Source organism: Micromonospora sp. ABR4_055, from assembly GCF_056160425.1.
This window is the reverse complement of sequence record NZ_JBSWXD010000032.1, coordinates 1-46035: the sequence shown is the minus strand read 5'-3', so window position 1 is coordinate 46035 and position 46035 is coordinate 1. Positions and strand designations below refer to the sequence as shown.

General features: G+C 73.1%; 20 protein-coding genes and 1 pseudogene. 14 read left to right on the top strand and 7 right to left on the bottom strand.

The features are described 5' to 3' along the window. Positions 1-162: 162 nt before the first annotated feature. Complete coding sequence (locus ACXAHD_RS10595) at positions 163-900, bottom strand: thioesterase II family protein (protein ID WP_281553688.1); 738 nt, start codon at positions 898-900, stop codon at positions 163-165. Between the two features lie 216 nt (positions 901-1116). Here ACXAHD_RS10595 and ACXAHD_RS10590 point away from each other — a divergent pair, with 216 nt between their 5' ends. Both ACXAHD_RS10590 and ACXAHD_RS10585 read left to right on the top strand, forming a co-directional pair. Then, positions 1117-2034, top strand: a complete 918-nt coding sequence (locus ACXAHD_RS10590; protein ID WP_281553689.1) for a proline iminopeptidase-family hydrolase — start codon at positions 1117-1119, stop codon at positions 2032-2034. After that, positions 2027-2959: an ACP S-malonyltransferase gene (locus tag ACXAHD_RS10585; protein WP_281553690.1), complete on the top strand. Its 933-nt coding sequence runs from the start codon at positions 2027-2029 to the stop codon at positions 2957-2959. Before ACXAHD_RS10590 ends, ACXAHD_RS10585 begins: the two co-directional genes overlap by 8 nt. A gap of 112 nt (positions 2960-3071) precedes the next feature. Here ACXAHD_RS10585 and ACXAHD_RS10580 read toward each other — a convergent pair whose 3' ends face one another. Then, positions 3072-3320 (bottom strand): acyl carrier protein, encoded by a 249-nt coding sequence (locus tag ACXAHD_RS10580; protein ID WP_281553691.1) that lies wholly within the window; start codon positions 3318-3320, stop codon positions 3072-3074. 114 nt (positions 3321-3434) lie between these two features. Here ACXAHD_RS10580 and ACXAHD_RS10575 point away from each other — a divergent pair, with 114 nt between their 5' ends. From ACXAHD_RS10575 to ACXAHD_RS10525, 11 genes and pseudogenes are all read left to right on the top strand, one after another. Next, complete coding sequence (locus tag ACXAHD_RS10575; RefSeq protein ID WP_475050091.1) at positions 3435-4982, top strand: AMP-binding protein; 1548 nt, start codon at positions 3435-3437, stop codon at positions 4980-4982. 157 nt (positions 4983-5139) lie between these two features. Then, positions 5140-6636: an AMP-binding protein gene (locus tag ACXAHD_RS10570; RefSeq protein WP_281553693.1), complete on the top strand. Its 1497-nt coding sequence runs from the start codon at positions 5140-5142 to the stop codon at positions 6634-6636. Next, entirely contained in the window at positions 6633-7859 is a 1227-nt protein-coding gene (locus tag ACXAHD_RS10565) for a type III PLP-dependent enzyme domain-containing protein (RefSeq protein ID WP_475050088.1), read from the top strand. The genes ACXAHD_RS10570 and ACXAHD_RS10565 overlap by 4 nt, the downstream gene beginning before the upstream one ends. After that, complete coding sequence (locus tag ACXAHD_RS10560; protein WP_289213715.1) at positions 7856-8317, top strand: cobalamin B12-binding domain-containing protein; 462 nt, start codon at positions 7856-7858, stop codon at positions 8315-8317. Before ACXAHD_RS10565 ends, ACXAHD_RS10560 begins: the two co-directional genes overlap by 4 nt. A gap of 77 nt (positions 8318-8394) precedes the next feature. Continuing rightward, positions 8395-9654 carry a methylaspartate mutase gene (locus ACXAHD_RS10555; protein ID WP_475050095.1) on the top strand — a complete coding sequence of 420 codons (1260 nt, stop codon included), beginning with the start codon at positions 8395-8397 and terminating at the stop codon, positions 9652-9654. Continuing rightward, the gene (locus ACXAHD_RS10550; RefSeq protein WP_281553695.1) at positions 9651-10841 is read left to right on the top strand and encodes a cytochrome P450; all 1191 of its coding nucleotides are present in this window, start codon (positions 9651-9653) and stop codon (positions 10839-10841) included. The genes ACXAHD_RS10555 and ACXAHD_RS10550 overlap by 4 nt, the downstream gene beginning before the upstream one ends. A gap of 291 nt (positions 10842-11132) precedes the next feature. Then, positions 11133-26063, top strand: a pseudogene (locus tag ACXAHD_RS10545) (SDR family NAD(P)-dependent oxidoreductase); the annotation flags it as partial. 6 nt (positions 26064-26069) lie between these two features. After that, entirely contained in the window at positions 26070-35639 is a 9570-nt protein-coding gene (locus ACXAHD_RS10540) for an SDR family NAD(P)-dependent oxidoreductase (protein WP_475050084.1), read from the top strand. Between the two features lie 271 nt (positions 35640-35910). Beyond that, complete coding sequence (locus ACXAHD_RS10535; RefSeq protein WP_281553698.1) at positions 35911-36330, top strand: cold-shock protein; 420 nt, start codon at positions 35911-35913, stop codon at positions 36328-36330. Between the two features lie 91 nt (positions 36331-36421). Continuing rightward, a complete protein-coding gene (locus tag ACXAHD_RS10530; RefSeq protein ID WP_281553699.1) occupies positions 36422-37288 on the top strand; it encodes a polysaccharide deacetylase family protein in 867 nt (288 codons plus the stop codon). After that, positions 37285-38217, top strand: a complete 933-nt coding sequence (locus ACXAHD_RS10525; RefSeq protein WP_475050081.1) for a glycoside hydrolase family 16 protein — start codon at positions 37285-37287, stop codon at positions 38215-38217. The genes ACXAHD_RS10530 and ACXAHD_RS10525 overlap by 4 nt, the downstream gene beginning before the upstream one ends. Positions 38218-38247: 30 nt before the next feature. Here ACXAHD_RS10525 and ACXAHD_RS10520 read toward each other — a convergent pair whose 3' ends face one another. Genes ACXAHD_RS10520 through ACXAHD_RS10500 form a run of 5 tightly spaced genes read right to left on the bottom strand, consistent with a single transcriptional unit; the run spans position 38248 to position 45060 of the window. Next, on the bottom strand, positions 38248-40578 hold the full coding sequence (locus ACXAHD_RS10520; protein WP_475050079.1) for a hypothetical protein: 2331 nt from the start codon (positions 40576-40578) through the stop codon (positions 38248-38250). After that, on the bottom strand, positions 40575-41930 hold the full coding sequence (locus ACXAHD_RS10515; RefSeq protein WP_289212390.1) for a lipopolysaccharide biosynthesis protein: 1356 nt from the start codon (positions 41928-41930) through the stop codon (positions 40575-40577). Before ACXAHD_RS10515 ends, ACXAHD_RS10520 begins: the two co-directional genes overlap by 4 nt. After that, positions 41927-43240, bottom strand: a complete 1314-nt coding sequence (locus ACXAHD_RS10510) for a glycosyltransferase family 2 protein (RefSeq protein WP_289212391.1) — start codon at positions 43238-43240, stop codon at positions 41927-41929. Before ACXAHD_RS10510 ends, ACXAHD_RS10515 begins: the two co-directional genes overlap by 4 nt. Next, entirely contained in the window at positions 43237-44199 is a 963-nt protein-coding gene (locus tag ACXAHD_RS10505; protein ID WP_281553704.1) for a glycosyltransferase family 2 protein, read from the bottom strand. Before ACXAHD_RS10505 ends, ACXAHD_RS10510 begins: the two co-directional genes overlap by 4 nt. Positions 44200-44202: 3 nt before the next feature. Continuing rightward, on the bottom strand, positions 44203-45060 hold the full coding sequence (locus ACXAHD_RS10500; protein WP_281553705.1) for a glycosyltransferase family 2 protein: 858 nt from the start codon (positions 45058-45060) through the stop codon (positions 44203-44205). A gap of 473 nt (positions 45061-45533) precedes the next feature. Between ACXAHD_RS10500 and ACXAHD_RS10495 the strand changes: the two genes are divergently transcribed. Further along, on the top strand, positions 45534-46035 hold a 502-nt coding region (locus ACXAHD_RS10495), incomplete at its 3' end, for a cellulose-binding domain-containing protein (protein ID WP_475050073.1).

Here is a 46035-nt window from a genome sequence, read left to right as displayed (position 1 = left end):
CATTCTCAATTCGTTGGGGGGATCGTCGGGGTGCGGGTTTAGCGTCACGCTGCTGTAGCTGGTGAGTGGGTTTGTGGTACGCATTCGAGCCCCCCTCTCCCACCCCGGACAGCACGGTGCGCCCGGCACCGGACCAGCCGCCGGTCAGACCAGTCGTCGGTCTCAGGTTAGCCGTCGGGTGATCAGTTCGAGCACGGTGGCCGCGTGTTCATTGAGGTAGAAGTGGCCGCCCGGGAAGACCCGTAGCTCGAAGGCGCCGGTGGTGTGGTCCCGCCATGCCTCGGCCTCCGTGACGGTCACCTCGGTGTCCTGGTCACCGACCAGGGCGAGTACCGGGCTGCGCAGCGGCGGCCCGGGCCGGTGCCGGTAGGACTCGACCGCACGGTAGTCGCAGCGGGTCGCCGGCAGGATCATGTTGAGCATGTCCACGTCGTCCAGCAGCTCGCTGCCGGTACCGCTGAGCCGGGCCAGTTCCGCGCGTAAGCCGTGGTCGTCGAGACGGTGCACACTGGTCTCCCGATGCCGCGACGGCGCGCGTCGACCGGAGGCGATCAGCGCGGCCGGTGTGGTGCCGTCGCGTTCCAACCGGCGCGCGACCTCGTAGCCGACCATCGCGCCCATGCTGTGCCCGAACAGGGCCAGGGGCCGGTCGCGCCAGTCGGCCAGCTCCGCGGTGACCAGATCGGCGAGTCGTTCGATGTCGTCGATGCCGGGCTCGTGCCGCCGGTCCTGGCGTCCCGGATACTGGATGGCCAGCACGTCCACCGAGGCTGGTACGCCTCGGGCGACCGGCAGGTAGTACGAAGCCGACCCTCCCGCGTGCGGGAAGCACACCAGTCGGGTGGCGGCGTCCGGCTTCGGCCGGAACCGGCGGACCCACGAGGTCGTGGCCGAGGTCAAGGGGACTCCGATCGCCGTACCAGCAAATGGTGTGACCGTGACAGGCCGGCGGCGGGGGTGGCAACCCGTGCTCACCCCTAGCGGCGGTGCGGGGCTGATCTGGGGTTGTCCGGCGTTCTGGCCGCTGGCACCGTCGGAACCGACACCGTGGGTCCCGGCACCGGCCGGATCCGATGCGGTACGGGGCGGACACGGTGAGGTCGGCGAGGTGTGAACATGGCAGTGGCTGCGCACGACAAGGGACTCGTGCCGTTCGGGGAGTACCAGACGTGGTACCGGGTGACCAGACCGGCCGGCGCGGGCCGGCCGGCGCTGGTCGTGGTGCACGGCGGTCCGGGCAGCACCCACGACTACCTGCTGAACCTGGCCGGGCTGGCCGAACACGGCTGGCCGGTGGTGCACTACGACCAGATCGGCAACGGCGGCTCCACCCGCCTGCCCGACCGGGGCGCCGACTTCTGGACCGTCGAGCTGTTCCTCGCCGAGCTGGACAACCTGCTGCGCTCGCTCGGTGTCGCCGACGACTACGTGTTGTTCGGCCATTCGTGGGGTGGCCCGCTGGTGGCCCGGCACGCGGCGACCCGTCCGGCCGGGCTGCGCGGCCTGGTCGTCGCCAACGCGCCGGCTTCGTATCCACTGTGGCTGCAGGAGGCGCGACGGCTGCGCCAGGCGTTGCCGGCCGGGGTGAACGAGACCCTGCTCCGCCACGAGCAGGCGGGGACCACCGACAGCCAGGAGTACTTCACCGCCATGCGGGTGTTCTACGACCGGCACGTCTGCCGGGTCACGCCGTGGCCACGGGACTATCTGGCGTCGTTCATGGAGATCGCGAACGACCCGACGGTGTACCTGACCATGAACGGCCCGAGCGAGTTCCACGTCATCGGTACGCTGCGGGACTGGTCCGTCGTCGACTGCCTGGCCGACATCCGGGTGCCCACCCTGGTGCTGTCCGGCCGGCACGACGAGGCGACCCCGGCGACGTTGCAGCCGTACCTGGACCGGGTGCCCGGTGCCCGGTGGGTGGTCTTCGAGGAGTCCAGTCACCTGCCGCACCTGGAGGAGCCGGAGCGCTTCGCCGAGGTGCTGCTGGAGTTCCTCACCGAACTGAAGGGGGAGGGCACGCATGGCTGAGGGGCGTACCGCGCTGGTGTTCCCGGGCATGGGACCCACCGGCTTCGCCGAGGTCGGCCGGTTCATGCTGGCCAACCCGTACGCGCGGGAGCTGACCGCGACCGCCGACGAGGTCCTCGGATACCCGTTGCTGGAGCGCTACCGCACCGGCGGCGACTACTCGGAGGCCGCGCAGGTGGCCTTCTTTGTCAACTGCCTGGCGCTGGCCCGCTGGAGCGAGCAGGGCGGGACGGTGCCGGACTTCTGCGTCGGGCCGAGCTTCGGTGAGAAGCCGCTGATCGCCTACGTCGGCGCGTTGCCGGTACCGCAGGCCATCTGGCTTACCGCGCAGCTGGCCCGTCGGATGGAGGAGTACTTCGCCACCGAGCACCGTGACGTGGTGACACACTCGTTCACCCGTACACCGGAGCCGCTGCTGCGGGAGGTGCTCGACGAGCTCGCCGGGCAAGGGGAGTGGCACGAGATCTCCTGCTACGTGGATCATGACTTCCACATGCTGTCGCTGCGGGAACACATGCTCGACTGGCTGGCGGCGAGGCTGCGGTCGGCGGGCGGACTCCCGCTCTACACGATGCGTCCGCCGATGCACTGCGCCGCCTTCGCGCCGTTGCGCGACATCGTGGCGCGGGAGGTGCTCGACGGGCTTGAGTTCGCCGACCCGGCGGTGCCGGTCGTCGCCGATCAGGACGGCACGCTGGTCACCACCGGAGCGGGGGTGCGCCAGATGCTGCTGGACAGCTTCGTCCGGCCGCTGCGTTGGCCCGACGTGGTCGCATCGCTTCGTACGCGGGGCGTGCGTGAGGTGCGCGTCTGCGGGCCCGACCGGTTGTTCGGCCGGGTGCGGGCGACCACTGCGGCGTTCGAGGTGGTCGCTGTCACGCCCCGGCTTGCCCTGCAGCCGAGACGGTCCACCGCGGCGGTCTGAAACGGCCGGGCCGGCGGTCACCGGTGACCGGGGCGGAGAACCGTCGGCGCTTCGCCGGATCCCGGCCGGATCCGGTGCGGACCGCAACCCGGATCCGGCCGGACCTGGCAGCTCAGGCGGCCTGCATCCGGACCGCCGACAGCGTCGTCCAGAGCACCTCCGGGGTAGCGAACGACTCCATCGCCAACGCCTCGTCGGTGAACCGCACCGTGTACGCCGACTCGATCGCGGCGAGCAGTTCGACGGTCCCGAGTGAATCGAGACCGAAATCACGCAGCGAGCTTTCCGGCGACAGCTTCTCGTCGTCGCCGATGAATGGCAGGTGTTGGCGGAGCAGTGTCTCGAACTGGTCGTCCCACATGATGGCGACTCCGATTGAAGAAATCCTGCTGGTCTGATTGATCCTACCATTTCGCATCGACGATGCGAGCTGAAAAGATGGGGGTAAAAAATGGACGAAGCTGCCATTGGCGTCTTGTCGGCACGATTCATGCGAGGGCTGGAGACCGCCCCGGACCAGCCGGCGATCCGGATCAATTCCGACACGCTCAGTTATGCCGAGGCGCACCGGACGGCACTGCGCTGGGCGGCGGTGCTGACCGAGCACGCCGGGGGGCGACCCGCTCCGGTCGGGGTCCTGGCGGCGGGCAGCATTCCGGCGTACGTCGGGATCCTCGCCGCCCTGTACGCCGGCGCCACGGTCGTTCCGCTGCATCCCGACTTCCCGCCGGCCCGTACCCGGGCCATGCTCGACGCCGCCGGCGTCACCGTCGTGGTGACCGACGAGCCGGCGGTGGCCGGCCTGCCCGCGTCGCTACCGGCCGGTCGGGACGTCGCGGTCCTGGTCGCCGGGCAGGACCCGCAGCCCCGGTCGCCGCTGCGGATGCTGCCCGGCCGGTCCGGGCGGCCGCTGCCCGCGCCGCGACCGGTGCTGCCCGGCGACGCCGCGTACATGCTGTTCACCTCCGGGTCGACCGGGCGACCGAAGGGGGTGCCGATCACCCATGCCAGTCTGGCCCACTACTTCCGCCTGCTGGACCAGCGCTACGACTTCGACAGCGCCGACGTGTTCTCGCAGACGTTCGACCTGAACTTCGACTGCGCCATGTTCGACCTGTTCTGCGCCTGGGGAGCCGGAGCACAGCTGCTGCGGGTACCCGGGCAGGCCTACCGGGACCTGCCCGGCTTCCTCGCCGCTCACCAGGTGTCCGTCTGGTTCTCCACCCCCAGCAGCATCGGGCTGGTTCGTCGCCTGGGCGGCCTCGGCGCGGGCTCGCTGCCGACGCTGCGGCGCAGCTTCTTCGCCGGTGAGGCACTGCGCTGCCGGGACGCGGCACACTGGCAGGACGCGGCGGTCAACTCCACCGTGGAGAATCTGTACGGGCCGACCGAACTGACCATCACCGTCACCCGGCACCGCTACGGGGCCGGGTCGCATCAGCTGGCCGTCAACGGTGTCGTGCCGATCGGGCCACTGCACGACGGGCACGAGCAGTTGCTGGTGGACGAGGCCGGACAGCCGGTTGCCGACGAGGGGGAGCTGTGGGTGAGCGGGCCGCAACTGGCTCCCGGCTACCTCGATCCGGCCGACGGCGACGGACGCTTCGTCGTCCGCGACGGGCGGACCTGGTACCGCACCGGCGACCGGGTACGCCGCACCTCCGGCGGCGAACTGCTCTACCTCGGTCGACTCGACGCCCAGGTGCAGGTGCACGGGTGGCGGGTCGAACTCGCCGAGATCGAACACGCGGTACGCGGCTGCGTCGGCGTCGACGACGCGGCCGTCCTCGACGTCACGGTGGACGACACGACCGAGCTGGTCGTGTTCTACACCGGGCGACCGGCCGCGGTGGTCGAACTGACCCGGCAGCTGCGGCAGAGCCTGCCGCAGCGACTGGTGCCCCGGAGCTACGAACACCGCGACGAGCTGCCGCTGAATGCCAACCGCAAGGTGGACCGACCGGCGCTCCGGGCCCGGGCGAGGGAAATGGTGACCGGATTCCCCAAGCTGGCACCCGCCTGAGTAGGGGCTGGTAGGGGATCCCGAAGTCGTCCACCGGGGGTTATCTTTCTGTCGGCTGATCCCGGTCGGCGGATCCGATCGGCTGATTCGGTCCGGGTGCTGGACAGCAATTCCGCGACGGCGCCTCCAGTCTTTTCCAGGCGGCAGGAGTGCGGTTTTGGACGACGATCTGGTTCACTCGTTGCTGGACGTGGCCGAGGCGGTCGCCCCGACCCGGCCCGCCGTACGCGACGCGGTCGGTGCCTGGACCTACGCCGAGCTGCACGAGCACAGCCACGCGGTCGACGCCTGGCTGCACGACCGGGGGGTGGGCCCCGGTGACCGGGTGCTGGTGCAGGCCCAGACCACCCGCGAGCTGGTCGCGATGTTCTTCGGGGTCTCCCGGCGCGGCGCGACCTTCGTTCCGATCAATCCCGCGACGAAGGCGTTCCACCTCGCGGCGGTGGTCGCCAACGCCGAACCCCGCCTGGTGGTCGCCGACCGGGCCAACGCCGAGACGCTGCGCTCGCTCACCCGGCTGCCGGTGCACGAGACCGGGACGGTGTGGCCACAGGTGCACGCAGGTGCCGGGCGACGGCTCACCCGTACGGCGACGCCGGCGGCCACCGACGCGGCCGCCCTGATCTACACCTCCGGCAGCACCGCCGCGCCCAAGGCAGTCGTCACCCCGCATGCCCAGACCACGTTCGCCGTACGGGCGTTGCGCGACGCGCTCGGCTACCGCCCGGACGACGTGGTGTTCTGCCGCTTCCCGATGTCCTGGGACTACGGGCTGCACAAGGTGCTGATGACCTGTGCGGCGCAGGCCGAGGTGGTGCTCGCCGGCACCGAGTCGGACCTGGCGTTGCTCGACCGGATGCGGCAGACCGCCACGACCGTGGTTCCGGTGGTGCCGTCACTCGCCGCCATGATCGTCACGCTGGCCCGGCGCGCCGCCGGACCGCTGCCGCCGGTGCGGATGTTCACCAACACCGGCGCCGCGCTGCCGCAGCCGACGATCGAGCAGCTCCGCGCGGCCTTCCCCGGTGCCCGGGTGGTCCGCCAGTTCGGCCAGACCGAGTGCAAGCGCATCTCGGTGATGCCCCCGGAACAGGACCGGGAACGCCCCGACTCGGTGGGGCGCCCGCTCGCCGGCACCGAGGTGCTGATCCTCGACCCGGACGGGCGGAGCGTGCCGCCCGGTGAGACCGGCGAGATCGTGGTCACCGGCCCGCACGTCATGGCCGGCTACTGGCGGTCGCCGGAGCAGACTGCCCGGACGTTCCGGCCGGACCCGCGCACTGGGCAAATCCGGCTGCACACCGGCGACTACGGCCGTCTCGACGAGGACGGCTACCTCTACTTCGCCGGCCGGCGCGACGAGATGTTCAAGCGCAAGGGGATTCGGATGAGCACAGTGGAGATCGAAGCCGCCGCGATGGACGTTCCGGGCGTGCGGGCGGCCGTCGCGGTGCCGCCCACCCCGCACCGCGACCTCGCCCTCTGCGTGGTCTCCGATCTGGCCCCGCACGTGGTGCTCCGGGAACTGGCCCGGCGGCTGGAGCCGGCGAAGGTGCCGGCGACCTGCCGGGTGCTCGACGAACTGCCGCTGAACCACCACGGCAAGAACGAGAGAGGGAAGCTCGCCATGATCCTGGACGAGGCGCTGTCGTGAGCACGGCCACCTGGTACGTGGAACTTGCCGAGCGGTACGGCACCCCGCTGTACCTCTACGACCTGGACCGGATCGAGTCCGCCCGGCGGGACCTGCTGGCCAGCCTGCCCGAACCGATCGAGCTGTTCTACGCGGTCAAGGCCAACCCGCACCCGCAGGTGGCCGCAGCGGTCGCCGCGGACCGGGTCCGCGCGGAGATCAGCTCCACCGGCGAGCTGGCGGTCGCCCTCGCCGCCGGCTTCAACGCCGGGCACTGCCTCTACACCGGACCGGGCAAGACCACCGGTGAGCTGACCGAGGCTATCGGCCGGGGCGTGCGGACGTTCTCGGTGGAATCTCCCGGCGACCTCCGGCGCATCGGTACGGTGGCCAGCCGGCACGGCGTGGTCGCCCGGTGCCTGCTACGCATCAACAGCGCCAGCGCGCGGGCGTCGACGAGTATCCGGATGACCGGGGCGCCGTCGCAGTTCGGTATCGACAGCGAGACCCTGCCCGACCTGCTGCCCGAGCTGCGCGAGGTGGCCGGCACCGACATCGTCGGTGCCCACTTCTTCCCGCTGAGCAACGCCCGTGACGAGGCGAGCCTGATCAGCGAGTTCCAGCACACCGTCACCCTCGCGGCGCAACTGCACGACGAACTCGGTCTGCCGGTGCGGCTGCTGGACATCGGTGGCGGCTTCGCCGCGCCGTACGCGGTGCCGGGCAGCCGCCCGAGGTACGACAAGGTGCGTGTCGAGCTGGAGAACGCGCTCGATGCCAGCTTCGCCGGCTGGCGCCACGGTACGCCGGGCGTCGCCTGTGAGTCCGGGCGCTACCTCGTCGGGGACAGCGGCACCCTGCTCTGCTCGGTGGTCAACCTCAAGACGAGCCGGGGCCGGCGGTTCGTGATCCTCGACGGCGGAATCAACACCTTCGGCGGCATGTCCGGGCTGGGCCGGCTGCTACCGGTGGCGGTCCAGCTCGACGAGGACGCCCCGGCCGGTACCGCGAGTCTGGTCGGGCCGCTGTGCACCCCGGGCGACGTGCTCGGCCGCGACGTCGACGTGCCGGAGCTCGCCCCCGGCGACGTGGTGGCGATCCCGAACGCGGGTGCGTACGGGCCGACAGCCAGCCTGCTGGCCTTCCTGAGCCGTCCGGCCCCGGTCGAGGTGGTCGTCCAGGGCCGCCGGGTCGTTTCCGTGTCGCGCCTGGAATACCACCGTGACCACGGCCCGTGGACATGAACCCGGCCGGCCGGGTACGCCAGGCCACCCGGCCCGGACCTCCGACGGTGCTCGTCAGCGGGCTCTCCTCGGACGCGCACACCTGGAATCTGGTCTTCCTGGAGCTGCTGCTCGCCGAGCTCGGGTACCGGGTGACCAACCTCGGGGCGTGCGTGCCCGACGAACTTCTCGTCCGCGAGTGCCTGGACCGGGCACCCGAGCTGCTCGTGCTGAGCAGCGTCAACGGGCACGGCCACCTCGACGGGGCGCGGGTGGTCCGCCGGCTGCGCGGTCTGCCGTCACTGGCGGGCCTGCCGATCGTGATCGGCGGCAAGCTCGGGGTGGCCGGCGGGCTGACCGCCGCGCAGCGCGACGAGCTGGTCCGGGCCGGCTGCGACGGGGTGTTCGAGGAGAACGCCGAGACCGTCACCGCGTTCCGCCGGTTCCTCGACACGCTGCCCGTCCGGGCGATCCGGTGACCTCGACCGGTTCACCGGTGACGCCGGTGACCACGACCGGTCCACCGGTCGCGGCGACGGCCGGCGACCGGGTCCGGATCGGCCTCGGCGAGTTCGTCCGCGCCGCGTGGGCCGCCGGGAACCTGGTGGTGCAGCCGAGGATGGGCTTCGGTAGCCCGGAGTCGATGCGCAGCGGGTTGCGGGCCACCAAGGCCGTGCCGGCGACCACCGTGGGCACGATCACCCTGGACAGCTACACCCGGGTCGGTGACCTCGCCGCCGCCGAGCGGGCCGTCCTCGCCGGCGCGGATCTCAACGGCTACCCCATCGTCAGTCATCCGGTGCACGTGACCCGGGCCGTTCTCGACGGGGTACGCGACAGCGGGTTCCCGGTCCAGCTGCGCCACGGCTCGGCGACTCCGCAGCACATCTTCGCCGCGCTGATCGCCGCCGGCCTGGACGCCACCGAAGGCGGACCGGTCTCATACTGTCTGCCGTACGGACGGGTGCCGCTGGAAGAGTCCGTGCGTAGTTGGGCACAGTGCTGTGAGTTCTTCGCCCACCTGCGCGAGCACGCGCCGGTCGAGCCCAACCTGGAGACGTTCGGCGGCTGCATGCTCGGCCAGCTCTGCCCACCCAGCCAACTGGTGGCGCTCAGCGTGCTGGAGGCGATGTTCTTCCGCCAGTACGGGGTACGCAGCGTGGCGGTCAGCTACGCCCAGCAGACGAACCCGCGCCAGGACGAGGAGGCAATCTTCGCGTTGCGCCGGCTCTGCGCCGAGCTGCTCGACGACATCGACTGGCACGTGGTCGTCTACACGTACATGGGGGTGTACCCGACCACGCCGTGGGGTGCGCGGCGGCTGCTCGCCGAAGCCGTGGCGCTGGCCCGGGCCACCGGGTCCGAGCGGCTGATCGTCAAGACGGTCGTGGAGTCGCAGCGGATCCCGACCATCGCCGAGAACGTCGACGCGCTCGAATTCGCCGGTGCCGCCGCCCGCACCCGACCCGCACCGCGGCCGAGCGTCGACCCGGCCGCCGACTCGCAGACCTACCAGGAGGCGCGCGCCATGGTGGAGGCGATCAGCGACCTCGACGGCGACCTCGGTCGTGCGTTGCTGCACAGCTTCAAACGCGGCTACCTGGACATCCCGTACTGCCTGCATCCGGACAACCTCGGCCGGACCCGCAGCTACCTGGACGTGGACGGGGCCCTGAGGTGGGCGGACACCGGGCTGCTTCCGATCGGTCATCTGGTGCCACGCCGGCAGCGGCGGCAGGTGAGCTCGGCCGGGCTGCTGGACGCGCTCGGCTACGTGCGACGCAAGTACGACACGGCAGGAAGTGAGTTGCGATGACGGCAGTCGACCGGCAGGTCCGCCGGTATCCGTTCCCGATGCAGCGCACCGAGGTGTCGCCGATGTACGCGACACTGCGCCGCAGCGAACCCGTCAGCCGGGTGCAGCTGCCCTACGGTGAGCCGGCCTGGTTGGCCACCCGGCACCGGGACGTCAGGACCGTACTGTCCGATCCGCGGTTCAGCCGTGCCGTCGCACAGGGCCTCGACCAGCCACGGATGCGGGTCGAGAACATGAACGACGGCATCATGGGGATGGACCCGCCGGACCACACGCGACTGCGCCGGCTGGCGATGAAGGCGTTCACCGCCCGGCGGGTCGAGAAGATGCGCGTCACTGTCGAGCGGATCACCACCGAGCTGCTGGACGCGATGGTGGCCGGCGGCCAGCCGGCCGACCTGGTGACGCACTTCGCGCGGCCGTTGCCGGTGACCGTCATCTGCGGGTTGCTCGGGGTGCCCTTCGAGGACTATCCGAAGTTCACCCGTTGGACCGAGGCGTTCACCAACGACGAGTCGGCGTCGACCGGTGTTCTCGCCACGGTCGGCCCGGAGATGGACGCCTACTTCGCCGAGCTGGTCGCCCAGCGTCGTCGGCGGCCTACCGACGACCTGCTGGGCGCCCTGGTCCGGGCCCGCGACGACGGTGACAAGCTGACCGAGACCGAGCTGATCGACCTGGCCGGTGCCGGCCTGCTCACCGCCGGCACCGAGACGGTCTCCTGCGGACTGCCGAGCTTCGTCTACACGCTGCTGCGGCATCCGCAGGCGCTGGCGCGGCTGCGCGCCGAGCCGGACCTGATGCCGTCGGCGGTCGAGGAGCTGCTGCGGTTCGTGCCGATCAACACGGCGGCGATGTTCGCCCGCTACGCGCTGGAGGACGTGGAGCTGTCCGGTGTCACGGTACGCGCCGGTGAACCCGTCCTGCCGTCGTTGGCGGCGGCCAACCGTGACCCGGACGTGTTCACGGATCCGGACCGCCTCGACCTGACCCGGGCGACGAACCCGCACGTGACATTCGGCTACGGGCCACATCTGTGCATCGGGGCGCAACTGGCCCGGTTGGAGTTGCAGGTCGCCCTGCGTGCCCTGCTCGACCGGTTCCCACGACTCGACGTCACCGACGATCTGGAGTGGAAGTTCGGCGTGATCGTACGCGGTCCGGCCACTCTGCCGATCACCTGGTGAGGGGTCGCTAGGGGTCCTGCGGTGGACTGCCCGTCACTAGCATCGAGCCAAGTCCTCGCATTCGCTTTGCCGCTTCAGTTGTGGAGTGCCCGGATGAACATCCAGCCCGAGAGCGTCGTCGACGACACCACCGGCAGCTCGGGCGGTGTCGCCGGGTTCCGTACCCGGTTGGCCGGGTTGCCCCCGGTGGAGCAGCACCGCCTGGTGCTCGAGCTGGTGTGCGTCGCGACCACCCAGGTCATCTCGCAGGTCCAGCCTGATGCGCCGGCCGAGGTGGACCCGGTGCTGCCCTTCCAGGACCTCGGGTTCGACTCGCTCGCCGCGGTCGAGCTGCACGAGCGGCTGACCGCCGCCACCGGCCTGGCGCTGCCGGTGACCCTGGCGTTCGACCACCCGACCCCGCAGGCCGTCGCCGATCTCGTGGTGCGGCAGCTGGTCGGCGCGCCCGTCGACGCCCGGCCGGTACGCCCCCGACGCGACGGCGCGGACGAACCGATCGCGATCGTCGGCATCGGCTGCCGCTACCCCGGCGGGGTGTTCTCCGCTGCCGACCTGTGGCAGCTTGTCGCCGACGGCCGGCACGTGATCGGGGAGTTCCCGACCGACCGGGGCTGGGACCTGGCCGGACTGTTCGACCCGGACCCCGACCGGCCGGGTACCAGCTACGTGCGCCACGGCGCCTTCCTCGACACCGCCGCCGAGTTCGACGCCGACTTCTTCGGCATCGGCCCGCGCGAGGCGTCGGCGATGGATCCGCAGCAGCGGCTGGTGCTGGAGACGTCGTGGATCGCGCTGGAACATGCCGGGATCGACCCCATGTCACTGCGCGGCAGCCGGACCGGGGTGTTCGTCGGCGCCGAGCCGCAGGAGTACGGACCACGACTGTACGAGGCCCCGGCCGGGCTGGACGGCTACCTGCTCGCCGGCAACGCGCCGAGCGTGGTCGCCGGGCGGGTGGCGTACACCCTGGGGTTGCACGGCCCCACCCTGACCGTGGACACCGCCTGCTCAGGGTCCCTGGTCGCGCTGCACCTGGCCAGCCAGGCCCTGCGCACCGGCGAGGCGTCGCTGGCGCTGGCCGGCGGGGTCGCGGTGATGGGCAGCCCCGGCACCTTCACCGCGTTCAGCCGCCAACGCGGCCTGGCCCCCGACGGCCGCTGCAAACCGTTCGCCGACGCCGCCGACGGCACCGGGTTCGCCGAGGGCGTCGGGATCCTCGTCCTGGAACGGCTCGGTGAGGCGCGCCGCCGTGGACACCGGGTTCTCGCCGTGCTGCGCGGCTCGGCGGTCAACTCCGACGGGGCGAGCAACGGGCTGACCGCCCCCAGCGGGCCCGCGCAGCAACAGGTGATCGCGGCGGCGCTGGCCGACGCCGGACTCGTCCCGGGTGACGTCGACGCCGTCGAGGCGCACGGCACCGGCACCAGGCTCGGCGACCCGATCGAGGCCCAGGCGCTGCTCGCGGCGTACGGTCAGGAGCGGGACGAACCACTGTGGATCGGTTCGCTCAAGTCCAACATCGGCCACACCCAGGCGGCGGCCGGGGTGGCGGGCGTGATCAAGATGATCATGGCCCTGCGGCACTCGCTGCTGCCCGCGACCCTGCACGTCGACCGCCCTACGCCGCGGGTGGACTGGACCGCCGGCGCGGTCGCGCTGCTGACCGACGCCCGCCCCTGGCCGGCACTGCCCCGTCCGCGCCGCGCCGGGATCTCCTCGTTCGGTGTGAGCGGCACCAACGCCCACGTCATCGTCGAAGAGGCCGACGCCGAGACCGCCGAGGCCGCCGAGGCCGGCGAGACCGGTGAGGCCGGCGAGACCGCCGGGGGCGGTGAGACCGGCGAGACCGCCGGGGCGGGCGAACCGGCGGGCCAGGAAGCGCCCACGGTGCTGCCCCTGGTGCTATCGGCCCGCAGCGCGCCGGCGTTGCGGGCGCAGGCCGGTCAGCTGCTGCCGTTGCTGCGGGCCGGGACATCGCTGCCCGACACCGCGTACGCGCTGGCCACCACCCGCGCCGCGCTGGAACACCGGGCCGTGGTGCTCGCCGCCGACGCGCCCGAGGCGGTACGGGGCCTGGAAGCGTTGGCCACCGGCGAGACGACCGGCTCCGGAGTCTATGTCGGACGGACGATCGGCGGCCGGGTCGCGTACCTGTTCACCGGTCAGGGTGCCCAGTGCCTCGCCGCCGGGCAGGCCCTCGCCCGGCGGTTCCCCGCGTTCGCGCGGGCCTTCGCCGACGCGGCCGACCAGGTCGACGTCCACCTGGACCGACCGCTGCGCTCCATCCTGACCGGCGACGACCGGGCCCTCCTCGACCAGACCCGGTACGCCCAGGCCGCGATCTTCGTCACCGAGGTGGCGTTGTACCGGCTGCTGGAGTCGTGGGGGCTCCGCCCCGACTACGTACTGGGCCACTCGGTCGGCGAGCTGGCCGCCGCCCACGTCGCCGGGGTGCTCACCCTGGCCGACGCGGCGCTGCTGGTGACCGCCCGGGGCGAGCTCATGCAGGCGTTGCCCGTCGGCGGAGCGATGGTCGCCATCGAGGCGGCACCCGACGAACTGCCCGCCGACGTGAGCGTCGCGGCCGTCAACGGTCCGCGCTCGCTGGTCATCTCCGGCGACGAACGGACGGTCACCCAGGTTGCCGAAACCTTCGCCGCACAGGGCCGCCGGATCCACCCGCTGCGGGTGTCACACGCCTTCCACTCCGCCCGGATGGACCCGATGCTCGCGCCGTACCGCCAGTTCGCCCAGGTGGTCGACTTCGCGCCGGCCCGGATCCCGATGGTGTCGACGGTGACCGGCGCGCTGATCGGCGACGACGAACTGGCCGACCCCGAGTACTGGGTACGGCAGGTGCGTCAGAGCGTCCAGTTCGCCGATGGCATGGCCGCGCTGGCCGCCGCCGGGGTGCGCACCTTCGTCGAACTCGGCCCGGACGCGGTGCTCAGCGCGCTCGGCCCGGCCTGCCTGCCCGACGGCCGCGACGACGTCTCCCTCGTCGCCACCCTGCGGCCGGGCCGCGACGAGGTCCGAGACCTGGTCGGGGTGCTCGCCCACCTGCACCAGCGCGGTGCGTCGGTGGAGTGGCCGGCCGTGTTCGGTGGGCAGGTGAACCACCGGGTCGAGCTGCCCACGTATCCGTTCCAGCGTCGCCGGCACTGGCTCACGCCACCCGGCCCGCGCCGCGACGCGGCCGCACTCGGCCAGGCCGACGCCGAACATCCGCTGCTCGGCGCGGCGGTCCGGCTCGCCGACGGCGACCGTACGCTGCTCACCGGCCGGATCTCGGCGCAGACCCATCCCTGGTTGGCCGACCACATCGTCGCCGGTGCGACCCTGCTGCCCGCCACCGCCTTCGTCGAACTCGCCGGACACGCCGGCGCGCTGCTGGGCAGCCCGACGGTGGCCGAACTGACCCTGCACGCGCCGCTGGTCCTGGCCGACGGGGCGGCAACCGCACTGCAGATCATGGTCGGTCCCGACCAGGGTGACGGCCGGCGTAGCGTCACGATCCACTCCTGCGGCGAAGCCGTGACCAGCGGCAGCCGCTGGCTGCAGCACGTCAGTGGCACCCTGGCGGCGGCCGCGCCGGCCGCACCCACCGAAGCCGACTGGGCGGTGACGTGGCCACCGCCCGGTGCCGAACCGGTCGACCTGTCCGACTGGTACGAGCGGCTCGCCGCCCAGGGCTACCAGTACGGCGACAGCTTCCGTGGGCTGCGGGCCGCCTGGCGCGCGGCAGGCGAGGCGTTCCTGCACGTCGAGCTTCCCGAGCCGGTCCACGCCGAGGGCTACCGGCTGCATCCGGCCCTGCTCGACGCGGCGCTGCAGGCCACCGAGCTGGCGACCGACTCGCAGCCGGCCCAGCCGGGCGGTGCCGGGCAGATCCGGTTGCCGTTCGCCTGGCGCCACGTGTCCGCCCTGACCACCGGCGCGCGCGCCCTGCGGGTGCGGGTCACCTCGGCCGGCGAGCACGGCGTGTCGATCGAGGCCGTCGACGCCACCGGCGCGCCCGTGGCGAACGTCGAGTCCTTCGTCACCCGTCCCGCCGACCCCGCCCGGCTGGCCGTACCGACCGGCGGCGGCCAGCTCTACCGGGTGAACTGGATTCCGGTCGGCCCGGCGCAGCGGCCGCTCTCGTACGTGGTGCTCGACCAGGTCCGGCAACTGCCCGACGTGCTGCCGCAGGTCGTGGTGCTGCCGGTGCGCGCCGCCGGCATCGGAGCCGAGGCGGTCCGCACCGCCTGCGACGAGACGCTGGCGGTGATCCGGTCGTGGCTGACCGACCCCCGTACGGCCGGATGCCGGCTGGCCATCGTGACCGCCGGCGGAAACAGCCTCGACGGTGATCCCACCGGCACCGTCGACCCTGCCCACGGTGGCGTGCACGGCCTGGTCCGTGCGGCCCAGGCCGAACACCCCGGCAGGTTCCTGCTGCTCGACGTCGTCGCCACCGACGCCAGCGGCCTGGCCGCCGCGCTCGCCGCCGCCGTCGCCGCGGACGAACCTCAGGTCGCGGTTCGCGCCGGCGCGGTGCTGGCGCCCCGGCTGGCCCTCGCCCCGCCGGCGGAACCACTCCCGTCCGTTCCGACCGTCGGAGCCGCCCCCGCTGACGGCGCCGTCCGCAACGGTCGGTCGGGCCGGCTCGATCCGGCCGGCACGGTGCTGATCACCGGTGGCACCGGCGGTGTCGGGGCCGTCCTCGCCGAGCATCTGGTCCGTGCGCACGGGATACGGCACCTGCTGCTGGTCAGCCGGAGCGGCCCGCAGGCCGCCGGAGCCGGGGACCTGACCGCCAGCCTGGCCGAGTTGGGTGCCAGCGCGCACGTCGCCGCCTGCGACGTGTCCGACCGGTCCGCCCTCGCCGCGCTGCTCGACGGCATCGCCCCCGAGCACCCACTGACCGCGGTGGTGCACGCCGCCGGCGTGCTCGACGACGGGCTCGTCGACACCCTCACCGGGCAGCGGATGGAGGCCGTCGCCGCCGCGAAGGCGTACGCCGCCTGGCATCTGCACGAGCTGACCCGGGAGCTGCCGCTGGCCTGGTTCGTGCTCTGCTCGTCGGCCGCCGGTCACCTTGACGGTGCCGGCCAGGCGAATTACGCGGCCGCGAACGCCGCGCTGGACGCCCTCGCCGCCTACCGTCGTGACGCCGGCCTGCCCGCGCTCAGTCTGGCGTGGGGGCTGTGGGCACATGCCGGTGGCATGGGGGACCGGCTGGACGCCGCCGCCCGGCGACGTATCGAACGGTCCGGTCTGCCCGGCATGTCCATCCAGGACAATCTAGAGCTGTTCGACGCGGCGTTGCGCGTACCGGCGGCGACGCTGCTGCCGCTGCGGCTCGACCCGGCCGCGCTGCGGGCCAGGCCGGACGGTGTGCCGCCGCTGCTGCGTCAGATCGTCCCGGTGGTCCTCCCAGGCGGGAACCGGTCGACAGCCGCGACCGGCGCCGTGGCGTCCGGCACCGCGACGCCGGACGGGCGTCCGGCACCGAACGGAGTCGCGGCCGACTGGGCACGGCTCGCCCCGGCCGAGCGGCAGCGCGCCGTACTCACCCTGGTCCGACGCCTCGCGGCCGCCGTCCTCGGGCACAGCGGTGCCGAGGCCGTCGAGCCCGACCGGCCGTTCAGCGAGGTCGGGTTCGACTCGCTGGCCGCCGTGGAGCTGCGCAACCTGCTCACCACCGAGACCGGGTTCACCCTGCCGGCCACGCTCGTCTTCGACTACCCGACCCCTCAGGCGCTGGCTGTCTACCTGGTCGACAAGGCGGTGCCGGTCGCCGACGCGCCGGCAGCCGCGCCGGACACCGTCACCGCCGCCACCGACGAGCCGATCGCGATCGTCGCGATGGCGTGCCGGTATCCGGGCGACGTGGCGTCACCGGAGCAGCTGTGGCGCCTGGTCGCCGACGGGGTGGACGCGGTCAGCGAGTTCCCCACCGACCGGGGGTGGCAGCTCGAGCAGATCTACCACCCTGAGCCGGGGCAACCTGGCCGCAGCTACGTCAACCAGGGCGGATTCCTGCACGACGCGGCCATGTTCGATCCGGAGTTCTTCGGGATCAGTCCGCGGGAGGCAGCCGCGATGGATCCGCAGCAGCGCCTGCTGCTGGAGATCACCTGGGAGGCGGTCGAACGCGCCGGGATCAACCCGCACTCGTTGCGCGGATCCCGTACCGGGGTGTTCGCCGGCGTCATGTACCACGACTGGGGCACCCGGCTCGGGCAGGTCTCCGAGGAGATCGCGGGCTACCTGGGCAACGGCAGCCTGGCGAGCGTGGTGTCCGGCCGGATCGCGTACACCTTCGGCTTCGAAGGGCCCGCCGTCACCGTCGACACCGCCTGCTCCTCGTCGCTGGTCGCGCTGCACTGGGCGGCGCGGGCGCTACGGCAGGGGGAGTGTACGTTGGCCCTGGCCGGCGGGGTGACCGTCATGTCCACACCCGACACGTTCATCGACTTCAGTCGTCAGCGCGGGCTGGCCGGCGACGGCCGCTGCAAGTCGTTCGCCGCGGCGGCGGACGGCACCGGCTGGGGCGAGGGCGCCGGTGTGCTGCTGCTGGAGCGGTTGTCGGACGCCCAGCGCAACAACCATCCGGTGCTGGCGGTCATCCGAGGTTCGGCGGTCAACTCCGACGGCGCCAGCAACGGACTGACCGCGCCGAACGGCCCGTCCCAGGAACGGGTGATCCACGACGCGCTGACCAGTGCCGGGCTGAGCCTGGTGGACGTCGACGCCGTCGAGGCACACGGCACCGGCACCACCCTGGGCGACCCGATCGAGGCGCAGGCGCTGATCAACACCTATGGGCAGCACCGGCGCGACGACCGGCCGCTGTGGCTCGGCTCGATCAAGTCGAACCTCGGCCACACCCAGGCGGCCGCCGGCGTCGCCGGGGTGATCAAGATGGTCCAGGCGATGCGGCACGCCGAACTGCCGCGGACCCTGCACGTGGACCAGCCGTCGGCACAGGTCGACTGGTCGGCGGGCGAGGTGCGACTGCTGGCGCGGGCGCGCCCGTGGCCGGCACCGGACGGCCTGCGGCGGGCGGCGGTGTCGTCGTTCGGTATCAGCGGCACGAACGCCCACGTGATCCTCGAGCAGGCGCCGGCGCCGGTGCCGGCACCCGCGTCGGCCGACCCGGGACCAGCTCACGCCGGGGTGGTGCCGCTGGTGCTGTCCGCGCGTGACTCCGCCGCGCTGCGGGAGCTCGCGCGGCGGCTGGTGCCCGTGGTGGAGTCCGGTGTGCCACTGACCGACGTGGCTCGGGCGCTGGCCGGTACGCGGGCGGTGTTCCCGCACCGGGCCGTGGTACTGGCCGAGAACCCGGTGGACGCCACCGCCGGACTACGGGCGGTCGCCACCGGCGGAACCGCCGCACAGGTGGCCGTGGGTTCGGTGACCGGTGCCGGCGAGGTCGGCTTCGTGTTCCCCGGCCAGGGTTCGCAGCGGCCGCGGATGGGCCGTGGGCTGTACCACCGGTTCGATGTGTTCGCGGCGGCGTTCGACGAGGCGTGCGCGGTCTTCGACGAGCTGGGGCTGCCGTTGCGTGACGCACTGCTCGGCGAGACGGACGACTGGCTGGACCAGACCGCGTACGTACAGCCGGCGTTGTTCGCGGTGGAGGTGGCGCTGAGCCGGCTGCTGCGTTCGTGGGCGGTGAACCCGGACGTGGTGCTGGGCCACTCGGTGGGCGAACTGGCGGCGGCGGTGGTCTCCGGCGCGCTGTCGCTCACCGACGGCTGCCGGGTGGCGGCGCACCGGGGCCGGTTGATGCAGCGGCTACCCGAGGGCGGAGCGATGGCGGCGGTGGGCGCCGCCGAGGACGTGGTGCGACCGTTGCTGGGCGACGGCGTGTGGCTGGCGGCGGTCAACGGGCCGTCGGCGGTGGTGCTGTCCGGGTCGCGCCCGGCGGTGGAGTCGGCCGTGGAGCGGCTGCCGGCGGGGACCCCGGTCTCCTGGCTGCGGGTGTCCCACGCCTTCCACTCCGGGCTGATGGAACCGGTTCTGGCTGACTTCCGGCAGGTCGTGGCGCAGGTGGCGAGCCGACCGCTGACGGTGTCGGCGGTGTCGTCGGTCTCCGGCGTCGCGGTCGACGACCAGTGGGGCGAGCCGGACTACTGGGTCGACCAGATCCGGCGGCCGGTACGGTTCGGCGACGCGGTGACCAGCGCGGTCGACACCGGCGTCGCGACGTTCGTGGAGGTCGGACCCGGTGCGGCGCTGTCCGGTCTGGTCGCCACGATCGCCGCCGGCGCCGAGGTGGTGCCGGTGCTGCGTACCGGGGCCGACGAGGTGGAGTCGGTGCTGTCCGGCGTCGCCCGGCTGTGGGTACGCGGTGCCACGGTCGATTGGGACGCGGTGCTGCCGCCCGGGGCTGACACCGGCAGCGGCCGTGGACCTGTCGACCTGCCCACCTATCCGTTCCAGCGCAAGCGTTACTGGTTGACGGCCAGCACCGACCCGACCGGCGTGGGCCAGACCCCGGTGCGGCACCCGATGCTCGCGGCGGTGCTGCCGCTGGCCGGCGCGGGTGTCGTACTGACCGGGCAGCTGGACCCGGCCATGCAGCCGTGGCTCGCCGACCATCAGGTACTCGACACCGTGCTGCTGCCCGGCACGGCGTTCGTCGAACTCGCGCTGCGCGCCGGGGCGCAGGTGGACCATCCGGTCCTCGGTGAGCTGACCCTGCAGGCACCGCTGCCGCTGAACGGAGCCGACGGTGCGGTCGTCCAGATCGTCGTCGACCGCCCCGGGTCCGACGGGTGCTCGATATCCATCCACTCGCGCCCCGCCAACGCTGCCGCTGACGCCACCTGGACCCGGCACGCGACCGGGACCATGCGGCCCGCGACGACCGCAACCGGCGGCGGTGCCACCGGTGCCGCGCTGACCGAGTGGCCGCCCGCCGGGGCCACCGCGATCGACGTGACCGCGGCCTACGATCAGCTCGCCGACCGCGGCTACGACTACGGGCCGGCCTTCCAGGGACTGCAGGCCGCGTGGCGGCGCGGCGACGAGATCTTCGCCGAGGTCACCCTCCCCGCCGACACCGCCAGCACCGGTTACGGACTGCACCCGGCGCTGCTGGACGCCGCGATGCACGCCGACCTGCTCGCGGGTGGACCGACCCTGCTGCCGTTCGTCTGGAACGACGTCGTGCTGCACCGGTCCGGCGCGTCCGAACTGCGGGTACGCATCACCCGCCTGCGCGGCGACGAGCTGTCCTCGATCGACGTCGCGGACGTCACCGGCCAGCCGGTGGCGAGCATCGGCACCCTGGTTTCTCGACCCGTCGCGCCGGCCCAGCTGGCCGCACCGGCCGGTCAGCAGCTGCACACCGTCGAGTGGACAACGGTGTCCGGCGGGGATCCGGTCCCCGACGACGGATGGCACACGATCGGCGTGCCGTACGGCACCGAACCGGCCTGGCCTGATCCGGCAGCCCTGCTGGCGGCGGTCGACGACGGAACCCCGGCACCCCGGATGCTGGTGCTGCGCGTACCCGACCGGGACGGGGCGGGCCTGATGCCGCAGGCGGCCCGGGCAGCGGTCGGGACGACGCTGGCCGTCGCGCAGGCGTTCGTCGCCGACCACCGGTTCGACGCGACCCGGTTGACCGTCGTGACCGACAGGGCGGTGCGGCTGCCCACCGACGCCGACCCGGCGCTGGCCCACGCCGGGGTGTGGGGGCTGGTCCGGGCGGCGGCGCAGGAGCAGCCGGGCCGGTTCCAGCTGATCGACCTGGACAGTGGGGACGCGACGGCCGTCGCTGGACTGCGGGCGGGGCTCGCCGGCGACGAGCCGGAGCTGGCGGTACGGGACGGGCGCTGTTTCGTGCCCCGGTTGAGCCGCTACCCGGCTGGTGCCGCCGCCACGGCGACCTGGGATCCCGATGGCACGGTGCTGGTCACTGGTGGTACGGGTGGTCTGGGTGGTCTGGTGGCGCGGCATCTGGTGCGGGTGCACGGGGTGCGGCATCTGGTGCTGGTGGGTCGGCGTGGGTCGGGTGCGCCGGGTGTGGGGGAGTTGTGTGCTGAGTTGTCGGGGTTGGGGGCGCGGGTCAGGGTTGTCGGGTGTGATGTGGCGGACCGGGGTGCGGTGGCGGGTGTGTTGGCGGGGATCGATGTTGATCATCCGTTGACGGCGGTGGTGCACGCCGCCGGTGTCGCTGACGCCGGCACGCTGACCACCTTGACCCCGGACGCGGTGTCCGCCGTGTTCGGCCCCAAGGTGGACGCCGCCTGGCACCTGCACGAGCTGACCCGGGAGCTGCCGCTGGCCGCGTTCGTGCTGTTCTCTTCCGCTGGCGGGCTGGTGCTGGCCGCCGGTCAGGGCACCTACGCGGCGGCCAACACGGTCCTCGACCAGCTGGCGGAGTACCGGGCGGCGCACGGGCTGCCGGCGACGGCGATGGCCTGGGGGATGTGGAACGAAGCCACCGGGATGGGCGCGCCGGACCAAGCCGCCCTGCACCGGATGTCCCGGCTCGGGATGCCCGCGCTGGACCGCGGTGACGCGCTGGCGCTGTTCGACGCCGCGCTGGCCGCCGGCGTGCCGGCGATCGTTCCGCTCCAGGTGGACCGGGCGGCGCTGCGCGCCAGGTCCGAGGTGCCGGCGCTGCTGCGTAACCTGGCCGGGCGATCCGTTCACGACGGTGACCGACCGTCGGCCCGCCGTGGCGTTTCCCGACTCGCCGAGCTACCCGCCGAGCAACGCGAGCAGGCGTTGCTCGACCGGGTCCGGGTGGAGGTCGCCGGAGTGCTCGGGTACGACGGCCCGGACGCCGTCGCGCCCGGCCGGGCGTTCCGCGATCTGGGGTTCGACTCGCTCGCCGCGGTCGAGCTGCGTAACCAGCTCGCCACGGCGACCGGGCTGACCCTGCCGGCCACCCTGGTGTTCGACCACCCCACTCCCGCCGCCGTGGCGCGGTTGCTGGCGGACAGGCTCACACCCGTCGACCAGCCGCCGACGGACCCGTCGACCGCCGACGGCGCACCGGCCGACACGACCACGGCGTCGCCGGTCGCCGGCGCCCCGACCACCGTCGAGGATCCGATCGTGATCGTGGGGATGGCCTGCCGCTACCCCGGCGGGGTGAACTCGCCGGCCGACCTGTGGCGGCTGGTCGTCGACGAGGTCGACGCGATCGCGCCGCTGCCCACCGACCGGGGCTGGGACGTCGACGGCGTCTACCACCCGGAACCGGGCACACCGGGCCGCAGCTACGTGCGGGAAGGTGGCTTCCTGGACGACGCGGCCGGCTTCGATCCGGACTTCTTCGGCATCGGCCGTCGTGAGGCGATCGCCATGGATCCGCAGCAGCGCCTGCTGCTGGAGACCGCCTGGGAGGCCGTCGAACGCGCCGGGATCGACCCCCGTGCCCTACGCGGCAGCGCGACCGGCGTCTTCGCCGGCGTGATGTACGACGACTACGGCACCCGGTTGCACAACCCACCCGAGGACGTCGTGCCGTACCTGACCAACGGCAGCTCCGCCAGTGTGCTGTCCGGTCGGGTGGCGTACCACCTGGGTCTGGAGGGGCCGGCGGTGTCGGTGGACACGGCGTGTTCGTCGTCGTTGGTGGCGTTGCATCTGGCGGTCAACGCGTTGCGGTCGGGTGAGTGTGAGCTGGCCCTGGCCGGCGGGGTGACGGTGATGTCCACCCCGGAGGTCTTCGTCGACTTCAGCCAGCAGCGTGGTCTTGCGCCGGACGGGCGGTGCAAGTCGTTCTCGGATGACGCGGACGGGACGGCGTGGTCGGAGGGGGTTGGTGTGTTGGTGGTGGAGCGGTTGTCGGATGCGCGGCGTCGTGGTCATGGGGTGTTGGCGGTGGTGCGGGGTAGTGCGGTGGGTTCGGATGGTGCGTCGAACGGGTTGACGGCGCCGTCGGGTCCGGCGCAGGAGCGGGTGATTCGGCGGGCGTTGGCGGTGGCGGGTGTGTCGGCGGGGGGTGTGGATGTGGTGGAGGCGCATGGTACGGGGACGCGGTTGGGGGATCCGATCGAGGCGCAGGCGTTGTTGGCGACGTATGGGCGGGGTCGGGACGCGGATCGTCCGTTGTGGTTGGGGTCGTTGAAGTCGAACATCGGTCATGCGCAGGCGGCGGCGGGTGTGGGTGGTGTGATCAAGATGGTGATGGCGTTGCGGGCGGGGGTGTTGCCGCGGTCGTTGCACGTGTCGGAGCCGTCGTCGCATGTGGACTGGTCGGCGGGTGGGGTGCGGCTGTTGACCATGGCGCGGCCGTGGCCGGGTACCGACGGACCGCGTCGGGCGGGGGTGTCGTCGTTCGGGTTGAGTGGGACGAACGCGCATGTGATCGTGGAGGAGGCGCCGGGGGATGTGGCTGTGGGTTGGGGGGTGGAGCCGCCGACGCACCACTTCGACCACCAGCGGCTGTGGCTGGAGGACGGCCCCGGCAAGAGCGACTTCGGTGCGGCCGGACTGGAACCGCTGAACCATCCGCTGCTGTCGGCCGTGGTGGCGATGCCGGACACCGGCGGGCTGACGCTGACCGGACGGATCTCCGTTGCCGGCCAGCCCTGGCTGGCCGACCATCGGGTGCTCGGCAGGGTACTGCTGCCCGGCACCGCCTTCGTCGAACTCGCCACCCGGGCCGGCGACCAGGTCGGCTGCGCGTACCTGGAGGAACTGACCCAACTGGCGCCGCTGGTGGTGCCCGACGGCGCGGCCCTGGCCCTGCGGGTCGTGCTCGGCGCGGCCGACGACACCGGTCGCCGGCCGGTGTCGGTGTACTCCCGGCCGCAGCGGCCCGACGCGTCCGACGGGTGGACCAGGCACGCCACCGGGACCCTCGCCCCGGACGCCCCGCCCACCGTGACCGCACCCGACCAGTGGCCGCCGACCGGTGCCCGGCCGGTCGATCTGGACACCGTGTACGACGACTTCGCTTCCCTGGGGTACGGGTTCGGGCCCACGTTCCGGGGACTGCGCGCACTGTGGCGGCGCGACGCCGAGGTCTTCGCCGAGGTCGTGCTGCCCGACAGCGCGGACGCCGGGGCGTTCGGGCTGCATCCGGCGCTGCTGGACGCCGCCGTGCAGGCCGCGGACTTCCTGGTCGAGGGCGGACCCCGGGCGATCACCCAGACCCGGGTGCCGTTCGCCTGGACCGGCGTCGCGGTGCACGCCGCCGGAGCGGGCGCGGTGCGGGTGCACGCCCGCGCCCTGCAGCCGGACGGCGTTGTGGCGCTGGACGTCACCGACCTCGCCGGCCAGCCGGTGGCGGCGGTGGGGGCGCTGACCCCCCGGCCATTGACGCCGGAGCAACTCACCGACGGCGACGAGCCACTGTACGACCTGGTGTGGCGGGGTTGTGAGCCGCCGGCAACCGGTGGTGGTCGGCGGGTGGTGCTCGGTGCCGACCAGCCTGACCTGGATGCCCTCGCTGCGGTGATCGACGCCGGTGAGCCGGCACCGGATCTTGTCGTGCTGACCTGCCGGGCGGGCGACGACGGCGCCGTACCGCAGCGGGTCCGTGAGGTGACCCACCGGACACTCGCCACGGTCCAGCGGTGGCTGGCCGACGAGCGTTTCGCCGGGGCCAGGCTGGTGGTACTCACCCAGGGCGCCGTCGAACCGGTCACCGACCTGGCCCAGGCGCCGGTGTGGGGCCTGGTCCGGGCCGCACAGGCGGAGAATCCGGACCGGTTCGTCCTGGTCGACAGTGACTCCGGCGAGCTGCCGGCCCTGCCGTCCGACGAACCCGAGTTGCTGGTACGCAACGGCGAACTGCGGGTACCGAGGCTGGCACGGGCCGAGGTGGGTGACGCGACCGCGGCCTGGCCGAGGCACGGCACGGTCCTGGTCACCGGTGGCACCGGAGCCCTGGGAGCGCTGGTCGCACGTCACCTGGTCACCCGGCACGGCGTGCGCCGCCTGCTGCTGACCAGCCGCCGTGGCCGGCAGGCGCCCGCGGCGAACCGCCTTGTCACGACCCTCACCGAGCTCGGCGCAGAGGTGTCGGTGGTGGCCTGCGACGTCGCCGACCGCGATGCGCTGGCCGACCTGCTCGCCCAGATCCCGGCCGCGCACCCGTTGACGGCCGTGGTGCACACCGCCGGTGTGCTCGACGACGGGGTCGTCACCGGCCTCACCCCGCAGCGGATCGACGCTGTTCTCCGTCCCAAGGTCGATGCCGCGTGGCACCTGCACGAGCTCACCGCCGACCGGGACCTGTCGGCGTTCGTGTTGTTCTCCTCGGCCTCGGGCGTGCTGGACGGCGGCGGCCAGGGCAGCTACGCGGCAGCCAACGTGTTCCTCGACGCGCTCGCCCGGCTGCGTCGGTCCCATGCACTGCCCGCAGTTTCGGTCGCCTGGGGACTGTGGGCGGACGATTCCGAACTGGCCTCCAGCGCGATGACCAGCCAGCTGGCCGCCGGCGACATCGAGCGGCTGCGTCGACTCGGCGTCACCGCGATCGCCCCGGCCGACGGGCTCGCGCTGCTGGACCGCGCGGTCGCCGCTGCCCGGCCGGTGGCGGTCGCCGTGCAGTTGGACACCGCCGCCGTACGGGCCCGTGCCGCTGACGTACCGGCGGTGCTGCGTGATCTGGCCGGCCCGGCCGCCCGCCCGGTCCCGGTCGCCGCAGCCGACGTACCTCTGCGGCAGCGGCTGGCGGCGATGGGCGCCGCCGACCGGGAGCGGACCATGCTCGACCTGGTCCGGTCCCACGTCGTCGCCGTTCTCGGCCGTTCCGACCCGCGCACCGTCGACCCGGACAAGGGGTTCCTCGACCTGGGACTGGACTCGTTGGCCGCGCTCGAACTACGTAACCGGCTCGCGACGGCCACCGGCCAGCGGCTGCCGGCGACGTTGGTGTTCGACCAGCCGACCGCCAACCTGCTCGCGGCGTACCTGCGCACCGAACTGCTCGGTGCCGAGCCCGAGCCCGCCGACGGTCCGGACCCGGACGAGGAACGGTTGCGGGCGGCCCTGGCGGCGGTCCCGCTGGCCGCGATCCGTCAGGCGGGGATCCTCGACACCCTGCTCGCGCTCGCCGGCACCGCGGCCGCGCCGGGCACCGCCGGTCCGGCCGGCGACGGCGACGGTTCGCTCCGCGACGGCGGCGTACCGCACGACACCGGCCGCGACGCGGCCGAGCGGTCCGCGATCGACGCCGAATCGATCCGGGCCATGAACGTGGACGACCTGGTACGCGCCGCGCTCGGTCGGGGCGATGCCGGCAACTCGGAGGGCTGAGGCACCGTGGAAGCATCTGTCGCAGAAATCGTCGAGGCCCTCCGGAAGTCCATGCTGGACAATGACCGGTTGCGTCGGGAGAACGAGGCGATCACGGCCGCCGCCGCCGAGCCGGTGGCCATCGTCGGTATGGGCTGCCGCTACCCGGGTGGCGTCGGCTCGCCCGCACAGCTGTGGGATCTGGTCGCCGCCGGGCGGGACGCGATCGGCCCGTTCCCCACCGACCGGGGCTGGGACGTCGAATCGCTCTACCACCCCGAACCCGGCAAGCCGGGGCGTAGCTACACCCGCTCGGGTGGCTTCCTGTACGACGCCGCCGGCTTCGACGCCGACTTCTTCGGCATCAGCCCCCGCGAGGCCACCGCCATGGACCCCCAGCAGCGACAGTTGCTCGAAGTGTCCTGGGAAGCCCTGGAGAACGCCGGCATCGACCCCCGCTCGCTGCGGGGCGGCCGCACCGGTGTCTTCGCCGGCGTGATGTACCACGACTACGGCGCCGGTGGCAGCGACGGGAGCCTCATCAGCGGCCGGATCGCGTACACGCTGGGGTTGGAAGGGCCGGCCGTCACCGTCGACACGGCCTGCTCGTCCTCGCTGGTCGCGCTGCACTGGGCGATCCAGTCGGTACGCCGGGGCGAGTGCCCGCTCGCCCTGGTGGGCGGGGTCACGGTGATGGCGACGCCGGAGACGTTCATCGAGTTCAGCCGGCAGCGCGGACTGGCGGCCGACGGCCGGTGCAAGTCGTTCTCCGACGACGCCGACGGCACCGGATGGGCCGAAGGTGCCGGGGTGCTGGTCGTCGAGCGGCTCTCTGCGGCCCGCCGCAACGGCCACCGGATCCTCGCGGTGGTGCGGGGCAGTGCGGTCAACTCGGACGGGGCCAGCAGCGCGTTGACCGCGCCGAACGGGAGCGCCCAGCAACGCGTCATCCACCAGGCCCTGGACAGCGCCGGTCTGCGCCCCGACGACGTCGACGTGGTCGAGGCGCACGGCACCGGCACCACCCTCGGCGACCCGATCGAAGCCCACGCGCTGCTCAGCACGTACGGCCGCGGCCGACGACGGCCGCTGTGGCTCGGCTCGTTGAAGTCGAACATCGGCCACACGCAGGCCGCCGCCGGGGTCGGCGGCGTCATCAAGATGGTCGAGTCGATGCGCCACCGGACGCTTCCCCGTACCCTGCACGCCGACCGCCCCAGCCGGCAGGTGGACTGGTCGGCCGGGCCCGTCCAACTGCTCACCGAGGCGCAGGACTGGCCTGCCGGCGAACGGCCGCGCCGCGCTGCGGTCTCCTCCTTCGGTATCGGCGGCACCAACGCCCACGTGGTGATCGAGGAAGGCGACCCGGATCCGGCGCCGGCCGCGGACCGCCCGGCCGAAGGACCGGTCGCGGTGCCGCTGTCGGCCCGGTCGGCGCAGGCGGTACGGGAACAGGCGGCACGGCTGCTCGACCGGCTCGACGCCGTGCCGCAGGAGTCACCGGCCGCTGTCGCCACCACCCTGGCCGCCGCGCGTACCGTGATGGATTACCGGGCGGCGCTCGTCGTCACCAGCCGTGCCGACCTCGTCGACGGCCTGCGCCAGCTGGCCGACGGCCGCGGCGGCCCCGGTGTCTGGCAGGGCGAGAACACCGCGGGCGGCACCGCGTTGCTGTTCACCGGACAGGGCTCGCAGCGCCTCGGCGCCGGCCGCGAGCTGTACCAGCGGTACGCGCCGTTCGCCGTCGCCCTGGACGAGATCTGCCAACTGCTCGACCCCCAACTCGACCGGCCGTTGCGCTCCGTCATGTGGGCCGAGCCGGGCAGCGCCGAGGCGGCCCTGCTCGACCAGACGGCGTACACCCAGGCCGCGGTCTTCGCCATCGAGGTGAGCCTCTACCGGCTGCTCGCCGCCTGGGGCGTACGGGCGGACTTCGTCTGCGGACACTCCATCGGTGAGATCGCCGCCGCGCAGGTGGCCGGCGTACTGACGCTGCCGGACGCGTGCCGCCTGGTGGCGGCCCGGGGGCGGCTGATGCAGGCGCTGCCCCCTGGCGGGGCGATGGTCGCCGTGTCCGCCGCCGCCGGGCAGGTGGAGCCGCTGCTGGTCGACGGCGCGTCGCTGGCCGCCGTCAACGGGCCGGCGTCGGTGGTGGTCTCCGGGCAGGAGTCCGCCGTCCTGGCGACGGTGGCCCAATGCGAGAAGCTCGGACACCGGACGATCCGGCTGTCGGTGTCGCATGCGTTCCACTCGCCGTTGATGGAGCCGATGCTGCCCGCGTTCGCGCGCACCGCCGCCGCACTCGACTACGCCGAGCCGGACATCGCCCTGGTCTCCACAGCGACCGGCGCGTTGGCCGACGGCTCGGTGTTGGGCAACGCCGAGTACTGGGTACGCCAGGTGCGCGGCACGGTGCGTTTCCGTGACGCCGTCGGGGCACTGGTCGAGGCCGGTGCCACCACTTTCGTCGAGGTCGGGCCCGACGCGGTGCTGGCGCCGCTGGCGATGCGCTGTGTCGAGCCGACCGGGCGGACGTTCGCCGCCACGATGCGCCGCGCCCGGCCGGAGCCCGAGGAACTGCTCGGCGCGCTCGCCCGGTCCTACGTCAACGGATGCCCGGTGGACTGGTCGGCGGTGCTCGGCGCGGACCGGCGCCCTGGGGTGCCGCTGCCCACCTACCCGTTCCAGCATCAGCGTTTCTGGCTGCCACCCCGCGACACCACGCCGACCGACGTCGAGTCAATCGGGATGACCCCGCTGGCGCACCCGCTGCTGTCGGTCGTGGTACCCGCGCCGGACGCCGACAGTGTCGTCCTGTCCGGACGGCTCTCGCCGACGCGGCAACCCTGGCTGGCCGACCACGAGGTGCTCGGCACCGTCCTGGTGCCCGGCAGCGCGTACGTCGAACTCGCCCGACGGGCCGGCGAGCACGTGGGTTGCGATCTGTTGCGGGAGCTCGCGCTGCAGACACCGCTGGTGTTGCCGGCCGGCAGCGGCGCGGCGCTGCAGGTGCTGGTGGGGGCGGCGGACCACGCCGGGATCCGGTCGGTGCAGATCTTCTCCCGGCTCGACGACACCGGTGCCTGGACCCGCCATGCCGTCGGCTCGCTCGCCCCGGCGGCCGCCGGGATCCCGAACGGCGTCGAAACGTCCGCATCGGATTCGTCTGCATCGGATCTGACTACGACGGATCGGTCCACGTCGGACCTAGTCACGTCGAACCCGTCCAGGTCGGACCTGGCCGGCGTGACCCGGGCCACCGAGCACGGCCAGCCGGAGTGGCCGCCGCCGGGTGCGACCGCGCTGCCGGCGGCCGAGGCGTACGACCGGCTCGCCCGCCGGGGCTACCGGTACGGCCCGGCGTTCCGCGGTCTCACCGCCGCCTGGAGACGCGGCGACGAGCTCTTCGCCGAGGTGTCCCTGCCGGAACCGGCCGCCGGATACGGCCTGCATCCCGCGCTGCTGGACGCCGCGTTGCACGTCGGGCTGCTCGTCGACGACGACCAGGACGTGGCGCTGCTGCCGTTCACCTGGTCGGACTTCAAGCTCGCCGCGGTCGGCGTCCGGGCGGTCCGGGTCCGGCTGACCAGGGTTCGCGGTGACGTCGAGACGAGACTCGTCGTCACTGACACCGACGACCGCCCGGTCGCGTCGGTGCGGTCCATCATCGCCCGGCCGGTGTCCCGTGACCAGTTGGCGGCGACACACCCGGCAGTGGGGGACGCGCTGTTCACGATCGGCTGGCGGCCGGCCGCGGCCGGTCACCGTGACGAGCCGCTGCCCGGGCGGGTGGACGCGATCGGCGACGATCTCGACCTGGGCGGCCACGTGCACCCCGACCTGGACGGTCTGCTGGCGGCCGTCGCCGCTGACGACGTCGACATCGCCGGCGCAGACGCTGCCGACGGCTTCCCGGGTGCGGCGGCACCGATGATCGTGTGCGTGCGCGTCGAGACGCTCACCGCGACGTCGGGCGGCACGCTGCTGCCACGGCTCCGGTCCAACGTCACCGGGTTGCTCACCGTACTGCGTCGGTGGTTGACCGAACCCCGGCTGGCCGCGACCCGCCTGGTGGTGCTGACCACCGCGGCGGTGCCCACCACCGCCGGAGACGGGGTCGGTGATCTGGCTGTCGCCCCGCTGTACGGGCTGTTGCGCGCCGCACAGGCCGAGCACCCCGGCGCGATTCAACTGATTGACGTGGACGGACATGTCGACGGCGCGACGCTGCGTCGGGCCATCGCCACCGATGAGCCGGAGCTGGCCGTACGCGGCAACCGGATTCTGTCCCCCCGACTGGTTCCCACGCCCCCGGCCGCGCCACCGGGCTTCGCCAGCGACGGCACGGTGCTGGTCACTGGTGGTACGGGTGGTCTGGGTGGTCTGGTGGCGCGGCATCTGGTGCGGGTGCACGGGGTGCGGCATCTGGTGCTGGTGGGTCGGCGTGGGTCGGGTGCGCCGGGTGTGGGGGAGTTGTGTGCTGAGTTGTCGGGGTTGGGGGCGCGGGTCAGGGTTGTCGGGTGTGATGTGGCGGACCGGGGTGCGGTGGCGGGTGTGTTGGCGGGGATCGATGTTGACCATCCGTTGACGGCGGTGGTGCACGCCGCCGGTGTCGCCGACGCCGGCACGCTGGAGACCCTCACCGGTCGACAGATGGAGTCCACGCTCGCGGCGAAGGTCGACGGGGCCTGGCACCTGCACGAGCTGACCCGGGAGCTGCCGCTGGCCGCGTTCGTGCTGTTCTCGTCGGCGGCCGGTACGCTGCTCGCCGCCGGCCAGGGCGGCTACGCCACGGCGAACGTCTTCCTGGACGCGCTCGCCGCGCACCGCCGGGCCGAGAACCTACCGGCGGTCAGCCTCGCCTGGGGGCTGTGGGACACCGCCACCGGCATGGGCGCCGCGCTCACCGAGGCCGACCGCCGCCGGATGACCCGGCTCGGGCTGCCGGCGCTGCCGGTCGACGACGGGCTGGCGTTGGCCGACGCATCCTTCGCCGCCGACGCCGCGCTGGTGCTGCCGGTGCGGATCGACCAGCGCGCGCTGGCCGCCCGTACCGATCAGGTGCCGGCGCTGCTGCGGGATCTGGCCGCCACCGGTACCGGCGCGGGCCTCGAGCAGCGCTCATCGGCAGGGCCGTTCACCGACGTCAGCGGTGCCGACCGCGACCGGCGGCTGCTCGACCTGGTACGCCGCCACGTCGCCACGGTGTTGGGACACGCCGGACCGGAGCAGGTCGCCCCCCGGCGGGCGTTCGCCGAACTCGGCTTCGACTCGCTGAGCGCGCTGGAACTGCGTAACCAGCTCGAAGGCGCCACCGGGGTCAGGTTGCCGGCGACCCTGGTGTTCGACCATCCGAACAGCCAGTCGGTGGCCGACTTCCTCGGCACCGAACTCGACCGCCACGCCGGCGTCAGCCCGGCCGCCCTGACCGGACCCGCCGGTACGGCCACCGCGGCCCCGGCCGACGCACCGGAGGACGACCCGATCGCGATCGTGGGGATGGCGTGCCGGTTCCCCGGTGGGGTGGTCTCGCCGGAGGGGTTGTGGGATCTGGTGGTGGGTGAGGGGGATGCGACTGGTGAGTTTCCGGTGGACCGGGGGTGGGACACGGAGGCGTTGTTCGATCCTCGGCCGGGTCGGGTGGGGCGGTCGTATGTGCGTCGTGGTGGGTTCCTGTATGACGCGGCGGGGTTCGATGCGGGGTTCTTCGGGGTGGGTCCGCGTGAGGCGCGGGAGATGGATCCGCAGCAGCGGTTGTTTCTTGAGGTGTCGTGGGAGGCGTTGCGGCGGGCGGGGGTGGAGCCGGCGTCGTTGGCGGGTAGTCGTACCGGTGTCTACGCCGGGGTGATGTACCACGACTACGGCCCGACCGGCAGCGCCGGCAGCGTGGTCTCCGGTCGGGTGGCGTACCACCTGGGTCTGGAGGGGCCGGCGGTGTCGGTGGACACGGCGTGTTCGTCGTCGTTGGTGGCGTTGCATCTGGCGGTCGACGCGTTGCGTTCGGGTGAGTGCGAGCTGGCCCTGGCCGGTGGGGTCGCTGTCATGGGGACGCCCAGCATGTTCGTCGAGTTCAGCGAGCAGCGTGGGTTGGCGCCGGATGGGCGGTGCAAGTCGTTCTCGGATGACGCGGACGGGACGGCGTGGTCGGAGGGGGTGGGTGTGTTGGTGGTGGAGCGGTTGTCGGATGCGCGGCGTCGTGGTCATGGGGTGTTGGCGGTGGTGCGGGGTAGTGCGGTGGGTTCGGATGGTGCGTCGAACGGGTTGACGGCGCCGTCGGGTCCGGCGCAGGAGCGGGTGATTCGGCGGGCGTTGGCGGTGGCGGGTGTGTCGGCGGGGGGTGTGGATGTGGTGGAGGCGCATGGTACGGGGACGCGGTTGGGGGATCCGATCGAGGCGCAGGCGTTGTTGGCGACGTATGGGCGGGGTCGGGACGCGGATCGTCCGTTGTGGTTGGGGTCGTTGAAGTCGAACATCGGTCATGCGCAGGCGGCGGCGGGTGTGGGTGGTGTGATCAAGATGGTGATGGCGTTGCGGGCGGGGGTGTTGCCGCGGTCGTTGCATGTGTCGGAGCCGTCGTCGCATGTGGACTGGTCGGCGGGTGGGGTGCGGCTGTTGACCATGGCGCGGCCGTGGCCGGGTACCGACGGACCGCGTCGGGCGGGGGTGTCGTCGTTCGGGTTGAGTGGGACGAACGCGCATGTGATCGTGGAGGAGGCGCCGGGGGATGTGGCTGTGGGTTGGGGGGTGGAGCCGCCGACGCACCACTTCGACCACCAGCGCTACTGGATCAGCAGCCGGAGCTGGGCGAGCGACCCCGCCGCGATCGGCCTCGACGCGATCGGCCACCCGGTGCTCGGCGCCGGACTGAGCACCCCGGAGCCGGGCGTGAAGCACTTTACCGGCAGGCTGGCCCTGGCCAGCCAGCCCTGGCTGGCCGACCACCGGGTGGACGGGCAGGTGCTCTTTCCCGGCGCGGGCTTCATCGATCTGGCCCTGTCCGCCGCGGCCGAGATCGGCTGCGCGCGGATCGACGAGCTCACCGTGCACGCGCCACTGACCCTCGGCGAGGGCGGCGTGGACGTCCAGGTAGTCGTCACCGCAGCCGACCCGGCCGGGGTACGGCAACTGAGCATCCACTCCCGGGACCGCAACGAAGCGCGCGACGCCGTCTGGCGCCAGCACGCGTCGGGCAGTATCCGGCCCACCGGTCCGTCGGACAGCCCGCCGCCGGGGCCACGGCTGGACGAATGGCCGCCACCCGACGCCGTACCGCTGCCGATCGACGCCCTGTACGGGCGGCTCGCCGAGCGCGGCCTCGGATACGGCCCGTCGTTCCAGGCGGTACGGGCGGCATGGCGCCGGGGCACCGAGGTCTTCGTCGAGGTGTCCGTGGCCGACGCGGCCATGGACCGGTTCACCCTGAACCCGGCCGTGCTCGACGCGACCACCCACGTCCTGCTCGACGGTGACGGGCCGGTGGAGGTGCCGTTCAGCTGGCGGGGGGTCACCCTGCGGCACGCCGGTGTCGAGACGGTACGGGCGCGCATCGCCCCCGTCGGTGAACGCGATCTGTCGCTGACGCTCGCCGACGTGGCGGGAGAGCCCGTCGCCCAGATCGAGACGATCGTGGCCCGGGCGCTGCCGTCGACCAGCGAGCCGGCCGGGGCCGTCCACGAACTGCGGTGGCAGGCCGGGCCCCGGTCGGCGCCGGACGCCGCACCGTACCTCGAATGGGACGCCCGCCCACCCGGACAGCTCGATCCGGTGCCGGTCGTGCTGCGGTGCGCGTCCGCCGACGAACTGCCGGCGGATGATCCGGTCGCCGCGACCCACCAGAGCGTGACACGGATCCACGACGCGTTGTGTGACTGGCTAGCCGACGAACGGTACGCGGCAGCCAAGTTGGCCATCGTCACGCGCGGCGCGGTGAGCGTACGGGCAGGTGGTGGGGCTGTCGCGGGTGGGCCGGACGATCCTGACGTCGACCTCGCCGCCGCTGCGGTGTGGGGTCTGGTCCGCGCGGCGCAGGCGGAGAACCCCGACCGGTTTCTCCTGGTCGACCAGGACGGGCGGGCCGAGTCCGCACAGGTGCTCCCCGCCGCCCTGGCCAGCGGGGAGACCGAGCTGGCGATCCGGGGCGGGGAGCTGCTGGTGCCCCGGCTGACGGTGGCACCGGTGCCACCGTCGCCCGCGCGGCGCGCCCTGCCGCCGGACGGGACGGTGCTGATCACCGGCGGCACCGGTGGTCTCGGCGCGGTCGTGGCCCGCCACCTCGTCGCCACGTACGGCGCACGGCGTCTGCTGCTGGTCAGCCGTCGGGGAGGTCAGGCGCCGGGCGCCGCCGAGCTGGTGGCCGAACTGACCGGCATGGGGGCCGAGGTCGCGGTCGTGGCCTGCGACGTCGCCAATCGCGACGCGGTCGGCGAGCTGCTGGCCGGTGTGCCGGCCGCGTACCCGCTGACCGCGGTCGTGCACGCGGCCGGCCTGCTCGACGACGGGGTGCTGACGGCGCTGACCCCGCAGCGGATCTCCGCCGTCCTGCGGGCCAAGGTGGACGCCGCCTGGCATCTGCACGAGCTCACCGCCGACTCCGAACTGTCCGCGTTCGTGCTCTTCTCGTCGGTCGCCAGTGTCGGCGGCGCGGCCGGGCAGGCCAACTACGCGGCGGCCAACGCGTTTCTCGACGGGCTCGCCCAGCATCGGCACGCACGCGGGCTGACGGCACAGTCGCTGCTGTGGGGTCGGTGGGCGACCGGAGACGACATGGCAGCTCGACTGTCCACGGTCGATGGCGGTCGGCTCTCCCGGTCCGGACTGCTGCCGCTGTCGGCCGAGGAAGGGCTCGCGCTGCTGGACACCGCGCTCGCCAGTGACGCCGACGTGCTCGTGCCGGCCAAGTTCGACGTCGCGGCGCTGCGTGCCGAAGGCTGGGCGACGGCACCGGTGTTCCTCGGCCTGACCGGCCCGGTCACGCCGGTGCCGGCCGGACCGCTCGCCGCCTCGACGACGTCACCTGCGGGTGCCTCGCCCACGGGCGCGGGTGTCCCGGCCGGTGCGGGTACCGCACCGGTGGCTACCGACGGTGCCGATCGGCTCGCGGACCTGCCGGCGACAGAGCGCCGCGCCGTGCTGCTCGAGCTGGTGCGGGCACATGCGTCGGCGGTGCTCGGCCATGATCGAGCCGACGCGGTCTCCGCCGAGCAGGGGTTCCTCGACATCGGATTCGATTCGTTGACCGCGCTGGAGCTGCGCAACCGACTGACCGGTGCAACCGGGCGGAAGCTGCCGGCCACGCTGATCTTCGACTATCCGAGTGTCGCCGCCGTCGCGGACCATCTGACCGCCGAGTTCGGCGCCGACGAGTCCCGCCGGATCGGCGAGCACTTGGCGACCCTCGAAGCGACCCTGGAAGCGGCGCTCGCCGGGGTCGGTCCCGGCGACGAGCAGCGCCTGGCGTTGGCGGCACGCCTGCAGGCGTTGGCGGGACGGCTGGCTCCACCTCCAGACAGGACGGGGTCGACCGCCGACGAGTTGGGTTCGTCGAGCGCCGAGGAGTTGTTCGAGCTGTTGGACGGGGAACTCGGCCGGTCCCGCTGAGGTCTTCGTCGGTGGGTCGCTGGCCGGTGACGCGCCCTACGAGTGAGATCCTTGGCTGGTTCGACCGGCCGCAGGTGGTGCCCCGTCGCGGTGGGTCGCGGGTTCCACCGGGACCGGGTCGAGCCGGCGGCCCCCTTCGCCGGCGAGGGAGTGCGACACTGTCAAAGTCGGTGAGTGTGACGGGCCCGGCTCCGGCGGCAGCGGTTGGTCCGGACGAGTTCGGTGGTCGACGGCCGGTGGTGGCCGAGGTGGTTCGGTAGGAGGAGTTGGCATGGGTGTCGGTCGGGTGGTGCGGTTCGACGAGGGCCGTGGGTACGGTTTCATCGCACCGGACGACGGTGGCGACGACGTCTTCGTCCACGCCGGGGAGTTGACCCAACGGGGAATCCGGGTGGCTACCGGCACCCGCGTGTCGTTCAAGGTGATCGACGGCGGCCGGGGGCCGAAAGCGTACGACGTCGAGATCATCGATGATGCCACCGCTCCCACCGGGGGCCCGGGCGGTCGTACGGCGGGCGCTTCCGGCGAGGGCGGCGACGACGAGCTCTGCGAGATCTTCTCCGAGCCGGAGTACCTGCAGCGGATCACCGAGCTGTTGCTGTCCGACGCGTCGTACCTCACCGGTGCGCAGATCGTCGAGTTGCGTGGGCACCTGCTGCGGTTCTCCCGCAAGTGCGGCTGGGTCGACTGACTTCCCGACCACCCGCTACCGCCGAGCACGGCCGACAAGGAGCAGGGGCGGAAAGCAGGTTTGCCCCGCGCAGGTCGGGTAGACAGCCCGGATGACCGGGTCCGAGCCTCCGGCGTACAGCCCCGCGGCAAGCCCGAGCGCCGCGCGACCGGCGCTGCCCGTGCTGATGTACCACTCGATCACTTCGGCGGCCCGGGGGCCGCTGCGGTCACTCGCCGTCGGGCCGGCCCGGTTCGCCGAGCAACTCGCCGCGCTCGCCGACGCCGGATATCGGATGGTAGGCCTCAGCGAGGCGCTCGACCTGCTCGACGACGCGGCGATCGACCGCAACCGGCCGGCTCCGTCGATGGTCGCGCTCACCTTCGACGACGGGTACGCCGATTTCCTCACCCGCGCGCTGCCGCTGCTGGACGCCGCGAACGCCCGGGCCACCCTCTACCCGTCGGTCGGGCACCTCGGGCAGTACGCCGACTGGCTGGGCCAGTGGGCCGACGAGTTCGGCCCGCTGCTGGACTGGACCCAGTTGGACGAGGTGGCCGGGTCGGGCCGGGTCGAGATCGGCTCGCACGGTCTGCTGCACCATCCGCTCGACGTCCTGCCGCCGCAGCGGGCGGCGGACGAGATCGTCGTCGCCCGGGACCGTCTCGAACAGCGGTTCGGCATCCCGGTCCGGTCGTTCTGCTACCCGCACGGCTACCACGACTGGCGGGTCCGGGCGGCGGTCCGCCGGGCCGGGCACGACAACGCGTGCGAGGTGGGCCGACGGCGGTACCGGCCGGGCGACCGGCGGCTCGCCGTACCCCGGCTGCTGCCGACCGGTGACCACGACGGCACCGCGCTGCTCGACCTGGTCCGCACCGGCGGACCTCGGATGGTGCCGCAGGCGAAACGACTGGCCCAGCCCGCCTGGCGGTTGACCCGGCGGGTGGCCCGGCGGGCCGGCCGGCAGTTGACGTGACGGCCCGCCGTTGGTGGCGGCGCGGCGGCCTGCTGGCGGTCGCGGCCGGCCTTGCCACGCTGGTCCTGACCCTCGGTGTGCTGGTTCCGCTACTGCAGCACCGTGCCAACCAACCCGACCAGCCCGACCAGACCAGCCAGCCTGGTCAGCCCGACGGGACCGGCCAGCCGGACTCCGGCGGCGGACCGCCGCCGGCCGGGCAGCCACCCACCACGGCCGGCGGCGACCGGACGACGAACCCGTCCGGGATCGCCCTGCCCACCGGCGATCTGCCCGGCTGGCGGCAGATCTTCGTCGACGACTTCGACGGCACCGAGCTGAGCGACGACTGGTTCGCCTACTCCGGGCAGCCGGACGGTGATCCGGGCGGCTGGTTCGACCCGGGCCACGTGTCGGTCGGCGCCGGCATGCTCACCATCGGCGGCTGGCGGGAAGCCAGCCGGGACAACATCTACGTCACCGGCGGGGTGTCCAATCGGCGGGCGGTGACCCGCAGCTACGGCCGGTACGACATCCGGTTCCGGATGGACCAGGGCACCGGGATCGCGTACGCGCTGCTGCTCTGGCCGGGCGACAACGTCTATCCGCCGGAGATCGACATCGCCGAGGACAACGGCAAGGGCCGGGACCGGATGTACGGGGTGCTGCATCCGGTGACCGGCGACCGGATCGGGCATGACGTCGGCGGCGACTTCACCCGCTGGCACACCGCCGGTCTGGAGTGGACGCCGGACCGGCTGGTCTACACCCTGGACGGCGAGCCCTGGGCGACGGTCACCGGCGCACAGGTGCCCGACGAGCCGATGGCGCTCGCTCTGCAGAGCCAGGCGTGGTACTGCGGGCACACCTGGGAGGCCTGCCCGGACGAGACGACACCGGACGTGGTCAACCTCCAGATCGACTGGGTCGCCATCTACGCTCCGGCCTGATGCCCGGCAGGGCGTCCGCTGTCGGCACCGTCACCCGGCGTACCGGTAGACGGTGACGTCGTCGCTGCGCTGGAAGACCGACCAACGGTCCCGGCCGTCGAGCAACCGCTCCAGGCGGTCCAACGACCCGGGCGCAAAGTAGCCGAAGTAGTCGGACTGCCGCCGCATACCGTCGCTGACCACCAGGTACGCCGGGTCGCCGGCGAACGAGCCGAGGAACTCTTCGATCGTCGGCAGGTGCTCGCCGTCCAGCGCGGCGCCGCGCAGTTGCGCCCCGACCACCAGGTCCGGCTCGCCAGCCGGCACATCGGTGTTGAACCCCGGATACGCCGCCGTCAGCCGACTGGGAAAGTTGGACGTGGCAACGGCGATGGTGGCACCGGGCTCGGCGGCGGCGTACAGCTGGCGGGCGGCGGCCACCTCGTCGGCGGTCTGCCGGTCCACGGCCAACTGCCCGTGCCGACCCTGCACCGTACCGAGGGCGAAGCCGCCGAGCGCCACAGCGACCGCCACCGCCGCGACCGGCCCCAGCCACCGCCGACGCCGGCCAACCCGACGCTGGTCGGCGCGGTCAACCCGACGCAGGTCGGCCCGGTCGACAACCGCGCGGGCGATCAGGAAGGCGCACCACGGCGCGGAGAACAGGAACACCCGGTAGATCGCCTCGCCGCCGTAGCTCTGCGCCGCGAGCAGGACGAACGGCGTGGCGGCCAGCAGCGCCGGCACCAGCACGGTACGCAGCCGGCGACGGTACGCCAGCACCGCCAGCACGGTCAGCGCCCAGACGGTCAGCGCGAGCGTACGGACCACGATCGCCGAGAACGCCTGCCCGGTCGAACCCCAGCTCTCGGCGTTGCCGGCGGCGTTGGCGAAGATGTCGAACCCGTCGAAGACGCCGAACGCCTCCGACACGAACCCGAACCGGGGCAGCAGGTAGCCGAGCACGACCGCGCCCATCGCCAGCGGCAGCCAGCGGGGCCGGACCAGCCGCAGCGCGGCCAGCACGGCCACCTGCGCCACCACCAGGTACGGCGACAGCTGGTGGGCGGCGGTGAGCACGGCCAGCAGCGCCAACGCCGCCACTGTCGCCCAGCCCCGGACCCGGCGGTCCGGTCCATCTCGGCGGTCCGATGCGCTGCCACCGGTCGGCGAGCGCAGCCAGGTCAGCACGATCAGCAGCACCCCGAGGCTGAGCAGGAAACCGAATGCCTGCGGGGACAGGTAGTCCTCTTCCACCCAGTTGACCGCGAAGAACCCGAACACGGTCAGGTACGCCACCCGCCGGTCGTCGGCGAGGGTACGGGCGATGGCGTACAGCACCGGGGCGGCGGCCAGGTTGAAGAAGACCGGCGACCAGTCGGCCAGCGCCGCCGGGGCGATGCCACCGGCCGCGCCGAGCTGGGCGGCACCGGCGAACAACGCCGGCCACTGCTGGTAGATGTCGGTCGCCGAGTCGACCGGGTTGCCGGCTGCGATGAGGTCGATCACCCCTAGGTGCTTGTACGTCCAGGCGTACTGCGGTTGGTCCAGCAGCAGCGGGGTGGTGCCGTGCAGCAGCACGACCAGCAGCACCAGGTAGCCGGCGGCAGCCAGCCCGCGCCCGGTGGCCCGGTCGGCGGCGGTAGGCCGGTCGGCGGTGGGCCGCAGCCCGGCGAGCGCGGCGACGAAGCCGGCGACGGTGAGCGCCAGCGCGGCCAGGAAGACCGGACTGACGGCGCCGAGCAGCCCGAAACCGCCCACCTGCGCCACATCGGTGCGGGACACCGCGATCCACCACAGCGCCAACGCCGCACCGATCACCACGGCATGCGCCAGCAGCGGCCGCCGTGCGACAGCCGGGCGCCCGGCGAGGCCCGCCCGCCGGGCGTACGGCCACCGTCGGACCGGCCCGGGGCGGGAACCGTGGCCGTGGCCGGCCCGCGTGATGCGGAGCAGGCCGGCGGCGCTGACGGCCGCCACCGCCACCGCCAGCGCGCCGACGGCCAGCCTGGGCTGCCACCAGCCGGCCCAGACCGATCCGGTGGCCACGGCTGCGTAACCGGCCAGGCTGGCCAGTACGGTCGTCGCCCACCGGGTCGCCGCCGGCCGGACGGTCAGGTGACTGAGCAGCGCGGCACCGGGGCCCAGGGCGGCGAACGCGACCGCAGTCGGGGCCTGCCACGGGCCGCCGGCTGCCAGACCGAGCAGCGCCAGGACCGCGACGACCAGACCGGTGCCCGCCTGACCGGTCCGGCCGGCACGCGGGTCGGGTGCGGTGTCGACAGCTGGCGCGGTGTGGACACCAGGCGCGGTGTCGACGGCCGGCCCGGCTGCCGGTGCCTGGGGGAGCGGGCGGACGGGGCGCAGGGCGAGATCGGTCATCCGGCACCTCCGGTGTCGGCGGTAACGGTCTCGGACTCGGCGGTACGTCGGGCCCAGGCCGGGGCGCTCGTCGCGTCGCCGGTCGCCCGGTACCGGCGGATCAGCCCGGGAAGCAGCACGATCGCCACTGCGGCCTGTGCCGTACACAGCGCGGCCGCCGGCGCGATGATTCCGACCCGGGGCAACCCGACCCAGCTGACCAGCAGGAACGCGGCGATGCCGACCGACTGCACGGTCACCACCGGCCACATCCGCTTCTCCATCATCGCGAACGCGCAGTAGAGCAGGATCACCCCGGTGAACGGCAGTGACAGCCCGATCAGTCGCAGCGTGTCGGCACCCTCGGCGGCGTACTGCCCGCCGAGCAGCCGCAGCAGCGGCCCGGCCGCCCCGGCGAGCACCGCCGCACCCGGCAGCACCACCGCGGCGACCAGCAGGACCGCCCGGTCGACGTGCGCCCGGGCCGCCGCCGCGTCGCTGGACGCGGTGACCACGAACGAGGTGACGACGTTCCACAGCAGGGTGCTGCCGGCCACCCCGATCACCCACGGGATGTAGAAGTAGGCGCTGGCGGTGGCGCCCAGCACGCTGGCCACCAGCACCGGCGGCAGGTACGCGACCGCGTTGGTGAGCAGCCCGTTGACGTACTCGGCGGAGGCGAAGCCGAGCAGCTCCCGCCGGGCCGGAGCCGGCGCCTCCGGAGCGCTTCGGGCGTGCGCCGGGGCGAGCCGGGCCAGCACCCACCAGTTGACCCCGAGCATGGTCGCCAGCATCGGCGCCGACCAGGCGAGCAGCATCCCGTCACCGGCGGCGGTGCCGGCCAGCAGCGGCAACAGCGCAACCTTGGCGGTGGACGCGATCACGTTCTTCGCCGGTACGCTGCCGGCCCGCCGCAGCGCGGTCAGCACTCCGTCGGTGATGAAGAAGATCGCCGTGCCGACCACGGCGGCGACGAAGAGCAGCCGCTGCGTCGGTGCCGGGCCGATGATGCCGGTGCCCATGCCGAGGGCCAGGAACCCGCCGCTGAGCAGCAGGGACATCGCCGCCGACGCGGCGTATCCGGCGAGCACCAGCCGGCGGGTGTGCCGACCGGCGCCGGGCAGGAACCGCGCGTACAGGTTGATCAGGTTGAGTTGGGCGAGCCCGGCCAGCAGCGTCATCGCCGACACCGCCGCCGATGCCCGGCCGACCGCCTCCGGCGCGAACCAGCGGGCGGCCACCACCCAGAACACGAACCCCAGCGCGGCGCTGGCCACCGTCGAGGTCATCAGCGCCGCCGCGCTGCGCAGCAGTGCCGGCCGGCGGACCATCACCGCCGCCGTTGGCGGGACGGTCGTGCCGGCGGCGGTCACGGCCAGCCCCGCATCCGACGGCGCAGCCGCCGGGCGGCCATCCGGCTGCGCAGGTACGCGACCGGCCCGGCGAGCAGCCCGCGCCGGTTGGCGCCGACCAGCTCGCGGGGGAAGTCGTCGCGCAGCCCGGCCAACCGCTGCCCGTCACCGCCGCCGAACGTGTCGCGCAGCGCGGTCGGGGCCAGCCGCAGCAGCGGTCCGAGCAGCCGAGGTTCGCGCAGCAGCAGGCTGGTGTAGGCGGCGGTCAGTCCGGTGCCGTAGCCGACCAGTTGGTTGCGCAGCCCGGCCAGGTCCCGGCGGTGGTGGTGCCAGACCAGGGCGCTGGGCTGGTAGGCGACGGTGCCGTCGGCGACCAGCACCTGCATCAGGGCCAGGGTGTCCTCGGAGCCCATCGCGGGGGTGCCGGCGCCGAGCGCGGTGTCGAAGCCGCCGATGCGCTCCAGCACGCCGGGTCGGAAGGCCATGTTGCCGCCGGCGCCGAACGGCGGCAGCGGGTAGAGCGGACTCTGCCGGTGCGCGGTGGCCGGGGAGAACAGGTCCGGTGTGAAGCCACGGCCCTTGCTGTGCCCGCCGTACTGTTCGAACCACAGCTGCGCGTCGGTGGCCAGTTCGGCCGGCGCGATGGCTCCGGTGACCGCGTCGGCCTGCGGGTGGTCGGCCAGGGCGCGGGCGATCTCGGCGAGCCAGTGCGGGTCGGCCTCCTCGTCGTCGTCGATCCAGGCGACGATCTCGCCGACGGTGGCGCGCAGCGCCCGGTTGCGGGCGTGCGACAGCCCGGGCCGGGGTTCACGGATGTAGTCAACTGGTGTTCCGTTGCCGTCGGCGGTCGCGCCGCCACCGTCGGCGGCCCGGGCGACGACCTTGACGGTGGCGTCGCTGACCGGCGCGTTGTCCACCACCAGCACCCGGAACCGGGGGTACTGCTGGGCCAGCACGCTGTCCAGGGTGCGGGCCAGCCCGGCGGGCCGTTCCCGGGTGCAGACGACCACGGTGATGCGCGGCGCGTCGTCGAGCACCTCGGCCCGCCGGGTCAGGTAGCCGGGTTCGGGCCGGTCGGCCGGGGGGATCTCCCGGTCGACGGCGGCGGCGAGGTCCGCGCCGGTCAGCCCGTGCGGCGGTACGTCGAGCAGCAGCGCGCCGATCGGCTGGGTGAACTGCCGGACCAGCAGCCAGGCGCGTTCCACCCGGCGGCCGGCCGGGTCGGTCCCGGGGACGTCCGGGAACCGGTCGGTGACTTCCAGGTCGATGACGGTGGCCGGGATCCGGTCCGCGGTGCCGGCCGGGAGGTGCACGGAGGTACGCGGGTTCATCGTGCGGCTCCGATCGGTGGGGGTGGGGACGGAGTCTGGGTGGCGCGGCCGGCGAGTTCGGTCAGCGCGCCGGTGGCTGCGGCGGCGGTGCCGGCGAGGATGGCGCCGGCCCGGGCGACGTGCCGGTGGCCGCGCCCGCGCAGGGTCGCGCCGATCTCCCGACGTAGCGCGGCGGGCAGCGTACGGCGCAGGTAGTCCTGCTCGGCGCCGAGGCTGGGCGCGCCGTCGAGTAGCCCGGCCATCATGACCTTGCCGCGGCCTTCGGCGAAGCAGCGGCGCAGGAAGTAGCGGAAGGTGCTGTGCGTGGCGGGTACGCCGTGCGAGATGACCGCCTGCGGCACGTACCACCACTGCCCGCCGGTGACCGCGGCCATCCGCAGGCAGAGCTCGGTGTCCTCGGGCCGTGCCCGGTTGCCGACCTTGCCGAAGCCGGTGCGGAAACCGCCGGCGGTGAGAAACGCGTCGCGGCGTACCGCCATGCTGGCCGACCAGACGTTGCGCACCGGTCCGGGTCGGACCGGCTGGCCGGCGTACGAGCCGCCGACCGCCCACCGGAACTCGGCGGGGAACCAGCCTGGCTGGTGCCGTTCCCAGGCGGGTTCGATGGCGCCGCCGGCCCCGACCACCGTCGGGTCGGTGAACGCGGCGACCAGTCCGGCCAGCCAGCCGGGGTGGGCGACGACGTCGTCGTCGAGGAACACCACGAGGTCGCTGCCGGCGTGCCGGGCGCCGGTGTTGCGGTTGCCGGAGACGCCCCGCTGGTACGCGTTGCCGAGCACGGTGACCGTGGGCAGCTCCCGCCTGATCCGGTCGGCGAGCGCGGGGTGATGGTCGACCACCACGATGATCTCGGCCGGCTCGAGATCCTGCCGGCGGACGGAGTCGACGGCGCTACGCAGCCCGGCGAGCCGGTCCGGGTGGTGGGTCGGGACCACCACGCTGACGGTCGGTGGACGCATCGCTCAGCCCTCCTCGACGGTCACCGGTACGGTGGCGGTCCGCTGCCGGCGGTGCTGCCGGCGGGTCCGGCGCAGTCGGCGTTCGCGGCCGAACTCACTGAGGATGGTGCGCAGCACCCGGGTGCCGTCGCGCACCGTGTCGAGGTTGCTCTCGCCGTGAATCCGCAGGTGCTCGATGCTGGGCACCTCGGTGATCCGCAGCCCGTGGGCGGCGACCCGGACGTTGATCAATGTTTCGATCTCGAAACCGTCGCCCCACAGCTTGCTGCCGTCGGCGGGCCGGGGGGTGGTCGGGTCGGGCAGGTCCAGCGCTGGGACCACCCGTCGCCAGAAGGCGTTGTAGCCGTAGCACAGGTCGGTGAACCGGGTACCGAACAGCAGGTTGACCATGCCGTTGAGGCCTTCGTTGCCGAGCCGGCGCAGCGGGGTGATGTCGTGGCTGCCGCCACCGGCGCGGAAGCGGGAACCCTTGGCGAAGTCGGCTCCGGCGAGCAGCGCGGCGACGAAGCGTGGGATCTCGGCCGGGTCGGTCGACCCGTCGGCATCGATCATGACCACGATGTCGCTGGTTGCGGCGGCGAACCCGCAGGCGAGAGCGTTGCCCTTGCCGGTACGGGTCTGCTGGACGATCCGCACCGCAGGCCAGAGTGCCCGGGCGACCTGCACCGTGCGGTCGACCGAGCCGCCGTCGACGACGACGACCTCGTCGACGTCACGGGGGAGCCGGGCGAAGACGTGCGGCAGGTTCCGTTCCTCGTTGATGGTGGGGATGACGACGGTCACCGACGGCAGGTGCGGGCCGTGCCGGGTCGGCGGTGCGGGCGGTGTCGGGTGTACCCGGGTGCTGGCGTAGACGGACATGCCGGTGTCCTCCGGGGGGTGGGGGGAGGGTGCGGGACACCAGGCGACGCGGGGCCGTTCGCGCGCCGCCCGGACTGACTTAGCGGTCCATCACCGGGGGTCAACAACCTGATATGCCGGTTATTTCGGGCGCCGCGCGGGTCGGTGGGCCGGGTCACATCCGCCGTTGCGTAGTTGGTTCGACTAGGGCCGGCACCAGGTGATGTCGGGCGTGTGCGCTGAGCCGCGCCGGGCGGGGAACCATCACCAGCAGGTTTCCGGGCGGTTGCGGTGGGAGCGTTCCCATGGCATGATGATGATCGATTGGCGCTGCGGAGCCAGCCAAGCACACCTGTTTCGCCGAGGGCAACCGGATCTTCCGGCCGGCGATCCGACCGCCGAGTCGTCCGTCCGACGACAGGTGGTGCACCGACCTCACCAGGGTCCCGGCCGATGCGCCGGCGACCAGTTATGTCGCGAGGAGACAACTCCGCATGAACCTGAACCCACTACGCGGCGCCGGGCGCTCGCGGATGCGCCGCGGGCTGTCCGCGGCCGCCGCGGTCGTACTCGGCTCCGGTGTACTCGTCGTCGCGGCCACCCAGGCCAGCGCCGCCGCCGGGTGCCGTGTCGACTACTCGGTCAATCAGTGGAACACCGGATTCACCGCCAACCTGACCGTCACCAACCTCGGTGACCCGCTGAGCAGCTGGACCCTGGAGTGGGACTACTCCGGCAACCAGCGGATCACTCAGGCGTGGAACAGTGAGTTCACCCAGAGTGGCACCCGGGTGACTCTTCGGAACGCCCCGTGGAACGGTTCGCTGGGCACCAACGCCAGCGTCAACCCCGGCTTCAATGCAAGCTACTCCGGCACCAACACCGCGCCCACGGTGTTCCGCCTCAACGGGGTGGCGTGCAACGGTGGCACCACGCCGACGACCGCCCCGCCCACCACGGCGCCGCCGACGACCGCCCCGCCTACCACCGCGCCGC

Bases quoted from the DNA above. Each gene is read 5' to 3' on its own strand.
- ACXAHD_RS10590 (WP_281553689.1), top strand. From the start codon at position 1,117: ATGGCAGTGGCTGCGCACGACAAGGGACTCGTGCCGTTCGGGGAGTAC.
- ACXAHD_RS10585 (WP_281553690.1), top strand. From the start codon at position 2,027: ATGGCTGAGGGGCGTACCGCGCTGGTGTTCCCGGGCATGGGACCCACC.
- ACXAHD_RS10580 (WP_281553691.1), bottom strand. From the start codon at position 3,320: ATGTGGGACGACCAGTTCGAGACACTGCTCCGCCAACACCTGCCATTC.
- ACXAHD_RS10560 (WP_289213715.1), top strand. From the start codon at position 7,856: ATGAACCCGGCCGGCCGGGTACGCCAGGCCACCCGGCCCGGACCTCCG.
- ACXAHD_RS10550 (WP_281553695.1), top strand. From the start codon at position 9,651: ATGACGGCAGTCGACCGGCAGGTCCGCCGGTATCCGTTCCCGATGCAG.
- ACXAHD_RS10535 (WP_281553698.1), top strand. From the start codon at position 35,911: ATGGGTGTCGGTCGGGTGGTGCGGTTCGACGAGGGCCGTGGGTACGGT.
- ACXAHD_RS10530 (WP_281553699.1), top strand. From the start codon at position 36,422: ATGACCGGGTCCGAGCCTCCGGCGTACAGCCCCGCGGCAAGCCCGAGC.
- ACXAHD_RS10520 (WP_475050079.1), bottom strand. From the start codon at position 40,578: ATGACCGATCTCGCCCTGCGCCCCGTCCGCCCGCTCCCCCAGGCACCG.
- ACXAHD_RS10510 (WP_289212391.1), bottom strand. From the start codon at position 43,240: ATGAACCCGCGTACCTCCGTGCACCTCCCGGCCGGCACCGCGGACCGG.
- ACXAHD_RS10505 (WP_281553704.1), bottom strand. From the start codon at position 44,199: ATGCGTCCACCGACCGTCAGCGTGGTGGTCCCGACCCACCACCCGGAC.
- ACXAHD_RS10500 (WP_281553705.1), bottom strand. From the start codon at position 45,060: ATGTCCGTCTACGCCAGCACCCGGGTACACCCGACACCGCCCGCACCG.